20 protein-coding genes (1 of these 20 running past the window's edge) are annotated in these 57671 nt (G+C 44.5%); 11 read left to right on the forward strand and 9 right to left on the reverse strand.

Annotation, left to right across the window (positions count from 1 at the left end):
* From DS891_RS15660 to DS891_RS15685, 6 genes are all read right to left on the reverse strand, one after another.
* A partial coding sequence (locus tag DS891_RS15660; protein WP_368032206.1) for an amino acid adenylation domain-containing protein occupies positions 1-2549 on the reverse strand: 2549 nt, incomplete at its 3' end.
* 74 nt (positions 2550-2623) lie between these two features.
* Complete coding sequence (locus DS891_RS15665; protein WP_174170294.1) at positions 2624-3103, reverse strand: condensation domain-containing protein; 480 nt, start codon at positions 3101-3103, stop codon at positions 2624-2626.
* Positions 3103-13383: a non-ribosomal peptide synthetase gene (locus DS891_RS15670; protein ID WP_174170295.1), complete on the reverse strand. Its 10281-nt coding sequence runs from the start codon at positions 13381-13383 to the stop codon at positions 3103-3105. Before DS891_RS15670 ends, DS891_RS15665 begins: the two co-directional genes overlap by 1 nt.
* A complete protein-coding gene (locus DS891_RS15675; RefSeq protein ID WP_174170296.1) occupies positions 13383-26135 on the reverse strand; it encodes a non-ribosomal peptide synthetase in 12753 nt (4250 codons plus the stop codon). The genes DS891_RS15670 and DS891_RS15675 overlap by 1 nt, the downstream gene beginning before the upstream one ends.
* A 9-nt stretch (positions 26136-26144) precedes the next feature.
* Entirely contained in the window at positions 26145-27866 is a 1722-nt protein-coding gene (locus DS891_RS15680) for a cyclic peptide export ABC transporter (protein WP_174170297.1), read from the reverse strand.
* A 61-nt stretch (positions 27867-27927) separates the two neighbouring features.
* Positions 27928-30222, reverse strand: coding sequence for a penicillin acylase family protein (locus tag DS891_RS15685; RefSeq protein ID WP_174170298.1), 2295 nt, complete (start codon positions 30220-30222; stop codon positions 27928-27930).
* A 724-nt stretch (positions 30223-30946) separates the two neighbouring features.
* On the opposite strand from DS891_RS15685, the gene DS891_RS15690 reads away from it, so the two are divergent.
* From DS891_RS15690 to DS891_RS15740, 11 genes are all read left to right on the forward strand, one after another.
* The gene (locus DS891_RS15690) at positions 30947-32212 is read left to right on the forward strand and encodes an efflux RND transporter periplasmic adaptor subunit (RefSeq protein ID WP_102056211.1); all 1266 of its coding nucleotides are present in this window, start codon (positions 30947-30949) and stop codon (positions 32210-32212) included.
* 9 nt (positions 32213-32221) lie between these two features.
* Positions 32222-32935: an ABC transporter ATP-binding protein gene (locus DS891_RS15695; protein ID WP_010607661.1), complete on the forward strand. Its 714-nt coding sequence runs from the start codon at positions 32222-32224 to the stop codon at positions 32933-32935.
* Positions 32936-32945: 10 nt separating this feature from the next.
* Positions 32946-35366: an ABC transporter permease gene (locus tag DS891_RS15700; protein ID WP_102056210.1), complete on the forward strand. Its 2421-nt coding sequence runs from the start codon at positions 32946-32948 to the stop codon at positions 35364-35366.
* A 68-nt stretch (positions 35367-35434) separates the two neighbouring features.
* Positions 35435-36436 carry a lipopolysaccharide assembly protein LapB gene (locus DS891_RS15705; RefSeq protein ID WP_174170299.1) on the forward strand — a complete coding sequence of 334 codons (1002 nt, stop codon included), beginning with the start codon at positions 35435-35437 and terminating at the stop codon, positions 36434-36436.
* A 390-nt stretch (positions 36437-36826) separates the two neighbouring features.
* Positions 36827-38209 (forward strand): sigma-54 dependent transcriptional regulator, encoded by a 1383-nt coding sequence (locus tag DS891_RS15710; RefSeq protein ID WP_102056208.1) that lies wholly within the window; start codon positions 36827-36829, stop codon positions 38207-38209.
* Positions 38210-38434: 225 nt separating this feature from the next.
* Positions 38435-39520: an ATP-binding protein gene (locus DS891_RS15715; protein ID WP_174170300.1), complete on the forward strand. Its 1086-nt coding sequence runs from the start codon at positions 38435-38437 to the stop codon at positions 39518-39520.
* 305 nt (positions 39521-39825) lie between these two features.
* Entirely contained in the window at positions 39826-40545 is a 720-nt protein-coding gene (locus DS891_RS24570) for an energy transducer TonB (protein ID WP_174170301.1), read from the forward strand.
* Positions 40546-40558: 13 nt separating this feature from the next.
* Positions 40559-41281 carry a MotA/TolQ/ExbB proton channel family protein gene (locus tag DS891_RS24850; RefSeq protein WP_010607668.1) on the forward strand — a complete coding sequence of 241 codons (723 nt, stop codon included), beginning with the start codon at positions 40559-40561 and terminating at the stop codon, positions 41279-41281.
* Entirely contained in the window at positions 41281-41697 is a 417-nt protein-coding gene (locus DS891_RS15730; protein ID WP_010607669.1) for a biopolymer transporter ExbD, read from the forward strand. The genes DS891_RS24850 and DS891_RS15730 overlap by 1 nt, the downstream gene beginning before the upstream one ends.
* A 472-nt stretch (positions 41698-42169) precedes the next feature.
* A complete protein-coding gene (locus DS891_RS15735; protein WP_010607670.1) occupies positions 42170-43474 on the forward strand; it encodes a lysine N(6)-hydroxylase/L-ornithine N(5)-oxygenase family protein in 1305 nt (434 codons plus the stop codon).
* 86 nt (positions 43475-43560) lie between these two features.
* Positions 43561-45759: a TonB-dependent siderophore receptor gene (locus DS891_RS15740; protein ID WP_174170302.1), complete on the forward strand. Its 2199-nt coding sequence runs from the start codon at positions 43561-43563 to the stop codon at positions 45757-45759.
* Positions 45760-45902: 143 nt separating this feature from the next.
* Here DS891_RS15740 and DS891_RS15745 read toward each other — a convergent pair whose 3' ends face one another.
* The 3 genes in view from DS891_RS15745 to DS891_RS15755 are tightly spaced (at most 2 nt apart) and all read right to left on the reverse strand, a layout consistent with a single transcriptional unit that may run on beyond the window.
* Positions 45903-53336 carry a non-ribosomal peptide synthetase gene (locus DS891_RS15745; protein ID WP_174170303.1) on the reverse strand — a complete coding sequence of 2478 codons (7434 nt, stop codon included), beginning with the start codon at positions 53334-53336 and terminating at the stop codon, positions 45903-45905.
* The gene (locus DS891_RS15750; protein ID WP_174170304.1) at positions 53336-56719 is read right to left on the reverse strand and encodes a non-ribosomal peptide synthetase; all 3384 of its coding nucleotides are present in this window, start codon (positions 56717-56719) and stop codon (positions 53336-53338) included. The genes DS891_RS15745 and DS891_RS15750 overlap by 1 nt, the downstream gene beginning before the upstream one ends.
* 2 nt (positions 56720-56721) lie before the next feature.
* Positions 56722-57671: the 3' end of an SDR family NAD(P)-dependent oxidoreductase gene (locus DS891_RS15755; protein ID WP_174170305.1), read on the reverse strand. 3589 nt of this gene lie beyond the right edge of the window; only the last 950 of its 4539 coding nucleotides appear in the window; its start codon lies off the right edge, out of view — the gene reads right to left on this strand; the stop codon is at positions 56722-56724.

Here is a 57671-nt window from a genome sequence, read left to right on the forward strand (position 1 = left end):
CCTTCATCTACTACCTCTCCCTCTGCAACAACATAACCCACCAACGTCGCATCCGCACCCTCTCCTTGCACCAACACCGCCGCCTGTTTCACCACTGCTTGCTGTGCCAAAACACTCCTTATCTCTCCAAGCTCTATACGATATCCCCGCAGCTTGACTTGCTCATCCTTCCTTCCCAAAAATACCAACGCTCCCGACTCCAAGCGCCGTACCCTGTCTCCTGTTCTATACAACCTCGTATCCGCCAACCAAGGAACATACACAAATGACGCCGCCGTCCTGTCCGGATCTCCAACATATCCTTTCGCTACGCAAGGCCCTCCAACATAAAGCTCTCCTACGCCTCCTTTCGCTTGCAGCTCACCCCCTGCATCAACGACATACARCCCTGTGTTCGCCATCGCATACCCTATCGGTATCTCTTCTCGCGTTGAATCCCCTGCCCTTAAATGCGCGCTTGCATCATATAAGCTACAACCTACCACCGTTTCCGTCGGACCATAGTGGTTATAAAGTTGACTTTCACTAAAGGTATCTTGCAACCGCGCAGCCAGCCCCTCCGTTAGCGTCTCCCCTCCTATCACCAGAACATGCGCTCCGCTGACCTTATCCCCATCCARCAATTCAAGTAATGCCTCACAATGCATCGGCGTCAAACGATATAAACTCGCCTCTGAGCTCCCTCGTAACCGCTCGACTAATCCCTCYAACTCCTCTCCCCAAGGCGCTAAGTTCACGCACCCTCCCACCAAAAGAGGCAAATATAAACTCGGAACGCCTATATCAAATGCATGCGACGTCAACACATAGCTTCCTGTCAACTGCTCTTGATAGTACGCTTTTAGACCATAGCCACAGTAATCTATTAATCCTCTGTGACTTACCTCCACCCCCTTTGGCTTACCCGTCGACCCTGACGTATAAATCACATAGGCGCTATCCGCTAAGGTATGTGTCACTCCCACCGGATGGCTGTCATAACCCGATAAGCCCCACTCATCCTCATCCAGCATTAACACATCTACCCCTGAAACCGGTAAAATTTCTAATAAACATGTCGATACCAAGACCTGAGTCACATCCGCATCGTTAAATATATCTGCTAAACGTGCCGTCTGATTATCCGGGCTCAATGGGATATAGCTCGCACCCGTCGCCATCACCCCTAGCATCGCCACCAAGAGCGTGACATCTCGCGTCATCACCAACGCAACTCGCTCTCCCACCCCTATATCCTGCTCTTGAAGGTAATGTGCCAACTGATTCACACGACTGTACAACTCTCCATAGCTCAGTGCGTGTGAWTCATCCCGTACCGCTATTCTCTCCGGCGTCTGCTGGGCTTGTCTCGCAAACTGCTCTACTACACTTTCTCCYCGCCGATAATCACAGGCYGCACCTACGCTCTCTTCTATCAAGCTTTGACGCATTTCATCGTCATACAAGGCTAAACYTTTGCAGCTACCTTGGGCTCCCTTCGCGATACTCTCCAATAGATACTCAAAGCTACGGGCATACGCCGCTATCGTCGCTTCTGTAAACAAGCTCTGTTGATACCGCCAATGGCATAGCAACTCGCCTTCTCCCTCCGAGCAAGTCAAATCCAAATCAAACCGTACCTGCTCTTGACTTTGTTGGAGTGGTTTCAGCCTCGCCTCTCCCAAACTCAACCCTTCATCGTCACTGCTGCGATGGTTCTGTAGCACYAACTTAACCTGACACAAGGGGTTATATGCTAAGCTTCTATCTGGGTTTAATGCCTCTACCAACAGCTCAAAAGGGAGCCCTTGATGCTGATAATCTGCCAGCGTATCTGCCTTTATCTGCGCCAATAACGCCGTAAATGGCTGCGCTAAATCAACCTCTGTTCGACTCACCAAGGTATTGATAAAAAACCCTATTAATGGCGACAATTCACTCTCACTACGCCCCGCTGTCGGTACGCCTAAGACGATGTCCGACTCACCGCTTAAGCGGCTCAATAACACCGCAAAAGCACCTTGCAGTACCATAAATAACGTGACACCTGCGCTTTGCGTTAGCGCTTGTAACCCTGCCAATGTCTCTTTGCCTATCCGACTACGCACATATCCAGAGGTAAATTCTTGCTTGGCTGGTCGCGGCTTATCTAATGGCAATCCGTGTAAGCTCGGCATGCCCGACAACCTAGCCTGCCAATACCTTAACAACTGTGCTTTGTTTTGCTCCGTTAACTGTTGCTGTTGCCAGTACGCGTAATCTCCATATTGGACCGGTAATTCAGGCACATCCGCTTCCCCGCCTGTTATCGCAGCTTGGTAAAATGCATTAAACTCTTTTATTAATAGCTGCATTGACCAACCATCCGATGCGATGTGATGCAACGTGAACAACAAAATATGCCGTGTTTGAGACTGTTTGATGATTTTTGTRCGCAACATTAAATCTTGGCTTAGGTCAAAAACTTCTCGTGCCGCATCATCCACTTGCCGCTGCACTTCATCTTCACCACAATCAACCAAATTCACCACTTCTACCGTCACCGCTCGGGCTGGCATTACCCGCTGCATACACACTCCATCGTGGGCTTCGAAACAGGTTCTTAACGCCTCGTGGCGGGCAACTATTTGAGTTAGACTGGCTTCTATGGCTGCAATATCCAGTACCCCATCACAGGCCAGTCTTCTACCGTCACCGCTCGGGCTGGCATTACCCGCTGCATACACACTCCATCGTGGGCTTCGAAACAGGTTCTTAACGCCTCGTGGCGGGCAACTATTTGAGTTAGACTGGCTTCTATGGCTGCAATATCCAGTACCCCATCACAGGCCAGTGCTGCTGCAACATTATAATGTTGACTGCCTTCTAGCTTATCGATTAACCACAGCCGTTGTTGTGAAAATGATGCTGGGATCGCACCACTGCGATCTATACTGGTAATAGCAACCAATTTCTCTTGCTGGGCACGGAGTAGCGCTATTAATTCTTGTTTGTTTGCTGTTAATTCAGCTTTTAACTCAGCACTTAACTTGCCTGACTTCTTTTTAAAACGCAGCTGTCCCTGCTCGTCGAGAAATAATGTGACACCTTGTAGGCGCGCTTTCTTTAGAATTTCTAGCACCATTATAATACTCCCTCATCTTCAAATTCGTCATTCTCTGCATCGACTGCTTGTAATGCGAATAGTTGCTCAATCAACTCTGCTTGTTGGCGGATAGTCTGATATTGAAATAATTGGTTCATTTGTGTTACGCACGCAAACTGCTTCTGTAGAGCAGCGCTTAATGACATGACAAGCAGAGAGTTACCTCCAGCTGCGAAAAAGTTACAATCTATACTCGGTGGTTGCTCAAGTCGAAGTACCTGTTGCCAGATAGCTACCAATTGCAATTCAAGATCGGTATTGGCCGCAACAAACTCTTTTGAGTCCTGCATGGGTGCCTCAGGTAGCGCTTTGACATTAATTTTACCGTTTGCACTCAATGGTAGCTCAGGCAAGTCAATCAATTGCGCAGGGCAAAGGTAACTAGGGAGATTTTGTTGTAGCGTCAGCAATATCTGTGACAAAGTGATATCTGGGTCTATATTGGACTGGTTAAGCACAACATATGAGACTAAGCGCCTATGCTCTTCCTCTCCTGCCATTACGGTAACACCTGCCTTAACCTGAGGTAGCATAAGCAACTGCTGGTTTACTTCTCCCAATTCGATACGAAAACCATGTAATTTCACTTGATCATCAATGCGACCCACATAGTATAAGCTGCCGTCATACTGTTGCCGAACAAGATCACCGGTACGGTATAATCGCTCTCCAGGCTGAAATGGGTTGTGAACAAAACGCTGAGAAGTCAACTCCGGTTGGTTAAGATAGCCATTTGCGAGACAGCGCCCTCCAATGTGCAATTCACCTACAACACCAGTTGGTACTATCTGCATTGCTTTGTCTAATACATATAGCTGGGTATTTTCCATAGCGTAGCCAATAGGGAGCGAATCAGCCTGTCCTAGCTCAAAATCATTTAGCCGCGCGATACAACAACCCACAACGGCTTCGCTTGGTCCATAATGATTGTATATGGTGGCATTTGGAAAGGTATGAGTTAATTGGGCGAAAAGCGATACCGGAAACAACTCACCGCCAATCACAAAGACATGCTGACTTTGACATACCTCATCACCCATAATGAACATTAACGCTCTGGCATGCATAGGTGTTAATCGCAACAACAAAGGCTGAGTACTTGGTCGCGCAAGTCGCTTGGCAAGCTCGGTTAAAACCTCATCATGGTGACCACTTAGGTCGACCGTACCACCGCACAATAATGGTAGAAGTAATGCAGGCAAACTAATATCAAAGCCGTAAGACGTCACCAAGAACGAGCCTACTAACTCAACGTCATAATAATTCTGCAAGGCAAACTGGCAGTAATCGAGCAATGCCCGATGCGAAACCTCAACCCCTTTAGGTTTACCTGTTGAACCTGATGTATAAATAACATAAGCGGGGGTTTGAGCTTGGTAAACTGAACTGCTTGGCAGACTACTATACTCGTGAAACAACCAATCGCTAAGCGTTAGATCCGTCACCTGGCATGGTTGACTTTGCCAGCGCGCCCAATAGGCTTGTGAAATGAGTGCCATATCAAGCTTTGCATCGTTAACTATGCTATTGAGACGCTCCCCTCGGTTTGACAAATCAATCGGAACAAAACAAGCATTAATTTTCAAAGCAGCGAGAATTGCGACCAATATTTCAGGACCACGATCAAGGTATAAGCCAATTCGGCTACTTTCCCCGACTTGTTGTTGACGCAAGTAGTTGGCCAGCTGCTCTACTTTTTGGGCCAACACTTCATAACTGAACTCCTGCTCATTATAGCGCGTAGCGATAGCCTTAGGGTGAGCAGCTACTTGCTGATAAAATAATGCTAATAAAGATGTATCGCGACCTTTAAGGTTAACAACACCACACTGCTGCGAACGCTCACTTTGTTTCGTAGTTAACTGTAATTGCCCAAGTGCGACTTCAGGATTGGTCAGCGTTTGAGCCAGTACGTGCTTTACGCTATTCACAACGTTTTGTATCGCTACCGCTTCAAATAGACTCGTATCATAATCAAACTGCAATAACAGCTTTCGCTCGTGCTCTATAACACGCAATGAAAATTCAAACTTACTTTGCTGATCACTAAACTCGATGGGCTTAAGGTGTTCGGTAAAGGTGCTTTCATCTGAGACTAGCGCCTTTTGATACGTAAACAGAACCTGCACCAAGGGGTTATAACTCGTAGTGCGCTGTGTCGTAAGCTGCTCAACTAGCCACTCAAAGGGCGTCTCTTGATTGTCTAAGGCGGCAACATCAGTACTTTTTACTTGTTGTAGGTAATCACTAAAGCAGCACTCAGATTGATAATGAGTACGCAGCACCAAGGTGTTAACAAATAAACCAACCACGCTGTCAAAATCTTTGTGCGGTCGATTAGCCACTGGCGTTGCAATAGCATAATCATCACTGTTGTTATAGCGGCATAGTACGATGCTCAAAACAGCATGTAAGTACATAAATGCTGTCGTATTAGTCGCTGATGTTGCTTTTTTCATTAATTCGAATAATTCACCCTCGACATCTATAGTCATGGTTTGGCTTTTATGTGCAGCAAACTTCCCACGGGGCTTATTCAGTGGCAATGAACTTAGCATGGGCATATCACTTAGCTGCTCTAACCAATATTGATTTTGTCGCGCTAACCGCTGCTGCTGAGCTTCACTGTGCTGCCATAATGCATAGTCAGCGTAATCGACTGTGGGTGCAACTAGTTGATGCGCTTTCCCCTGCTGATAAGCCTGATACAGCGAATAAAACTCTTGAGCAAGCACCTCCATAGACCAAGCATCTGTCGCAATATGGTGGACACAAATTAGCAAGTAACAACTTAGCCCTGTCGTAACATAAGTTGCTCTGATCGGAATGGATGTAGCAAGTTCGAAGGGGAGTTGCGCTAATGCTTTTAATCGCTCGTCGACTGCGCTTTGGGCGCATAGCTGCTGTTCATTTAGCTCGGTAATAGTAAACTTAGGTCGTGAGACCACGACTTGCGTTATTTCTTCTTCCTGAGTACGGTAAATCGTGCGTAATGCTTGGTGACGCTCTATCAACTCATTCATAACTTGAGTAGCCAGCGCAAGGTTAAACTGTTTGCCAACTTGGAAAAGCAAATGCATGTTGTAGTGCGTACTTTTACCATCGTGAAGCTGATCGATAAACCATAAACGGCGCTGTTGTAATGATAATGGCAATGACTGTTGTGATTTTTTACGTCTCGGAATAACGTGCTGCTGACTTGTTTGCTTTTCATCAATCAACCGACTCAACGCCGCGATAGTATTATGTTCAAAAATATCTCGAAGCGACAAAGTGGAATTGAATTTAGCGTTTAATTCATTTACTAACCGTAAACTTAATAATGAGTGACCACCAATATTAAAAAAGCTGTCATGAACTGAAATATCAGAGTTAAGCCCGAGTATTTGTTGCCAACTCTCCATCACACTGTGTTCACTCTCCGACTCAGCTGGTACAAAATCAATATCTGCAACCACATTCAAGTTAGCTAGCGCTGACTTATCCACTTTGCCATTTGGAGTTAGAGGTAAAGCAGAGACACACTCTATACGGTCAGGGATAAGATAACTTGGGGCACGCATAGCGAGTATATGGCGCCACTGTGATACGCTCTGCTGTTTATCTTTGCATGTGGATGAACACACAACAAATGCGACCAATAATTCGGTTTGACTGCGACATTGTTTAACCACCGCCACTTGCTGACAATCCGCGAACTCGCGAATTAGTCGTTCAACTTCTCCAAGTTCAATACGATGTCCTTTTATTTTGACCTGATCGTCGTTACGGCCAACATAGATGAGCTCACCCGTGTCCTGCCAACGAACCAAATCGCCGGTTTTGTATGCCCTAATAGGTGTCGTTAAAAAGGACACTTCCTCAAATCGTTGCTGCGTTAGCTCCGGACGATTTAAATAGCCTGGTGTCACTCCTTCACCAGCAATTAATAGTTCACCCACAGCACCATGTGGCATTAGCTGTTGAAATTCATCCACAACGTAAACTTGAGTGTTCGCGACAGGGGCACCTATCGTGACAGCTTGTGGTTTCACTTTAGCCGCACAAGACCACACCGTACATTCCGTTGGCCCGTACATATTAAACACTCGCTCAGGCAGAAGCGCACAAAGTTGCTGAGCAAGGTCATCACTCAGAGCCTCTCCACCAACCAGTAGCAATTCCAGCTGCTGTAATGCATCTCGACCCGAGTCACTGTGTAGTAATTCACGTATATAGCTAGGCGTCGCTTGAAAGTGTGAAACTTGGTGTTGAACGATTAACTGAGCAGGATCCCAATCGTTCTCAAAACGTTGTGCCAACATATTCGTTTGACAATCGTGCTGTATAAAGCGTTCTTGAATTGTTGCTACACAAGATAACTGCTGCGGTGTGATGGAGGCATGTTGTTGAGACGTGTAAATAACTACAACTGCATTAAAGCCCATCTTGCCAAAGAGAGCTAATTGCGCCAGAGCCATATCACTATCTTCAAGCGTGCAAAGCGCTCCCGTTTGTTCATTGCATTCGCTAACGGGCAGATAGAGTACTCTGCTGCTAGCCGCTTGCTGAATAGTGTTAAATGCCGCAACTTTTGTTGCTAGTTCTGAAAGCTCGCTTCCTTGATATAGCACCGAAAGTCCAGCTCCGCTTCGCGCCGCCTGCTCATATTCTTGCTCCGTGGCGCGACAGTTTAAGCCGAGATTTTCAGTATCAGAATGTAAGCAAGAAACTCGATCACCAACATAGCTTGAAAACTTCGCAACAGATAACTCTTTTGCATCGAGTAATGCCATATCTGATTTGCATAAATGCACCTGTGCGAGCTTTTCACTTGCGATACTCTGTGGTCGCTCTGGCTGGATGATTACCTTAGCTCCAGAGGCTAAGCTCCAGAATAGCTCGAGCACAGAAATATCAAAGCTAATACTCGTGCTAGCTAACCAGGTTATATCTGACGAGTTGCTTGGTAGCGATGTACTCATCGCGGTAAAAAAGTTAAGTACGTTTCTGTGGCTCACTTTGACGCCCTTTGGCTTGCCCGTGGAGCCACTCGTATAGATCACATATGCCAAGCTATCTGAGGTGAGTTGATTAGTATAAGAAACTGGGTTTGTCGACGCCTGTAAGTCTAGGTACTCAACCAAGTGAAGTGCAGCTGATACATTGTTACTGAATAATGGTTGTAACGATTGCGTCAAAATTAAGTGCTTTAATTCGCTATCTTGAACAATATAATTCAGCCGCTGTGGTGGGTAGCTGGGATCTAAAGGCAAATAAGCACCACCAACTTTTAAAATAGCCAACATATTAATCAGCATAGATAAAGAGCGCGGTTGACAAATCCCAACTAAATCTCCAGGCCGGATCCCTCTTTGATACAACTGTTTAGCAACACATTCAGATTGCGCATTTAACTCTGCAAACGTTAAGTTTTCATTGTTAAAACAGACAGCTACTTTATCGGGCTGCGTAACACTTTGGTATTCGATGGCATGTTGCAGTAACCCCTCACTATCAAACGCTTGCGAGGTACAATTTAGCTGTTGCAACAAATAGTCACGTTGAGATTCTGGTAACAAGTTGTAGTGATAACAAGCTTGTTGTTCAGAATCGATGACGCCATCAACCAATTGTGCAAATTGCGCCATCATCTGCTCGATATATTGCTGATGAAACAACTCAGTACGGTATTCAACTGTAAGCTGCAGGCCCTCTGATTGTTCACGTGCATGCCAAGTCAATTCATACTTAGCTACCGATTCTGAGTGTAACTGTGGTGTCATGGAAAACGGCAAATCGCCAAGGGGTAACGCTTCGTTCGCCGTATTGTCCAGAATCAACATGATTTGAAACAACGGGGAGTAATTCAAACTGCGTTCAGGAGCTAGCATTTCGACCAGTTGTTCAAATGGCGTAGCTTGGCGGGACAATGCCTCTAGGTTAACTTGCTTTATTTGTTCTAAGAACGTCCCAAAACTCTGCTTAAGAGAGCACTCCACTTTTAACACTAGGTTATTTATAAAAAAGCCCACAACGTTATCCAACTGCGGGTGACTACGATTTGCAACCGGGGTTCCAATAACCACTTGCGAATGCTGAGTATGACGGCAAATTAACAGACTCAATAAACCATGCAATACCATAAAAAGCGTCGCATTGTGTTTGCCCGCAAGTTGCTTTAAACCATTCAACTGTTTCTGATTCAATAGCCATTGCAGATTGTTTCCAGCAAACGTTTGCTGATTACTTCTCGCTTGATAAGTGGGTAACTGATGGACAGCATCAATATCTGCCAGCTGTGTAAGCCAATAATCTAAGTGCGCTTTATGCTCATTCGACGCAAGTTGTTCATGGTGCCACGCGGCATAATCACTGTATTGAATATCGATCACAGGAAGCGCTTCAGTATCAACACCCAGCTTTTGTTTATAAATAGTAATAAAGTCGCGTAATAGAATATTCATCGACCAAGCATCTGTCGCGATGTGATGTGTAGTGAGGAGTAACGTGCCGTGCTGCTCACCTCGCTTGACATAAGTCCCGCGCAACAGACAATCTCGACTTAGATCGAATGGTATGGTTGCATTTTCTAATCGCACAGTCTCAAGTTGATACTGCTGCTCAGCGATAGACTTTCCAGTCACATCTAGTAATACTAGTTGAAAAGCTTCTTGCGTTAACTGTAGCTGTGGTTGAGCATCTATTGTGACAAAATTCATAAGTAATGCCTGATGACGCTCTAGTAACTGAGTCAAGGCATACTCAGCAATATCGACATCAAACTGGCCGCAGATATCCAACGCAAATGGCATATTATACTGAGCCTGGTTGCTTTCAATCTGCGACAGTAACCACAACCGCTGCTGCGCTACAGAAAGCGGTTTAACCATATCCGTCTCCAGTCGCTTAATTGGTTCAAGCGCTAGATCTTCACTTTTCTGTATAAACTTAGCCAAGTCACGAATAATTGGGTGATTAAAAATATCTTTTAACTGTAGTTTCTTACCCAGCTGTGTACTCACATGGTTGATCAACCTAACCGCTAACAGTGAATGCCCCCCCATTGCAAAAAAGTCACTGTTAGGCGCAATATCAGTTCGTGATAACAGCTGCGTGCAAATATCCAGCAACTGCATCTCAACTAAGCTCTCCGGAGCAAGTCGTGAAGTTTGTTGCAACGTTTTGGGATCAGGTAATGCCCGTCGGTTAACTTTGCCATTACGACTTAGCGGAAAGTCATCAAGCGCAATATAGCAATGCGGTCTCATGTACACAGGTAGCCTAGCAGCGGCAAGGCCTTCTAGCTGGTTGCGCACGGTCTCAACATCTTCATGTTGAGGCACGAAATAACACACAAGATACTCATTTTCTTGGCTTCTATTAACGTGTGCGATTAATCGTTGAACACCATCACAGCCCTCCAAAAGCGTTTCAATCTCGCCAAGTTCAACTCGATGCCCACGAATTTTAACTTGTTGATCATTACGACCAATAAACTCCAACCGCCCTTGACTATTCCAGCGAACTAAATCCCCTGTTTTGTAGTAACGTTCGGACGAGCCGCTCTTTAAAACATCTACAACAAAACACCTAGAGGTTAACTCTGGCCGTTGCCAATATCCTTTCGCCACACCGGTACCTGCAATCCACAATTCGCCGATGCCTCCGGGCACTTGAAGTTGCTGTTGTTCGTTTAATACCAGCAACTGAGTATTGGTCATTGGCAGACCTATCGGTACAGTGCCGTTTCCTAACAATGGTAAATCATTGAATGCATGTATGCAGCAACCCACGACAGTCTCTGTTGGACCGTAATGGTTATATAACAAACTGTTAGGAAACGTATCACCTAATGCTAAAGCTACTCTTTGCGATAGAGCCTCACCACCTATCACCAATACACAAGGGGCAGTGATCACTTGGCCCTTAAGCGCATCGAGTAAGGCCTGACAATGGCTAGGAGTTAATCGCAATAATACCCCTTCAAGCTCAAGTTGCTGTAATTCGTTCAACAAAGCAAAAATCACATCATCTTGTGGCAATAATGTCACACATCCCCCATGTAATAAGGGTAAGTAAAGACTAGGTACACTGATGTCAAATGCCGGCTCAGTAACGAGTAGAGAGCCCACGAGATGGTCTTGGTAATAAAAATCACTGGCAAAGGCGCAATACTGCTGTAATCCCAACTGAGTAATTTCAACTCCCTTGGGTTGACCAGTAGAGCCTGATGTATAAATTAGATAAGCACTATCACTTAACTGAGTTGGCGGTAGCGAAGATGGTGTAAACTCACTTAGCCAGTCTGGCGTTAAGCAGTCATCCATCAACATTACATCATACCCTTCGCTAGATACTGTTTCGAGAAGTGCACTTTGGGTTATCAATAGTTCGGCATCAACATCTTTTAATACATATTCCAACCTTGTCTTACCACTCGATTTATCTAATGGGATATATACGGCTCCCGCCAGCTGTACTCCGATAAGGGCGACTAATAGCTCCACACTTTTAGGCAGTAATAGCGCAACATGATCACCATGACCTATTTCTTGTTCTGATAAGCAGCCAGCTAAATTTTTCGCTTTGGCAATTAATTCGCCATAACTTAGTGTCGTTTCACCTGCTCGAGCTGCGATTCGTTCCGGTGCACTCTGAGCCTGAATTAATATCTGCTGTACAATGGGAAGTTCTGTATCAGTAACTTGCTGCTCACCTGTTCCCATTGATAGGAGCGATTGTCTTGTTTCTTCACTCAACAACGAAGGCAATGATTGATTAGATTGGTGTTCAGGCAACGCAGTTAGCAATTGCACCATAGCTGTTGATAACCGCTCCACTGTCACTTGGTCGAATAATTCACTTTTATAATTCCAGTCAAGGATTAGGCTTCCTTGCTCTTCAAATATGCTAAGGTCCAAGTCATAACGCACAGCTCCCTCTTGCAATGGTAAAGCGCGAACAATCAAGTCCGTCAATTCAAATTGAGATTGTTGATAATTTTGTAGTACAAACTTGATTTGGGCTAAAGGGTTGTAGGCTAAATTGCGGGAAGGCTGCACCGCCTCTACGACTTGGTCAAAAGGTACCTCTTGATGACCAAATGCCTGCTGTACTCGGCTTTTATTTTTAGCTAAAAATTGCCAAAAATCACCATCTTCAGGGATCTCCGAACGCAGCACTATTGTATTGAGAAAGCAGCCGATCAAGGACTGAACTTCCTCTCGTTCTCTTCCCGCCACAGGTGTCGCCATCACAATATCATCACTACCACTAAATCGGCCTAAAACAAAAGCAAATGCAGACTGCAATAAGGTAAAGAGCGTCACATTGTGGCTTTTTGCCAGCTTGACTAACTGCTCGCTCAGTTTCTTGCTCAAAGGAACTTGCATTTGTTTAGATGTAAAATTTTGCTGTTTAGGGCGTGGTCTATCGAGTGGTAGGCTATGTACCTCTGGAGCTTCGGCTAAATAGCCATGCCAAAACTCTAATTTCTGTTCAAGTACTGGCTGATCTAAATGTTGCTTTTGCCAATAGGCATAGTCAGCATACTGTATTGGTAAAGCAGTTAACTGCACTGACTGGCCAGTCGCTAACTGGTGATAACTGGTTACAAATTCTGATGACAGCACTTCCACTGACCAGCCGTCTGCTGCAATATGATGAACAGCGAAAAGTAAGCAATGCTGTTTGGCATGACGTTTAACAAGCGTTACCCGCAATACTAATTCAGCACTCAAGTCGAATGAGTAACGTGACTCTTTAGTTATCAGCTGTTGTAGTTTAGTCTCATATTCTGCGGCAGAAAGCAGGCTATAGTCTTCTTGAAACAGAGGTATCTCAAAGTCTTGATGTAAAAACTGCAGCGTTTGATTTTGCTGCTCAACGTAACCACACCGGAGCACTTCGTGACGGTTGATTATTTCAGCCAAAGCCTGACTAACCTTATCAACTCGCAACTCACCTTCTAACTCGAATGCTGCAAAAATATTATATTCGCTACTCTCGCCACCACCAAGCTGGTGTATAAACCACAATCTCGCTTGCGCCAAAGACAAAGGTAGATACTTACTGTCAGGACGAGGAGTGATAGCACTAACTTTAGGACGTTGGATACTATGTTGTAGATACTGGATAATATCGTCTTTGTGTGCAGAAATTTCATTCTTTAGCTCAGAGGTCAACGCTCCTTTTGGCGCCGTAAATTTTAGCTTTTGCTCTTCAAGATAAAGTTCGATCCCTGCAGCTAGCGCTTTTTTTATTATTTTTTGAACCATTAAAATTCTCCAGATTCCATATCTTCCGCAAGCTCAGCCTCGATACTTGCGCTAGTGTTTTTGTTAGCCAGTTCAACAGCTAATGCAATCTCAGCTACGGTTGGATACGTGAATAAAAACAGCAGTTCCAGCTGTACACCGAAACCGTTTTCTATCGCATTTTTAAACGCGACCAGTGAAATAGAACTACCTCCAAGCTCGAAGAAGCTATCATGCACTCCTGGGGAAGTTTGTAACCCCAAAGTCAGTTGCAATATATCCACAAGCTTCTCTTCTAGTTCATTGCTCGGCGCCATATAGCGACTATCACTATGCGCAATGGGGGTGGGTAAATTAGCTTTGTCAATTTTGCCATTATTTGTTAACGGCAATACGTTGAGCACAGCCCACCGACTAGGCTGCATATAATGAGGCAACCTATGCTTGAGCCACCCCTTCACATCACTGATAAGGTCACTATGATCTTGGCAACTGTGACTAACCAACCAAGCGTCAAGGTGCTGATGCTGTTTAGTGGTATTAAGCAGCACTACCGCGCTATCCAACCGCTCATGCTGAGCTAAGTTTTGCTCCACTTCAGGCAACTCAACACGGTAACCTTTATATTTGACTTGAGCGTCTCTGCGACCTAAAAACTCAATGTTTCCGTCATTACGATATCGAGCAATATCTCCAGTGCGATACATTCTTGAACCAAGATCTTGCTCCAGCAAATCTGTAAAAAATACCTTTGCCGTTAACTCATCTTTGTTCCAATAGCCTCGGCTGACTTGATTTCCACCAATATAAATCTCTCCTTTTACACCAGGAAGCTGTAGTTGTTGCTGATTATCGAGTATATAAATACGGTTATTCGCATCCGCTTTGCCAATAGCCAAAATTTCACCATAATAGCCATCAGGCTTTATCTCTAAGTGCGAAACAGTGACGGTGGTTTCAGTTGGACCATAAGAGTTAACTAACTTTGGAAGCTTCCCTTGATGTGCAAACCAGCGCTCAACACAGCCAGCCTGTAACCCTTCACCACCAATAATGACTGTTTCCAGCATATTAGGTAATGACATAGTAGGCGCCTGCATAAGTTGATGGAAAAATGCCGTTGGCAAAGTGATTAGATTGATACGTTGCTGTTCACAAAGCGCCCAAAATGTTGCCGTACTCGATAGCCAGGTATCGTCTCGTAGTACCAACGTCCCACCTGTCATTAAGCTGCCAAATATCTCCTCAATGGACATATCAAAATTTACAGCACTAAATTGCAGTATGCGTTTAGTCGAGTCGAGTCGGTAGCGGTCTATAAAGCCTTCGACAAAAGCAGCTAAATTTTGGTGCTCCACCATCACGCCTTTAGGGTTACCGGTGGATCCTGATGTATATATTAGGTACACCAGTTGCTGTGGGGCGATGCAGATTTGGGGCGCATTCGGTTCATGATCTTGGAATATTGCGTGATCTTCACTTAAATTCTGTATCACATAATCGGATTCTGCTTGTTTGTAACTCTCATGGTCATCACCCTCAGGTAATAACAAAAGCTTTGGTTTACTATCGGCCAAAACATAAAGAGACCTAGCTTTTGGCTGCGCTCTATCCAGCGGCACATATGTCGCACCGGCTTTCATAACCGCGAAAATAGCGACCATAAACATTGCCGATCTTGGCAGGCAGATTGCTACTCGATCTTCTGTTGTAATTCCCTCTTGTAAGAGATAATTTGCGAGCTGATTTGAGTGGGATTCTAACCAAGCATAAGTATACTCCTTGCCATTATCTACTATGGCAATATTATCGGGGAACCGAACAGCATTATTCGATAACCGCTGAGGCATCAACAAAGTTGGAGTAGCTTGCAATACGCTTTGAGGCCGACCGAGTAAACGCCTCTTATCATCATTAGACATAAGTGATAACTCGGCAATGGTTGCATAAGGTTGCGTTACAAAAGCCTTTAAGATCTTTAAGAAATACTCGCTCCATTTGGCAACATCACTAGAGTGGTAAAGCTCATTTAGAAACTCTATATGGCAATCTAAGCCATGTTCTGTTTGCTCTGCAGTTAGCACTAAATCAAATTCTGAATGACCATTCGTCCGTATCAGTTCATTCATTTCGAGAGCTGGTATCTGCGCAGCCTCATACTTATTGTGAAGTGCTAACAATGTTTGGAATACGGGATGCTGATATGAACTTCTTGGCGGGTTCAAACGCTCAATTATTTGCTCCAACGGAGCATCTTGATTGGCAAAAGCAGAAGTGCTTTTCTCACTCACATGAGAAAACAACTCGATAATAGTCATCTCCGACTGTAATTCAACTTTCAAGACAACGGTATTGACGAACAGTCCAATTAGATCAAAGCAAGCCGCATGCTGTCTCCCAGCAACAGGAAGTCCTATCTGTAATGACGAGCTGCCGGTAAGCTTAGCTAGCAAAATAGCCCATGCTGAACTTAACAGCATATTGAGTGTTATCTTTTGATCTTTTGCTATCAGTTCTAATTCAGAGCTAAAAGAAGGCAATAAAGAAAAACTGACTTTGCTGGTACTACCCCTAAGTTTTTCTATTGTCCCGGTGTCGCTAGGCAGTTTTAAATCTTCACCACGCTCGGCTAACTCAGTAACCCAGTAGTCTAGCTGTGACTTGAGCTTTTGTTGCTGCTGACTTGCCAGCTGCCAATCAGCATAATCACTATACTGAATAGCTAAAGGAGGAAGTACCGCAGCCTCCCCTCTTTGCAACCCTTGATAAAGTGCCGCAAACTCTCGATGCAATATCTCTACCGACCAACCATCTGCGATGATGTGATGAAGACTGATCATCAGCACCGCTTCCGTTGCACTTTGCCTGACCAAACTCGCTCTAAATAGTTGCCCTGCTGTTAGGTCAAAACCTCGCTGTCCTTCTTCTGCTTGTAGTGTCTGTATCTTATGCTGCTGTGTTGCAGGCGCTAGTGATGTTAAATCGTAATGCTGTAAGACAAACCTGCCCTCACTTTCCACGACTTGCCTAGGCTCACCTTCATGGCTTATGAAACGGCTTCGCAATATATCATGCCGTGCAATAATGCCTTGTAATGCCTGCTCTATATAGTCAGCTGCTATTACTCCTCGCAGCTGTAACGTTGAACTCATCACATAATGCGCACTGCCAGGTTGCATCTGTTCAATAAACCACAAACGCTGTTGCGCATATGACAAAGCCGCCGGCTCTGAACTGCTTCGTTTTGTGATCAATGTTTGTTGTGAGTGTTCCGCTGCGTCTATTGTTGCCGCTAGGCTAACTAAGTCTGGCTGAGCAAATATGTCGCCTAAACCTAGCTCTACTGCAAACGTTGAGCGGATCTCAGCTTGTAGCTTTACACTTAATAAGGAATGCCCACCTAGCGCAAAAAAATGTTGCTCTAGACCGATATCCCCCGCTTCTATCCCCAACAATTCAGCACATATTTGTACCAATCGTCGCTCTGTTTGACTTGTCGCGGTTATTCGTTTCGTTGCTTGCTGATGTGGACTAGGTAGCGCACTGCGGTCCACTTTACCGTTTGGCGTCAATGGTAAACGCGGTAATGTCACAACCTGTTTTGGTACCATGTATTCCGGTAAGACTGTCGCCAGTTGTTGCTGTATGTCGCCATGACTGTCGTCTTTGTCACTGACAATATAGGCAACTAAACGGCTCTGCTCCTCTTCGCCCACTACCAGCACCACCGCTTCTCTAACACTTGGTAGCGCTAATAATTGCTGCTCTATTTCCCCTAATTCAATGCGGTGACCACGCACTTTAACCTGGTGATCGGCCCGACCAATCACTTCAAACTCACCTGACACCGTCAATCTGGCCAAGTCTCCCGTCCGATATAATGGTCGTGCTGTGCCGTCTGGGGCAATTCCTGTAATAAAGCGAGTCGCAGTTAACGCCTCTTGGCCGAGATAACCTAAGCTGACTCCCTCTCCACCTATATATAATTCTCCAGTACAGCCATGCGGTTGTAGTTGATAACTATCACTCAGCACATAAAGTTGAGTGTTTGCAATTGCCCGACCAACTGTCACTTGCTCGGAAGTTACTTTACTGGCTGCTGACCAAACTGTCGTTTCCGTCGGCCCATATAAGTTCCATAAAACCTCACCTTGCGCCTGCAATGCTTTACTGAGGTGATTATCAAGTGCTTCCCCGCCACATAAAATTGTTAAACCTGATATGGGCTGCCAGCGCCCTTCCGCCAGTAACATTTTCCAGCTTGCGGGGGTTGCCTGCATCATATTGATATCACCTCGGTGTAAGCGTGAAATCAACGCTCCCGGGTCCCGCCGCATCGCATTATCCGCTAAGTGTACCGTCCCCCCAACTAACAAAGGTAGAAACAACTCTAGTACATGAATATCAAAGCTAATGGGAGTCACCGCAAGTAACTTAGTATCTGAACTCGCACTCAATAACTCTGCCATTGCCGTTAAAAAATTCACGACATTATGATGGCTTACCATCACGCCTTTAGGTTGGCCTGTGGAGCCTGACGTATAAATAACATAAGCGCATGCTCCACTTTCAAGACGCTCCGCTTCCCACTCTAACGACCCTGCACAGCTAAGTAGCTGTTCAACATCATAATAAGGCACTGTGCTTGGCAGTTGTTCACAGACCGAAGGCTCACTAATTACAAGGCATGCTCCGCTATCGTTAATCATGTGCGTTAAGCGTGCATTCGGATACTCTGGGTCTAATGGAACATAGGCTGCGCCAACTTGCCACACCCCAAGTAAAGTGGGCAATAACATGATGGTGCGTGGTAAACAAACCCCCACCCGTTGACCTCGTTTCACACCAACCTGCCGAAGCCCTTGTGCAATATGTTTCGCATGTTCAAACAATTGCTTATAGTCAAGCTGTTGCTCAAGGCAGCGTACCGCTATTGCATTTGGGTGGCATTGACCCGCCTGCTGTAGCAGGGTTATTACCGCCTGCTGTGGAATGTGACTATAAGGTCCTTGTCCTTGCCGGATAAGATCAGCTTGCTCGTGCTCTGTTAATAATGACAACAGGCCAATATTTTGCTCCACAGGGGCGTGGACTAAAGCCATGAGCAATCGCGCTAAGTGCACCAACAAGGTATTCGCACGTGACTCACTAAAGAGTTGTTGGTTATAAACAAGATTAATAACCAGTTCGGAGTCTTGCCAAAAGGCATTAAAGGTTAAATCATATTCACTAAAGAGTGCTTCTGGCTGGCACTCAGTTATAGTGATGTCAGCAAGATCCAAACTCGCCTGACGTTGGCTGTGTAAATTCAACATGATTTGGAACAACGGCGCGTGCGCTTGACTACGCTCAGTTTGCAATTGCTCAACCAACTTCTCAAAAGGCACAGCCTGATGTGCTTGTGCATCCTGATTTACGGCTCGGATTTGCTGACAAAAATCAGCTACCGACTGCTCCCCATGACAATCTAGCCGCAGAACAACATTATTAATAAAGCATCCAATTAATGGCTCTACTTGGGATGATAAACGATTGGCTACTGGGCTACCGATAACGATATCACGATTGTTACTGTGGCGGCTCAATAGCATTCCCAAGGCACCATGTAACAGCATAAATAGCGTCATTTCTTGCTGCTGTGCAAAGGTTTTGAGCTGCTCTGCCTGTTGTGCCAAAAGCACAGTGCCAACCTGTTTGCAGGCAAAGGATTGACTTGTCGGGCGTGCTCCGTCACAAGGTAAGTCATGGCGCTGGGGTAAGYCAGTTAATTGTTCCAACCAGTAATCGACACTGGGTTGTAGTACTTCTTTACCCTGTTGCTGCTGCCAATCAGCATAATCACTATACTGAATWGCTAAAGGAGGAAGTACCGCAGCCTCCCCTCTTTGCAACCCTTGATAAAGTGCCGCAAACTCTCGATGCAATATCTCTACCGACCAACCATCTGCGATGATGTGGTGAAGACTGATCATCAGCACCGCTTCCGTTGCACTTTGCCTGACCAAACTCGCTCTAAATAGTTGCCCTGCTGTTAGGTCAAAACCTCGCTGTCCTTCTTCTGCTTGTAGTGYCTGTATCTTATGCTGCTGTGTTGCAGGCGCTAGTGATGTTAAATCGTAATGCTGTAAGACAAACCTGACCTCACTTTCCACGACTTGCCTAGGCTCACCTTCATGGCTTATGAAACGGCTTCGCAATATATCATGCCGTGCAATAATGCCTTGTAATGCCTGCTCTATATAGTCAGCTGCTATTACTCCTCGCAGCTGTAACGTTGAACTCATCACATAATGCGCACTGCCAGGTTGCATCTGTTCAATAAACCACAAACGCTGTTGTGCATATGACAAAGCCGCCGGCTCTGAACTATCTCTGGGCTCAATTATTATGGCTTTATTAACACCAAGGGCTGCACTATCAATAAACTGGGCTAACGAGCTAAGCGTGCTGAATTGATATGCTTGAGCTGCAGAGAAGTCAATATTAAAGTAGGTAGCAACGGCTGTTGCCATTTTTATCAAAGAAAGTGAGTGCCCACCCAAACCGAAAAAGCTGCTATCTCGGCCAACTGTTTCACACACAATACCTAGCTTATCAGCCCATAATTCAGCTAACGCAATTTCTGTAGGTGTTATTGGCGGTTGTGTAGTCTGTATCTGTGGTTTTGGCTTTGGTAATCGCTCACGATCTATCTTGCCATTTTGAGTTAAAGGCCAATCAGCAACAATAACGATAGCTTCAGGCACCATATAACTGGGCAATTGTTGCTGCAAGTGTACCCGAAGTAACTCTACTAATTGTTTATCGGTGTCGTTGATAGGCTGAACATATGCAACAAGCTGTTTATCAATAGCGCCTTGCTGTAACACCACCAAACTACTCGCTACACCGTTGAATTGGTTAAGACAACTTCGGACTTCATCCAGCTCTACGCGGAATCCACGAATTTTAACTTGCTGATCTACACGCCCAATAAATGCCATTACGCCTGGGCTAATATAGCGAACATAATCCCCCGTGCGGTAGATCATTCGTGGAAGAGTGCTACCCTCAGAATAAAATGGATTCTCCACAAACCGTTCACGAGTCATCTCATCCTGATTTAAGTATCCTAGCGCAAGTCCATGCCCACCAACACATAGTTCTCCTTCCGCACCAAAAGGAGCGAGTCTATCCCCCTGCAAAATATAGACATGATCTCCAGGTAATGCCTTGCCGATAGGAATTGAGGTAGGAGCTACTTCATTAATCAAATGACAAGTTGTAAATGTCGTATTTTCCGTTGGGCCATAACCATTCCAGAGCTGAACTTCAGGCAACTTCTGTTGACATAACTTTACAGCAGCAACATCTAACACATCACCACCTGCGATGACATTCTCAAGAGTGTGATGTTCGGGAAGAGACTGAGCCCATTGGCTGAACAAACCAGCGGTCAACCACAAGGTATTGATCTGCCAAAGCGCTAACTGTTGATTTATTTGCTCAGGAGTGACAAATTTTTCAGGGTAAACAACGCAGGTTCCACCGTTAAGTAGCGGTCCCCAAATTTCGAATGTTGCTGCGTCAAAAGCAATGTTTGCACAGTGCAATACCTGTGTCATTGAATTAAGTGGAAAATACTCGGCGTCACAAACTAAGCGTAAAATCCCTTGCTGTGAGGTTAAAACACCTTTTGGCTTACCTGTCGACCCAGATGTGTAAATAACATAAGCTACTTGCTCAGGAGGAGTAGATATTGCGGGCTTGCTCAGCAGCTTAGCGGTATCAATCAATCTTTCCAAATAACCATCACAGAGTAGCAGCTTAGTACCTTGGAAAAATGTGAGTGTACTGCTAAGACTTGGTTCAGTTATCACAAGCGACAACTGAGCATCAGTTACAATATTCTCAAGTCGCTGTTGTGGTTGATTACTATCAAGAGGTACATAGGCGCCTCCAACTTTCAGTATTGCCAACATCGAAACTAGCATTTCTACGCTACGAGATACATGTAAGCCAACTAGCATTCCTGATGTAACGTTATACTTTTCAACTAGAGTGTGAGCGAACTGATTTGCTAGGTGGTTTAACTCTTCATAACTATATTTTTTATTCTTTGCAATGACAGCCACTTTATCCGCATATTTCAGCGCAATGGATTCAAAGCGTTGTGATACTGATTGATTTATTGGGTAAGGGATTTGGGCTTGGTTTAAAGTATGGATTAAATAGTCTTGCTCGGACTGAGTTAACATTTCAAGCTGAGCAGTACTGCCCTCATGGTTGCTTAGCACGCTTCTCAAAAGCTGCCAAAAGTGTTGATCTAAGCTCTCAATTAAGGCATGGTCAAAACAGTTCTGATCGTAATACCAATTAAGACATAGCGTTTTGTGATCAAAGCTAAACTCTAAGTGCAGATCAAACTTTGCTTTACTTTGATGTAGCTGAAGTAAGGATAAGTTTGTTCCAGATAAGAACAGCTGCTCAGGAGCAATCCCCTGCTCAAAATCTTGTTGTTGCGTCAGCATTATTTGAAATAAATTACGCCCTTGCTCTGGTGCTAAACGTCTCACCAGTTCCTCGTAAGAGGCCTCTTGGTTGGCTTGCGCTTGCCTGTTAACATCTTTTATTTGGGCGAAGAAATCGGTAAGTAGCGTATCCTCTACCTGAGTTCTCAACACCAAGATATTGACAAAGAAACCTATTAGACCTTGAGTTTCTAAGGTAAGACGATTTGCAGCCGCCGTACCCACAACAATGTCGGTACTATTGCTATGACGTGCTAATAACAAAGCCAGAACCCCATGAACTAGCATAAATGGGGTCATTTGATTATCTTTTAATTGCGCTTCCAAAGGTTGCTTTAAAGCGTCAGAAATACGACTAGAATATTGACCTTGCTGACCTCGTTGCTCTGCTCGTTTGGAAACGTTTAGATATGCAGTTGTTGGCAAGTGGGCAAGCTGGCTTTGCCAATAATTATATTGCTGAGCCAATTCGTCGCTATTTTCTCTATCTCGTTGCCACAATGCGTAATCTTTATATTGAATTGGCAGCTCTGGTAGTTTTACTTCTTTTTTCTGCAATGCTAACTGGTATGCAGTTGCAAGTGCTTGACAAAAAATCTCCACTGACCAACCGTCAGCGATAATGTGATGTAAATTTATCACTAAAGTGCCTGACTTTACTTTGTCATCACCAACACCACTTTGCAGCAATACATCCACGTTAAAAAGTGTGTCACGGCCGAGTTCAAAATTATATTCCTGTTGTTCTTGAATATACCTTTGTCGAGCTAATTGATAATCTCGCGCTGTAAGCTGGGAGTAATCAATCACTCTTATGTAGTCATCTCGGGGAGCAGAAATAACTTGAACTACAGAGGAGCCATCTTGAACTAGGTTAGTACGTAGGATCTCATGCTGCGTCGCCAAAGCAATCAAGGCTTTATTCAAGCTATGAATATCGATATGTTCAGAAAACTCAAAAGCAGCTAGCATGTTGTATTCACAACTACCACCTTGTAGCTGATCCAGTGACCACAGCCTTAACTGGGCCATTGACAGGGGGTAACGCTCAGCAGAAGGTTGAGGCAATATTGTTGTGAGGTTTTCAGTCGCTTGACTCGCAGCATTTAGCTGCTCAGTTAAAGCGGCAATCGTTGAGGCTCTGAATAAAGTCGCCAAGTTAATATCAACTTTAAACTCGCGCTTTAATCCCGAGAGCATGCTAACCGCCAGCAAGGAATGCCCACCCAAAGCAAAAAAGTCGCTTTCTGGCGCTAACTTGGCAATAGAAACGTTTAACAGCTTTGACCATATCGAAGCCACACGCAACTCCATTTCGCTCAGGCTCATCTTTGAGTTAGCACCATCACACAAGGCGATTTGTGGGAGCGCTTTCAGATCTATTTTGCCATTTGCTGAAATCGGCCACTGTTCCAGCAACATAAAACCACTTGGTATCATATAGCTGGGTAGCTCCAATGCTAATGCGCGTTTAATCTGCGCCAATAATTCTTCGGTTTTGTTATCCACAGCTTTAACATAGGCATTAAGCTGAGCTTCAGAGCCTGAGGAATCGAGTACGACGATAACCGAGTCGACACCACTTATCTGTTTGATATGATTTTCAATTTCTCCAAGTTCAACTCGGTGACCACGGATTTTAACTTGCTTATTATTACGCCCTAAATATTCAATGTTCCCATCACTTCTAAAACGACCTATATCTCCGGATTTATACATTCTTGCGTCGGGTTGATTTTGCCAAGGATCTGCGAAAAACGTTCGTGCCGTTAGATCCGGACGTTGCCAGTATCCGCGAGTAACTTTACTTCCTCCAATGTATATTTCTCCAGGTACTCCAAATGGAAGCGGACGTTGCTTTGAGTCTAGAATGTACAGTTGAGTGTTGGGATCTGCATGACCTATTGGTACCCTATCTTGGATATCTCCACTTTTCTCAATCTCAAAACAACAGGCTGAAACCGTTGTTTCAGTGGGCCCATAGGAATTGATTAGCCGAGCTGTAGTATTCGTTTCATTTAGCCATTTTCTGACTTTATCTACCGCTAACGCTTCACCACCTAAAATAATAAGCTCAATACAACTCGGTATCTGACCATCAAGCTCGACTGCAAGTCGATGCCAAAACGCGGTCGGTAAACTAAGCAAGTTAATTTCGTACTGTTGACAAAATTGCCAAAAAGCATCAGCACTTCCCAAGCAGGTTTCACTACGTAACACTAAAGTTCCACCATGTACCAAGGCGACAAAGATTTCTTCTATTGCTGTATCAAAGCTCAATGAAGCAAATTGTAATACTCGCTTACCCGCAGTCATGGAATATTTGTGCTGTAATGGCAGGATAAATGCTGCTAGCTGGCGATATTCAACCATCACCCCTTTTGGTTTGCCGGTGGAGCCTGAGGTATACATGAGATAAGCTAAATCGTCTGACTTAGTAGGGATAGAGACTTGCTGATATTCGTATTGTTCAAGCGTCAGATCATCGCTGTTGATGACGGTGCAACCAAGGCTTTGGTTATTTTGATTTTTTAAGTTAGCAAGCCCTGCATTGTCGGATAAGCACAACACTGGGTCGGCATCAGCAACCATAACTTGAAGACGCGCTAGAGGAAGGGCCATATCACATGGTACATAGACAGCTGCCACCTTCATAATCGCCAGTATATTGACAATAAGTGCTATACTGCGTTGCTGGTAAACTAACACTCGGTCTTGTCTTTTCACACCTAACATTAACAAATGTTGGGCCATTGCATCTGCACGACGCTCAAGTTCGGCGTAGCTAATCGTTTGATCTGCTGCAATCACAGCCGTCCGCGCAGCAAGGTTGTTGCTATGCAAAGCGATTTGCTGATGTAGCAAGGCTTGCTCGGTATCTAACTCGTCAATCGGTGTATTTTTTAGCAGCGCGAACCTTTGCTGATCTTCAGCTGAGAGAATCTCAATATCAGAAACTGGAGTTTCAGCACTTTGTAAGGTGATCTCTTGCATCACGACCATTAGCCTTTCTAACAACTGAATGCCTTCAATTTCATTGAAATAAGCAAGGTTATGATCAAGCATTAACGCTGGTGATAGTTCCTCACCATACTCCCAATAAGTCACCGTAACTGGAGTTATTTCATGTAGATGTGATACATACTCAAGAGACTCGGTACCATTTTCAAAATTCAGGGAGCTATCCAATTTTAAATAGTTAAAGGCAATATCAAATAGTTGATTTTCTTTGCCTGAACTACCCAATGCATTGACCAAGTGCCCGAAGGGAAAACGCTGATGTCGAAAGCACTTTTTCTGCCGATTTGCGATATCTTTGACTAACTCCAGCAACGACTTCTCACCTGCGCAATTAAGTGTTGTTGGACTGATACTGGTAAAAGCCCCCAGCATCCGCTTTTGTTTAGCACCGTTACGGTTATGAAAAGATAACCCTATGTTCAATTCCGTTAATTGGTAAGCTTTGGAAAAATAGATGCTTACTCCAGCTAATACCAATTGAGCAACACTCACTCCCCATGCTTTAGCTCGAGCAACCATGCTTTTGTGTAACTGCGTAGGAATATCAAGTTGTATTCGGTTACTCGGTGTATGTTGTTGGCGCCAGCTTTCTTTATGAGTACGGTTAAAAACTCGTGCTTGAGGCGTTATTCCCTGTTCAAGCCAAAATTCTCTATCTCTTTGATACTTTAAACTTGCTACATAATTTTCGTCGTCTGCGACAATTTCAGCCCAGAGCCCCATCTTTGATTGATGTTGTGGGTCTTGACCACGATAATACTGGCTCAATAAATCAGCCCAATTTGCAAATCCCCAACCGTCCATCATGACATGATGAGCAATCGCTACATACCAGTATTCATTCACGGAAAGCTTGACCAAATAGGCATCGTATAACGGCTGCTCTTCAAGCTGAAACGCTTCTGCAAAACGCTGCTGCAGCCAAACTGTGGCATGCTCAAGAGGAGTTGAGTAGGCCGAAAAGTCGAGTACTTCTAAATTAGTAAATCTAGAGTCACTAAAATACTGAGATATGCCGCTTTCACTCTGGCGCACTCTCATTCCAAATATTTCATGATTTATGACTAGCTTTTCATGAGCTGCTTTAATCCGACTTTCGTCAATCGCTCCCAACTTAATATAGCCACCAACATTATATAGTGGGTGCTCAAGATACTGTTGTTGGTCCAAATAAATGTCGCGCTGCGTTAAACTCAACGCTAAGTAGCAGGTTGAGCCTTGCTTTTGTCCATCCATCATCATCTTCCTAGCTCATTGGATTATCGCGTTCAACTGGCCACTTAGTTGTTTAAGTTCTGTTGTGGGAGAGGGGTCGGTAGCGATTGGTTGCAAGATTGATAGCTGACCTTGCTCCATTCGGATCACCTTATCAGCGATTTTGAAGTACCTGTCATCGTGGCTTATAACTACTACGGCTTTATTTGCTGACTTTAATTGCGGAAGAATTTCCGTATAAAATATTTCTTTAAACTCGGGGTCTTGATCGGCTGCCCATTCATCAAAAAGGTATAAGCTTTTATCTTCAAGGACACTAACCAAAAGTGCTAATCTCTTTCTCTGCCCATCCGATAACGAAGTCGTTGAAAATGCGTTATCTACAACCTTCACTTTTTCATTAAGATCCAATGCACGAAGCAATTGAGTAATTCTTTCCGGATCCACTTTCAAACCAAAAAGACGCTTAAATAAGTGATAATCAGAGTAAATGGCTGCAACTTCTTCACGGCAACTAGCTAGGCTTTCCATTGTTACTTTTGTGTCACCAAAGTAAATATCGCCTTCTGTTGCTTGATAATGCAGTGTCATCAATTTACTCAGCGTGGATTTCCCAGAACCATTCCCTCCGACAATAAAAACAACCTCACCTTTGCGAATTTCGAAACTCAACGGTCCTACTTTAAATCCGGGTTTATCATCAACACTCAAATATCGAAAACTTACGTCATCAAAACGAATACTTTGCCATTCTGGAAGTGGAGAAATTTTCTCGATAAATTGCTCTTCGGGTAATGTTTCTAGCAGGGTGTTAACTTTCCTAACTGAGACTTTAGCAATCGCAATCTGGGGAATAGCGTTCAAAATCACCGATACTGGACCTGCGATATACAACAACACCATCACTACACCAATCAACTCAGATGAAGATATTTGGTGATAATTGACAAAGACAAAGCTGATCATTCCAATCACCATAAAACTCAAAATATCACCGTAATTCACAGCAACTCGCAGTACGCTTTGCGCTATTTTATCGGAGGCTAGGATATGGCTTTCTTGCTGATGCAATGCATAATCAAAGTAATCGTCACTTTTGGCTCTGTTTAGTTTGAGCTCCTTCGCACCATTAATAATACCGCGGATACCTTCTTGTAAATTATCAACGTGCTTGCGGGACTTTGTTATATATACTCGGCTCACATACATGGGTAATTGATAAGTCACCACACCAAATACAATGCAGTAAGCGACAAACAGAAAAACATCTCTATTGAGATAGTAGAGAAAGATCATCATGCCCAGTAGCGTTACACCATTTGTTAATAAATCAGGTAGCACTCTCGCTCCCATCACGATCCTCTGAACATCCGTCGTTAGCGCTGCAATCAATTTAGCTGAACCTACTTTTTCCAACGCCACTATTGGTGCTTTACGGATGCGATCGTACATGTCCTTACGCATCTGCGTCGTGACCTCAAGCGCAACACGAGTCAGTAATACTTGTGAAAGTGAACGTGTTACAAAAATAAGGGCACATAAAATAGCAAACGCAATTGCAAATTTGGCACTGCTTACCTGCCAACCAAAGAGTTCTAATTGATCTGACTCTGTTGCCAACCCTCCCAACGACGGCTGAAGCGCTTTTAGGACCAATGGAATAAGAAGTGAATAAGCGATGCCCGCCAGCGCTCCGAGAAAGATGGCACAAAATACCTTGTTAGGCGCCTTTTTTGTAAATACATCAAACAGCTTCATAGTTATCCTTAGTTAGACTAATGCCAAGAAAATAGCGTCGTTTTTCATTTCCATGACGTGCCTAATCACCCGCAATCAATTCAACGTAAGCAAGCTGCGATGGTTCTGCATCAAACCTTTCGAACTCTACTCGACTAAACTTCATAACCATGTCATCGTAATGTTCACTGATCGGATTGCCAGACTGTCCAGTTGAGTTCATGTAGAAGTGCTGCTCAGGATCGCCCATCACTATGATTTGCCTCATACCAGCACCAAAGTTTTGCACAAACCCTTGTGATTTGTCGTAATATGAGGCTGCAACATTGACCGAATGTATTGAGCCGCCAGCAGGAGCCCTGCGCTCAAATAAGCCATCCAATACTCTTATATGACTAAAGGGAGTATGAGCATATTCAGTATGTTGCAACTCTCCCCAATTCCATCCAGCAATGTCTTCACCTAGTTGATTTGATAACACCTGCAAGGCTTTTTTAAACGCTTTATTTATAAGTTGTTGACAATTATCACTAGAGGAGTTTGTTGCACTATCCACACACCATTGCGGATGCTGCAGCAACTCAACAACAGTCGTCAGCGGTAAAGTAGATGCAATGTCCTGCAAAATATCTAGCTGCCCTTGCTGATTCCAAAAGCCAGCCAGCTCGTCCTTTAATAGCAACTTTCTTATCTCACGCTGCCACACAATAAAAATGCTTGGCGCCTGACTATCCGCTGACATATTGCCGGTCCAACTTTTCAGCAGCTCTAGCGCTTGACGTTGATGCTCATTCTGCGGTTGAATTTGCTGCGCCAGCGGCAGCAATTTTTTCACTTCAAGATCTAATGTGTCCCCTTGTATGCTCATCATGTCCTTTGCTGTGAGCAGCCTTTCTGGATTTTTTATTAAATCGCTAATCCGCTGACTGCGATAGCTAGGGGCAAATGCATGACTGATAAAATATGGATAAGAATCAAATAACAAACCATCATTGGCTGACACGATAATGCCACTTTCCGGGTTATATAGCTTAGGCATTTGTTGATACGGAATATAGCCAGCCCAATCGGTATTAACCCGACCAGCAGGCAAGGGGATTACCCCTTCACCAACAGCCCTTATAGGTATGCGTCCTGCTCCAGCGTAACCAATATTCCCTTCGGTATCGGCATAAAGCATATTCAGTGCTGGCGCGACTAAAAAGCTGAGGGCATTTTCAAATGATGACCAATTGTTGGCATAGTTAAGCTTAAAAAAAGCCTCATAAGACGTATCATCAGGGTCTAATCCTGTCCACCTTAGGGAAACAGGGTGCATCATTGACTGCTTGATATCACTGATCAAGGGACCACGCTCAGTGGTTCGAACATTGATTTTTACTGGCTTTATACGTTTATTCAGTAATTCTGGAGTGTCAGCTCTAACCTCTATGATCTCAATTCGCTCACCAAGTGGTTGCCATGAACTCCCAGACTCATATAAGCCTTTTTGGTTAATGTTTAAAGTTTCGAAATATAGGTCTTGCACATCAGCCATCATATTAGTCCCCCCCCAGCTGATATGATCGTTTTGACCAAAGATAATCAACGGGGTACCAACCAAGCCCATTCCTTTAGCTGATAGATGCTCACCTTGTTGCGAAAGTGCATACCAATATGAGGGGATTTGCAGTCCTAAGTGCGGATCATTTGCCAGAATAGGCATATTATCTTTGCTATGCTTGCCACTTATAACCCACGCATTACTACCAACATATTGACCACCAAAGTTAAATTGTTTTTGTAACTGCGAGTTACGTCGCATCACATTTTCAAGTGCGACTAAAGTAGGTTGTTGATTAAATTCGGAGTATTGAGCAATACTAAACTTACTGGTGATGCCACCAAATAACTGAGTAAGCTGCTTTTCTGGCAAAGACTGAGCGGCAATATAGTTTCGAATCTCATCATTCATATTGCCAGCCAAATTTAGCGCAAACATTTTAACCCAAGCAATAGTATCTATTTCTCGCCATCGCTGTGGTTTTATATCTAGTAAAGTAAACTCAGCTGGATAAACAGTCTGTTGCGCAATCCAATAGTTAATCCCAGCAACATACGCTGTAACTGACTTTTTAGCTTCGGGAGAAAGGTTTTGCCAAGCTTGCTCTGCAGCGCCATAAATTCCAAGGCTTCGTATCCAAATGTCACTTCCTAGAGCATCTCGACCGAGTACTTCGCTCAAGCGTCCTTGAGCCATGCGTTTTTGAAGTTCAAGCTGCCACATTCTATCTTGAGCATGGACAACCCCTGTTGCAAAGAAAATATCTTGATCATCACTACCGTCGAGATAAACAACGCCATTTTGGTCACGATAAACTTTTACATTAGCGCTCAACCATGGAGCCTTTAGCTGCCCTTTGAGTGGCGGGAGGCTTGCCTGAAGATGGTTAACTCCGTATATCAGAATAACGAGTAAAGGTAGTAAGACCACTAAAATTACTCTTGAAATCAATGGGTAACTCTTAAACACGAGCGAACTAATCCTTTTTTATTATAATTTATTTCTAGCACCTGTACTGCTAAACCCAACAACCCCTAAGATCCCCTGAACTCCCAGTGACGACTGCCTCCAGTCACTCGGGCTGTTAAAACGAAATCGTGTTCATGAATGAGCGAGACTTAATCTGTTGAAATTGGCTAAGTCGCTGACTAGGGTAAAATATAACCACAATCAAACTTAACCTTTAGAAAACACAAAATCAACTAAGAAAACAAAAAAATAACACTTGCAACCATTCGTGAAACAAAACAAACTAATGGCTAATTTTTCATCTGTTTTAACATCAGCTTTATAAGTAAAGGAAAAACAGCTAGAGGGTATGTGGTCTTGCCAGTAGTGGTCTACTTCATAAAACATGTAACCCAAGATGTTAATCGCGAGATATATCAATTCCGGAACAAAAAATTGCAAATGTATCGAAAGTGGGACTTTTGCCTGCTGTAAGTAAAGTCTTTTAAAAATACATAACCAATTGATTCCAATTGACAAATAAAAAAAAGTAGAAGTTGGTATTAAATCTGCTAACCAAGCTTACATCAGAAGATATACGGTAGAGTTCATGGATATAACTATTAATAAAAAGAGTAAGAAAAACGTCAGCAAAAAAATGTGGTTAATTATCACAGCCAGTGCAATGGTCATTATTGTGTTTTATTTATTCTTTAATAGCGGATACTCCAACGCTTCTTATATAGCCAATAATCGTAGTTTACTTTTTGCTAACGTTCAGCAAGGCCAATTCACTATTAACGTGAGAGGCTATGGTGCATTAGTCCCTAAAGAGATCCATTGGATTTCTACTGATATTAACGGCAGAGTTAAACAACTGTGGGTTAAACCTGGAGATAGCGTAAAGCGTGGTGACATTTTAGTTTCTTTGCAAAACCCCCAGTTAATACAAAAAAAGGAAGAAACCACATGGGAGCTCGAGGCATTGATTGCCGAGAAAAAGGCTGAACGCGTGGCATTAGAATCGCAATTATTCCAACTCAAAACAACGCTACTGGAGACCGATGCCGAGTTTGAATCCACCAAACTGGTACTGGATGCCCAAGAAGCCCTTATAAAAGCTGGTAACTCAACTATTTCAGCACTTGACCACTCGAAAACTAAATTGACCATGAAAAACATTGAGCTGCGTCAAAACTTACAAGCTCAGCAATATAAAAAAATGGAAGAGAATCTCGAAGCTCATATTGCTGGTGCTAAAGCGCGCTTAAATAAAATGCGAAAGACGTTACAACAAGTTCAAGGTCAAGTCGACGCATTAGATATAGTGGCGACCTCCGATGGTGTTGTACAAGAGATGGAGCTGGAACTCGGGCAACAATTGACTAGTGGCGATGGCGTAGCCAAGATAGCCCGCTTAAATGACTTTCAGGCCGAGTTAAAAGTACAAGAGCTTCAAGTACAAAATATTCAACAAGGACAAAAAGTAAAAATAGACACAAGGACTTCGACAGTTAATGGAGTTGTTGAACGGATCGATCCCAATGTTGTTGAAGGAACAGTTAAAGTGGAAGTCAATTTGCAAGGAGAACTTCCACCAGAGGCTCGACCGGACTTAAGTGTCGAAGGGACTATTGCGATCGCAGATAAAAAGGACACTCTATTTGTTAAACGCCCAGTATTTGCCTCAGAAAATACACAAGCATATGTCTATCGTGTAGATAACAATTCAAAAACAGCCCAGCGCGTTAAAGTTGAGTTTGGCCAAGTATCAACAAACACCGTTGAAATACTGTCTGGGCTCAAAGCAGGTGACAGAATTATCATTTCAGACCAATCTGCTTGGGAGCAGCATGCGGAAATCATCCTCAATTAGGGAAGCCTTATGACAAATAAAACAATTATTCAACTGGACAATATCGAGAAAAAATTCTCAACGGAAGATGTTGAAACTTATGCATTAAGCCAGATCAGTCTCACTATTAACTCTGGCGATTATATTGCAATTACAGGCCCTTCTGGTTGTGGTAAATCGACACTGCTATCGCTCATTGGCTTACTTGATGTGCCGTCAGCAGGTAAATACGTACTAAGTGGGCATGATGTCAGCCAAATCAGTCGAGATGAGCGAGCCGCCATCCGTAATGAGCATATTGGATTTGTGTTTCAGTCTTTTAATTTAATTAGCGATATGACTGTAGAGGAAAATATTGCTCTACCACTAAGTTATCGAAACAACATCGACCAAAAACAAATTAGTCATCTTATTGACTTCGCACTAGAAAAGGTTGATATGCAACATCGCCGTAAGCATTTCCCAAGTCAGCTATCAGGGGGCCAGCAGCAACGTGTTGCCATTGCCCGAGCGATTGCAGGAAAGCCAGCTTTAATTTTAGCTGATGAACCAACTGGTAACCTTGATTCTAAAAACACTGATGCGGTTTTAGAATTACTAAAAAAGTTACACAATGAAGGTACAACGATTGTTATGGTGACACATGACCCGCGCTCAGCTGGACAAGCCAACCGCCAAGTTGAGATGTTTGATGGTAAAATCGTTGCGGATCAAGTCGTAAGCGCAAAAAACTCTGCCGCTTAAGGTGTGCACTATGAATTATTTATTAGATATAAAATACGCTTTTCGACTTTTGGCAAAGTCTCCGCTTTTTACTATTTTGACAACCATCGTATTGGCTGGCGGTCTTGCGGTCAGTATATTCAGCTACTCTTTTTTGCATACCTTCGTCTTTTCTGATTTACCATTACCCGAAGGCGAGTCGATAGTGAAGCTACAAGCGACAGAACAGGGCTATGACCGTATGTTTGATGCCGTTGACTTTGCTGCCATTCGGCCACAAATATCAACGCTAAGTGAATATGGCATGTATTATTCAACTTCAGTGCTTTTGGATATTAATGGTCAAGCTCAGTCTCACAATGCTACTTTTAGTGAATGGAACTTGTTCCAATTCTCCCGCGTCCAACCGCTAATGGGTCGAGCTTTTAGACCTGATGACAGCTCCCCTCGGTCAGAAAAAGTTGCAGTGATAGGCTATGACCTTTGGCAAAGTAAGTTCTTCGGCACGCCGGATATTCTTGACTCCACAATTAAAATCAATGGTAAAAATACCCGAGTCGTTGGCGTTATGCCTCAGGGATATGGTTTCCCTGTTGCTTCAAAATTATGGCTGCCGATTCCTGAGCCCTTGTTTACGACTCAAAATAGGGATCAAGTTTATGTAGATGTATACGCTCGGATAAAACCCGATATAGCACAAAACGTTGCCAATGACGCACTATCTCGCATCGCCAAAAACACTTATGAGATGCGTCGTCAAAATAGTGATACTGCAATCGATGACATTTACATCACGACTTTTCAAGCCGCGCAAACCAATGGCGCTGATGGTATTATCGTTTTCACCATTCTAAACATAGTCACCGGATTTATTTTTCTGCTAGCAGCAATTAATGTGGGGAATCTACTGTTAGCCCGCATGAATGCAAGAACCAAAGAGATATCTATCCGAGTCGCCCTTGGTGCGCCGCAGAAACGGCTTATCGTCCAAATGATGTGGGAAAGTATTATTATCTGCGTAGCTGGTGGCGTTATTGCTTTACTTTTATCAGGCTGGGCACTGCAACAAGTTAATCAGTTTTGGATTAACATGAATCTAGCTGACGGATTGGCCTATTGGTGGCACTGGGGACTTGACCTGAATACTATCTTTGCGACTATCATCTTCATTTTTGTCGCTATTATCATGACAGGTGTATTACCTGCGCTACATGTAACAGGTGGCGACTTCAACGCCATTTTGCGAGGTGGTACCAGAGGCGCGGCTAGCAGCAAAGGAAACAAAGTTACTAGAATGCTACTCACTACCGAAATTACTGTTGTTACGGTATTAATGTACCTAGGTATTGTCTCTAGTTTTTTTGCCAATCAGCTGATCAATTTAGATATTGGCTTAAACACCAAAAACATCTTGTCTGCCCAAGTTTCTCTGCCAGCAGAACGTTACGACTCCCACCCTCGCCGCAATGCACTCTACCAAAATATCGCATCTAGGCTACAGCAACAGTCAAGTGTGTCTGATGCAGTTGTCACTACTAGCTTTGGTAAAAATACCTTCATGCAACAAGGTATAAAATACCAGCTGGAGCAAGATAAACCACAAGCTGTGATTAGAAGTGTATCAGGCAACATTCAATTCACAGGTGTCCAGCTACTCACAGGCCGCTATATAGATTCAAGGGACCAAGGGAACACCATGCCTGCAGCAATGATCAGTAAAACTTTAGCACAGACTTATTGGCCTGAAGGATCGGCCATAGGTAAACAACTTAAAATAAGTGACGAAGTAGAAACAGCTAGTACTTGGGCAACAATTGTCGGCGTAGTTTCAGATCGTGTTGAAGGCACTCCAGTTAGCGATCCTAAAAATCTAATGACAATTTATCGTCCAATAAGTCAACTAGATAGCGGTAATATCAATATAGAATACAAGTTTATTGGTTCAGAGCAACAAGCTCGCTCAGTGATTTATGAAACGCTATACGCAATAGACTCAGAAGTACGTATCAGTGCACTTAAAAGTATGGAAGAATTACTCGTAATGCTAAGGGATCTCACTCACTCTGCAACCCAACTATTTTTGAAATGCGGCTTATTTGCCTTGGCATTGGGAGTGACAGGTATTTATGGCCTCACGGCCAATTCAGTTACCCAACGCCAACATGAAATTGGGATCCGCAGGGCATTAGGTGCAAACGATCAAAACATCATCCGCTGGCTCGTTAAACTCGGAGCAAGACCGATGTTAAAGGGTCTAAGTATTGGTTTAGTTTTGTCAGCCATACTCAGCTTTGCCACTTGGCAGATCATCGCGTTAGATATCTATCTCTACGCGATTAGCGCCTTGGTTGTAATTGTAATAACAAGCACGGCTGTGTTAAGCGCCATTTACCTTCCTGCGCGCCGCTCAATTCAATTAGAGCCGAGTGAAACACTGCGCTGTGAAGACTGATGTAGCAAACCTCCTAGCTGACGATCTTTGTCAGCTAGGTCCTAAAATCAGACCCTAAGGAGAAGGAAATGTTTACAACTACTGTCATACGCGTCGGCTTTACAGCACTTGTTATGCTCTGCGCGACGTCGCAAGCGCAACAACCCGCCCCACAAACCACTTCGCTTGAATCGGCATTTTACAATCGACAATATGAGCAAGTCGCTGAAGCATTAGCGGCCCAAAAAAACAAAGATCTTAACTCGGAAATAATGGCTGTATCCGTTGCAGTAGCACAAGATAGCGACGATAAAGAAGCGATGCTAAATGCCTTGATCAAGCGGCATCCAGAAAATGCCGAAGTGCATTTTGTAGCTGGCGAATTATGGTATCAAATTAAGGAGCAATCGAACCTCTTTAATAAACTTGGTCTGGTGGAAAAATCTAATAAGCATTCAATTAGAGCTGCTGAGTTAGCACCAAACAATCCTAAATATTTAGTTGCTGCTGCAAAAGCTTTAGCTATTGAAAGCGGCTTTTGGGACTCAGAAAAGAAAGCATCGAAAGCCATCGTCGAACGACTGAAAGACATGGATAAACATTATTATTATTTGGCTCTCATGGATTACCTTCAAAACACTCAAAATGAAAGCCTCGCGTTACAAACTGTAGATTTTGTGAATCAACACTACCCTCATGATATTGCCTTAGTAAACCGAGCCGCTAATTTGCTTTGGACTTTTTCGGCCAAAGAACAAGCACAGAATCTGTTCGCTAAAGGGTGCCAAATTAATAATGTAGCCACTGGGTTGTTACCTACTTGGCGAGACACTTGTGTGTCTGCCGCTTATTTAGCATTACAGGAACACGGGGATAAGCAATTAGCAGTTGATGCCATGGAGCGCTTAATAAGCAAAGAACAAGTAGAAGATGAGCAGCACATAGAATACTTAATGCTGTTGGGTGAGCTAAGTCGAGCCGTAAAGGACAACAATAAAGCTAAAAGTGCTTATCAACAAGCGCTAACACTTAGCAATGACAGTTCAACAAAGCGAGATATTCGCCGTGCACTCGATAAAGTAAGCCAATAAGCGACATTAGTAATATAGAGAAGGTAAAAATTGACTTGAAAAAACACAAGTAATTCAGCAAGATGGAGTTATTGCTATTATTTATCCTAGCAAAGGTCATGAGTAAAGATTAAATTTTTATAATGTAAATCATATAGATAAAGATTTTTTCCTTGATACACATGATACCTCGAAGCAGCAAGCGTAATGTTTGTGAAGCAGTTGTTGTTGTAATATCAAATTACCGTTTTAATATAGCAGGCGTTAAATACTAATAACGCCGCTTCAGCTAAGCAAATATATGATATAGATAGTCTTACGGGTTGCATTGTCACCACCAGAGGAGTAGTAAAATGACAAAAATGGCAAGATATGCTCTACGAATTGCTGCCTGTTAATTAGGAAATCACGATGAGTGAATCGATTCTTGTAGCAGATGATAATCCAGACATCATCACCTCTGTACAACTACTGCTTGCTGAGTTTGACTATCAGGTATTCAGTGCTACTACCCCAACAGAGCTACTTAATGCACTGGAAACAAAGCACTTCGATCTAATACTCATGGACCTTAATTATCACTTAGACAGCACCTCAGGTATGGAAGGTCTAGAGTTATTAGCTAATATTCGAGCCAAATGGGACATCCCCGTAATAGTCATGACCGGATGGGCTACTGTAGAGTTAGCAATAACGGCTCTACAACAAGGTGCTAATGATTTTATCCAAAAACCTTGGCAGAACGAACACCTCGCAAACAGCATTAAAACCCAATTAGCCTTAAGCGATAGCCAAAGGTTAAGCAAAAAACTAAGTGCTGAAAACAATCAGTTACGTACGCAACTCAGTAATAATCACTGCACTCTAATCGCAGACTCACCTGCGATGCAGAAATTAATTGCAGAAATAGATCGATTACGAGAAAGCCAATCGAGCATTTTACTTACCGGTGAAAACGGCACAGGAAAAACGCTACTCGCTCGCTATATACATAATGACTCACAACGAAGTCAGCAGCCTTTTATCTCCGTAAATATGGGAGCTATCGCTGATGGTGTGTTTGAAAGTGAATTTTTTGGCCATAAAAAAGGAGCGTTTACAGGAGCAATTACTAGTCGAGAAGGTCTTGTCAAACAGGCTCAATGTGGCACATTATTTTTAGATGAAATAGGGAACACTCCCCTTTCTCAACAAGCTAAAATACTTAGCGTGATTGAAGAGAAAATGTATACACCGGTTGGGAGCACACAGGTATATCACGCTGACGTCAGAGTCATTAGCGCCACTAATATGGATTTAGTCAGAGCGATAATGGAAGGAACATTTCGCCAAGATCTATTTTATCGTCTAAACACTATCGAACTTCGTGTACCGTCACTTAGGGAGCGTTTGGAAGATATTCCTCTTTTAGTAGATCATATGTTAGATAAGCTCATCGCTGAGTATAGCTTCGCACCAATAAGGCTTACGAATTGCGCCATGGAGAAACTTAAAGCACATTCATGGCCAGGCAATATTCGAGAACTTAACCATTGTATTGAACGGGCTGTATTTATGTGTCAAAACGGTGTCATAGATGCACATCATTTGCACTTAGTTACTGAGCCTGCAGCTACAACAGCAAACGCTGCGGTTACCGCAGCGGTACCATTAAATCTGACTTTGGATGAACTCGAACGACAAGCCATCATCGAAAGACTTGAACATTATGCAGGAAATGTGAAAAAGACAGCAGCATCATTAGGCCTTAGCCGAAGCGGCTACTATCGTAGAATTGAAAAGTACAACCTTTAAAACATAGCAGCTTTGACCTTGTCTACCACACTTAAAACCACAACTGGAATGCTCATAGTATTGAGTTTAGCCTTTTGTTATTTATTAAGCTTACTATCGGTATCTAAATATATCATAGCGTTGACAGGGCTATTTCTACTTCCAGCCTGCCTGTTTTTAACTAACCACATAAAAGCGAGCTATTACAACCAAACTAGAAACATTGCTGTATTACTAGAAGCACTGGTGGACGAAGACTACAACATACGGTCAGCCATCCGTGCTGAAGATGATGAGATGCTAGAAATAAAACAGCTCCTCAATACACTTTCACAAAGACTAGCACAACAAAATGTTGCCATAAAAGAAAGCCAACTTTTACTGGAAAAAGTGATCACTCACATTGATGTAGGAATAATTGCCACGGATGTTAACTACGACATAACCTTTGCAAACCCCGCAGCTAATGAGCTACTAGGCCTTCAATCGTCACAACAAGGCGCAAACTTAAGCTGCACTACAATCCCTGTAGAACAAGTTACAAGACAGCCACAAAGCTTTACCATTAAAGATGGTGCTGTTAGTAAAACCTATCGAATTGCGGTAGTAAAATACATTCATCATCAGCAGCTCAACTATCTGTTTTTTATCAGCGACGTACAATGGTTATTAATAGATAAAGAGCGAGAGAGTTGGCAACGCTTACATCGAGTACTCAGTCATGAAGTTAACAATAGTTTAGCTCCGATCTCTTCTATTAGTGCCACGTTACTGAAACAGCTTCAGAAACTAGAAAGTGCTACACCGGCTCTTGAGCAGGGTCTTACGGTGATCCATAATCGCTCAACTTCGCTCTACAAATTTATTAGCAACTTTCAGAAAATTAGTAAGCTACCTCAACCTAATAAGCAACCGCTCGACATCTGTGAACTTATCGAAAAATGTATTTTACTATTTCCCGATAGCAAAATATCACTACTAAATCCAACGAAATGCCAGCTATATGCTGATCCACACCAATTAGAACAAGTCTTTGTGAATCTTTTAAAAAACGCTCAAGAAGCCATGAGTACAACAACAGGAGAGATTACCATTGAGTTTGAACAAAGCGACAAATATTGCAGTATAAAGATAATTGATGAGGGTGTCGGCATTAGTAATACTGACAACCTCTTTATTCCGTTTTTTTCTACCAAAGTGTCTGGCAGCGGTATAGGTCTAGTGTTTAGCCGGCAAATACTTTTCAACCATTTAGGTGATTTACAAATTCAAAATAGAAACGATAAAAAAGGAGCTGTTGCAATAGTTTCTCTTCCAAGGTTGCAATCGTAACAATTGCTACAGCGTTATATTACTATTTTTAGGTATACACCTTATTGCAGTAGATGAATCATTCATAAACAAAATATCCATCAATTAGCGGGATCGTTCTTGTATTTTTGTAACAAACAAAATAAAGTAATAACGATTTGCATTTAAATTAGTAACGGATGTACGTAGTTGTGCCTACCTCACACACAAAAGCTTTGCGACAGCAAACCCCAGACGTCGCGTCCTTAAGTTCATGTTTCCTTGTTATTGCTATTCATATCGGAGGCATTGCTTTTGCGTGGACAACTACCTCAATACCGGAGCCAATGGAAATATCTTCTCAGCACTCTAGCATTAAGGGCAAGTTTATCAACTTACCATCCCAAACAGAGGTAACGACAGTTCAACAGCCTGAACCTATTGTAGAACCTGAGCCTATTGTAGAACCTGAGCCTATTGTAGAGCCTGAGCCTGTTGTRGAGCCTGAACCTGTTGTAGAGCCTGAACCTGTTGTAGAGCCTGAACCTGTTGTAGAGCCTGAACCTGTTGTAGAGCCTGAACCTGTTGTAGAGCCTGAACCTGTTGTAGAGCCTGAACCTGTTGTAGAGCCTGAACCTGTTGKAGAGCCTGAGCCTGTTGTAGAGCCTGAGCCTGTTGTAGAGCCTGCTCCAGTCAGCTCCGCAGTCCAACCAGAACAAAAAAATGTTAGTAACACAGCTGAGGTGGCCACCACCTCTCAGGATCCGAGTTTACCGCCAGGACTTGTATTGCCGCACATGAGTGACGCGAATGCATTAAACAATCCGGCACCTATTTACCCAAGATTATCCCGTAAATTTAAAGAACAAGGGACAGTCTTATTAAAAATTTATATTGAAGCGGACGGCAGCGTCTCTGAGATAGAAATACATGAGTCGAGTGGCCACGGTCGCCTAGATCAGTCTGCAAAAGCAACTGTAAAACACTGGCAATACCAACCGGCAACTCAAGACGGACAAGCGATCGGTTATTGGTACCTGCAGCCTGTCAATTTTGCATTAAATTAAATAAGGAACAGTCATGGAGAACCCATACGGAATCGCCGCCATGTGGGCACAAAGCGATATCGTCATTAAAGCAGTAGCGTTTAGTCTGCTGTTTATGTCAATCGCAACTTGGTGCGTCATATTAATTAAAGGCATTAAGCTTTATAAATTAAAACAGCCACTTGTTGGCTCTAAGCAGTTTTGGCACGCACAAGATGTGCAGTCAGGTATTTTATTGCTCGAAACTCCAACGGGCCAAGCGACGCCCTTTAGTTCACTGGTCAACGAAGGCATGCATGCCAAGGCGCATCATGAGCAACACAAAGAAGATTTGCATGGTAATTTACCTATCGCGGAATGGTTAACTGCCAGCTTACGAACTTCTATTGACGAAAGTAAATCGGAACTACAGAGTAACTTAGCGATACTCGCTTCCATTGGTGCCACTGCTCCTTTTATCGGCTTGTTTGGCACTGTATGGGGAATTTACCATGCCCTGATAAGCATTGGCGTTAGTGGCCAAGCAAGTATCGACAAAGTAGCAGGTCCTGTGGGTGAAGCATTAATTATGACTGCTTTTGGCCTTGCCGTCGCTATCCCCGCAGTACTGGGTTACAACGCACTCACTCGGGGAAACAAACGCGTTGTAAACCGCCTGAACCACTTTGCTCACGAATTACACGCATTCTTACTGATGGGCTCTGCACCAAATGCAAACGCTAAGCGCCCAGTATTTAAATCGGTCGGAGGTAAATAATGGCGTTTGGCCAAGGGTTTGAAGATGACGAAGAGGTCATGGCTGAAATAAACATGACACCACTTGTGGATGTGATGCTGGTATTGCTGATCATTTTTATTATCACCATGCCTGTGATCACTCAGTCCATTGAAGTAGAGCTGCCCAAAGCAGCCTTGCAAGAAACCAGCGTAGAGGTATTGCCCGACAGCGTTTCTTTGATAGTACAAGCGAATGGTGATATTCAGTGGCAACAACAAGCCATCACGCTCGCGCAACTTAAACAACGTTTAGTTGAAGTTGCAGCACAATCACCGCAGCCTCCGGTCCAATTACAAGGCGCTGCCAAAGTCCCCTATGAAAAAATAGTCGAGGTTATGGCACTGGCGCAGCAATCGGGCGTTAACTCGCTGAACTTTGTGACACAAACCAAGTAATAAAAGCAAGATAGCGCTAAGCGGGGTGTCGCCTTGTTATAGCGCTATAAAGATTGATAAATAGATAGAACTTAGCTTTTTTAACACAGTGCAACGGGCAGAGATTAGGCACTAAACGACGAAGGATCTCGTTAGACAGTTTAAATACGAATTAATTTCATAAATATTTAAATAAATTAAATTCTCACTCGTCTAATCCAAAACATAATTTTAGTTGAGCTTCTGATAGTCATACCAATTCGCTTAATTAAGTGATCTATTTTGAGGCGAGAAAATCTTGTCGATAACAAGGCGAAAATTTTGCTATTTAGTTGTTCTAAATGAGAAATTTTTAACGCGGTTAGCGTCAGATTTGCTCCTTCAAATTGAGCAACTATTAAGACTAATTGGTATTAATAGCGCCCTGTCGGTCTTGACGCTCAGCAGGCCCTAGGACAATAGCAGTAGCTAACCGTAACTGTGAGGATTAAGTATGAACAACACATCTCGCTTTTCATTAGTAGGTATTGGCTTCGGACCTTCTAATATTGCACTAGCAATCGCACTTCGCGAGCAAGGTCTAACAGATTGGGCTAACCATGCCTTGTTTATGGAACGTCAGCCAGAGTTTTCATGGCATAAAAATATGATGCTCGAAAACACGCACATGCAAATTTCCTTTTTGAAAGACCTTGTCACTATTCGTAATCCTAAAAGTGAATTTACGTTTATTAACTATTTACACCAAAAAAATCGCTTAGCAGACTTTATCAACCTTCAAACATTTTTCCCAAGCCGACATGAGTTTAACGACTACTTAGCATGGGCGGCTTCGCATTTTAAAGATCAAACCAGCTATGGCGAAACAGTATTTGATGTCCAACCGATTTTAGAAAACGAGCAAGTTGTTGCGCTACAAGTGCATTCCAGAGGTGTTGATGGCAGTGAAAAAGTCGTTGAAACAGATAACCTAGTCGTCAGTATTGGTGGTGGTGGATATATACCAAAACAATTTAGAAAACTGGCGGGCGACACCCGCGTATTCCACAGTAATGATTACAAAGTTGCTATTGAAGCAAATAACACAGCTAAGAAAATTGCCGTCATTGGCGCAGGCCAAAGTGCCGCCGAAATATTTATGGATTTACACGGCCGCGCAGATGATAACCAAGTCGATTTTGTTATTCGTGCAAACTCTATTAAGCCATCGGACGACAGTCCATTTGTAAATGAAATCTTCAATGCAGAATATACTGATAAGGTTTTCTCCAAATCCGATATCGAACGCGAAGCCTTCTTAAAAGAATACCGCCAGACCAATTACGCTTGTCCTGACTTACCCCTTATCGAACAAATTTACGGCGTATTTTACGAACAAAAAGTACGCAGCCACTATCGCCATCGCTTCCTTTCTAGCACAGAAGTCGCAGCGGTTGACGCGGACGAAAACGGTATTCATCTAACCCTCACAAACCGCAAAACTGGCGACACTAAAGTGTGTAGCTACGATGCGGTAGTGCTAGCAACAGGCTATGTACGAGATCAGCACAAAACGCTATTGGCGCCTTTATCAAAATACTTAGGTGACTTTACTGTGGGACGCGACTACCGCATTCAAAGCACGGAAGACTTTAAACCGAATATTTTCTTGCAAGGCGCATGCGAAAGCTCCCATGGACTGAGCGATACCTTGTTATCAATTTTGGCAGTCCGTAGCCAAGAAATTGGCGAGGTACTTAAACAACTAAAACAAACATCAACGCCTCAAGTTACTGATAACACGGCGCTAGTGGACTAGCCTCGAACTAAAACGGGTGATTGAGAAAAGCTCTGCTCAATCACCTCATAAATAAATCTGCTTCTCAAAAATAATAAGGAGTCTTTGTGAAACAACAACGCTCAACCCCATTGTTAACCCTATCACCCATTGCTGCCGCCATTTTAGGTTTAACACTGGTATCAACTGCGCATGCTGAAGGTAACTCGCCAAGCAAACTAAAAGCGGTTACCGTCAATGCTGATGCCGACCAAGAAACGGCAACAGGTCCGGTTGAAGGTTACAATGCACGCCGCAGTGCAACTGGCTCAAAAATCGATGTTGCAATAATTGAAGTGCCACAAACCATCAATGTTGTCACCGCAGATAAAATTGAAGCCATTGGCGCAACGCGTGTAACAGAAGCATTATCATATACCGCAGGTGTAAATACCGCACCTTGGGGTGACTTACCACAATACGATTGGTTATACATTCGTGGTTTCGATGCTTATGCACCTGGTTTCTACCAAGATGGTCTTCAGATCCGTAACAGTGGTAACTGGGGTTTATGGCAGACCGAAAGCTACGGTATGGAGCGTATAGAAATTCTTAAAGGCCCCTCTTCGGTATTATATGGTCAAAATGGTCCGGGTGGCGTAGTAAACCTAGTTAGTAAAATGCCAACGCCATTTTCGCAAAATGAGCTGCAGATCAAGCTTGGCAATAACAGCCTCAAACAACTAGCCGTTGATATGTCAGGTCCAATTGACGACGACAGCGAGTATTTATATCGCGTGACAGGCTTAACCAAAAAATCTGATTTGAGTACCGATCCACTAGAAAACGATCGCGACTACCTAGCACTGTCAATGACTTGGCAACCAAGTAGCCAAGGGAAAATTACCTTTTACTCACAATACTACGACATTGAGTCTGGCGCTGCTTGGCACGCCTACCCAACAATAGGTACTATTTTGCCGAACCCTAACGGCCAAATCCCGTTTTCAACATTGATTGGTGAGCCTGATTTCAACCGCTACAACCAAGAGCAGTGGGTGGTAGGTTATAAAGGCGAATATCATTTCAATGACAACTGGCAAATCAAGCAACACGCGCGCTATGCGGAATTTGACGTTGACTATGGCGTCATTTGGGGTAAATGGGCGCAAAAAAATGCTGATAACCCAAGTGACCCAGAAAACTTCCGTTACTTAGCCCGTACTCCACTATCAAGTAAAGAGAAAGTCAGCGGCGCTACTATCGACACACATTTGATCGGTCAGTTTTCACACGGCAACGTAGAACACACATTACTCATTGGTGCCGATTATCAAGATACAGAGATTGAAGTGAGAGCGCGCTACGGCGGTGTGTTAGCTGATCTTGATATCTTTAACCCGACTTACGGCTCAAGTGTGATCCAGCCTGAACCTAACATCAAGGGTATTTCCAAGCTAGAGCAGTTTGGTATTTATATCCAAGACCAAATCAAAATTAATGAGAAGATCATCATTTCTTTGGCTGGTCGTTGGGATGAAGCAAAGCTAAAAAATGAGACGCTAGAAGGCCAAGTAGACCCGACATCAGTGCGTACAGACAGAGAATTTAGTGCTCGCGCCGGGGTTGTTTATTTAGCTGACAACGGCTTAGCACCTTACTTTAGCTACTCTGAATCTTTTGCACCGACAACCAATGTTGACCCTGCTACCGCTCGTCCTTTCTCACCTGAAACAGGTAAACAATACGAAACCGGTGTGCGCTATCAACCAAAGGACTCAACTTCGAGCTATAGTGCAGCGGTATTTGAGATTGAACGTAGTGACTTCACTCAGTGGGTATGGACAACCGAACCTGCTGGCTACAAACAAACGGGTGCCGTCGTTGTGCGCGGTTTAGAGTTCGATGCCTTTGTGCAACCAACTGAAAAAATGAACTTAACCGCTTCTTACGCTTACATTCCAAAAGCGGATGTCACTGAGAGTGGTCTTGATCCAAGACTTGCTGACGAAGTCGGCAAACAGGATAAAGCAGTTTCAAAGCATCAGTTTAATATCTGGAGCGACTATCAACTTACTGACGACTTCACTGTAGGTTTAGGCGCACGTTACACGGGTAGTAACAAAGGTACTGGTGAAAAAGCACCTAAAACCGTTGAGGGTTACACCCTGTTTGATGCCATGGCAAGCTATGATCTGGCACAATGGCGCTTTGCACTCAATGTGCGTAATCTAACCGACAAAAAGGTTATCGCTTCATGTGGTGAAACATCCTGCTCCTATGGCAGTCGCCGAAATATCGCATTAACTGCAACTTACCAATGGTAAGTGATAGCAACTAGAAATTAACTCTCACAAAAACGGCGCTACTCAGCGCCGTTTTTATTTCCAAAGACAAACCTTCCAAAGACAACCCTAAAGATAAAAATAAAGCGACTTAGAGCCGCTTTATACTTTAACTTTAAACTTCGCTAGACACGTTCTAATATAGTGCAATCTTTAACCACCGCGAAATGTCCAACATCCAAGTCGTGAGACGAAACACTTTGGCTATTCAACCACTCGTACCACCATGCTTTATGCGCTTGCTCTCGACCTTTCATCCAAAATAGTTCAGCCTTACCGGTGAAAACAGGCAGCGTCTCAATATTGACAGCAGCCAAAAATAGCGGTTGGAAGGCCAGATATAAATCGTATAAGTCTTGAGCCGTTAACTGTCCGTAACCCGTCATAAACTCCGTCCTTGGGTGCTCAAACACTTGCTGCATCAACCTTTGAATGTCATCACTTGATATCTGCTGTTGAGCAGAACATTCAGCCAGCGTACTTTGTATTTCAACGTCTTGCATCAAAGCAAACCCACTTTCTTCGCTCAGTAATAAGCTGAAGAAGGTTTGTAGCTGCATCATTGGGCCTATTTGCTCTGCCAGTGTTGAGCGCTGTGCACTTGCATTAGGTGGCGAGTAAGGATCAAGTAAAAGCAGCTGCTCTACTTGCTCACCTTGTTGTTCTAACTCAGCGGCAATAGCGTGCGCCAACACGCCACCTAAAGACCAGCCACATAAACGGTAAGGTCCGCGAGCTTGCACTTTGCGAATTTCGCTCAGATGCGATGCCACCAGTGCAGATAAATCAGCAGCTTGTCCAGTTAAAGAACCAGGCTGATAAGTCAGTCCGTACACCGTACGCTTGCCATCTAGATGCCTTGCCAAAGTGGTGTAGTCCAACACTTTACCAAAACCATCATGTAAGCAAAATAGCGCACTTGCAGCAGCTGATTTTTGATTCAGTGCGATAATAGGCTCGCTACAAAGTGTATTTCCAGAGCCGGTAGCGCCTTGCAATTCAGTCAACTGCAAGGCTAACTGACTCAGATCTGCGGTTTCAAACATGTGTTTTACCGCCATTTCAAAACCACGTTGGCGCATCAATGACACCACTTTTAGACATGCGATAGAATCGCCGCCAAGCGTAAAGAAATTAGCAAAACGACTGATATTATTGATTCCTAAAACCTCAGACCAGACTTGCGCCACACTTTGCTCCATGTCGTTTATTGGCGCAACAAACTCTCCGCTATCTTGCCAAACCGGTTCCGGTAAAGCGTCGCGGTCAATTTTCCCATTCGGGCTAAGTGGCAAGCGCTCAAGACTCAAAATGCTGTTTGGCACCATATAGTCAGGTAAGACTTTAGCTAAGATGCTTTTTAGCTCATCACTTGACTGTACTTGTTGAGACTGCACATAGCCGACTAAACGGTCGCCTGACGGCGAAGGCTTTGCCAATACAACGGCTTTTTGAATACCGCTAATACTTGCAAGCTGAGCTTCAATTTCTTCAAGTTCAATACGTAGGCCTCGGATCTTAACTTGGTGGTCAAGTCGACCCATGTATTCTATCAGCCCTTCTTTATTCCAACGCACCAAATCACCGGTACGGTAAAGGCGACCACCTGATGCGGATATCGGATCGGCAACAAATCGCTCTGCGGTTAAGTCAGGGCGGTTAAGATAACCCCGGCTCAACCCTACTCCACCTAAATAGAGCTCACCTACTACCCCTTGAGGAACTGGCGTCAAGTATTCATCGAGTACGTAGCAACTGGTGTTTGAGATAGCACGACCGATTGGAATTGTGGTTCGTGGTGCTTGCGTAAACTCCCAGTTGGTCACATGAATTGTGGTTTCTGTTGGTCCATATAAATTATGCACCTTGGCATTTGGCAGCGCGGCGAACATACGTTGACGAAGTTCCGGTGGCGCAGCCTCTCCTCCTACCATAATGTTACGTAAATAGTTCTCTTCATTGGGGTTAGTTTGCTCAATAAAGGCTTGTAGCATCGTCGGTACAAAACTTGCTGTTGTAACTTGTTGCGCCTTGATAAGTGCAATTAATTTGTCTGGATCTTTATGATCTCCGGGTTCAGATACTACAATGCGGCCGCCTTGACTCAGTGGGAAAAATAGCTCCCAACAAGACACATCAAAGCCAAATGGTGCCTTATGTAACACCGCATCTTCCCGTGTGAGTTGATACTCGCGCTGCATCCACTGCATACAGCTAACCAGTGAGCGGTGACTAATAGCCACGCCTTTAGGTCGTCCCGTCGAGCCCGAGGTATAAATCACATAAGCCAGTTGCTCTAGGTGAGCATCGACAATGAGGTTATCTTGGCTGTATGGCGCTAAGTCTATCTGTTGCCATACACACTGCGTGATCTGCTCAGGGAATGGCGGCAGTGCATCTACCCCTTCAGCATGAGTCAATAGCAACTGTACGCCACTCGATGCCACAATATATTGCAAACGCTCCGCTGGATAATCTAAATCTAGTGGTACGTACGAGGCACCCACTTTCATGATTGCCAACAGACTTATCACGGTTTCAACACTACGCCACATGCCCACAGCGACTCGGCTCTCTATACCCACACCTCGTGATTGTAGATAATGCGCGAGCTGATTCGCTTGTTGGTTAAGCTCAGCGTAACGCACGTGATTGTTTTTAAATGTGACGGCAATAGCGTCAGGCTGTTTTTGCACCTGTGCTTCAAATAAGCGGTAGACCGCTTGCTGGGTGTTCTCTTTGGTGGTGTTTTCGCTCCACAAGCGCTGAGTTTGCCACGCATTGTCAGTCAACGCTTGCCAATCACCTAGCTGTTTTAGTGCAGGCTCTGCGACAAGCTGAGTCAACGCATTCAGTAAATAGCCACACAACTGCGCAGGTTCAACACTCGGTAGTGTTTGCGCTACGATGTTAAAGCCATCGCCAGCATCGTCAATAGAAACTCCAATAGGGTAATTAGTGCGTTCCTCACCGCCAAATACTTGCCAGCCATCATCGGTAACATAGAGCTTTTTCGAATCACCATGTTTGTGCGCATTTGGGCTATAGCGATAGTTCAACAGCGTCGAAAACAGCGGCGTTCCTTTCGCTACGCTACTGCAAGATTGAGCTTTGGATAAACTCGCACTTTCATGGCTAATAAGCGCAGTTAACAGCTGCTGCGCTTGTTGCAATCCTGATTTAAGATCTGCTTGGCGCAATCGAAAACGGATCGGCAGTGTATTGATAAACATGCCAACAGCCCTGTCGGCACCTTCTCCACCTTGTGAGCGGCCAAACATCACCGTGCCAAATACCGGATCATTTAGTCCGGTCAGCTTTTGTAGCACCATCGCCCAAGCTAGGTGGAATACCGCCGCAGCACTGGTGTTTTGCTTTACGGCAAGGTGGCGCACTTGGGCGGCCAGTGCCTCAGGCACGGCAGTTTCGTGCGTTAGAATGTCCTCACCTGTGCCCTTAATATCTAACAACCCAAATGGCGCAGTTGGCGTTTCTATATCCCCTAATAATTCGCTAAAGAACGTATTTTGCTCCGCTTCGGCCTCTGGGTTTTGCTGCGCTAGCGCCACAAAATGTCTAAACGGCACAGGCTCTGGCAGTAGCGCTGCATTACCCGCTAAAATCATCTGCACTTCTTCAACGAGTACTTCTAAGCTGGTGTGATCCATCACTAAATGATGACTCGGCAGTTGCAACCAGCAGGTCTCGTCTTGCATTTCGGCAATAGCGATGGCGGCAATTAAAGGTGCACACTGTGTGTTTAGTCTAAAGTGGGTTGGATCTACGGCTTCATTTAAGCGTCTTGCTGCTGCCGTTAAGCCTGCTTCATCGGCAGCTAATGGCGCGTCACAGGCATAATCTAACCACTTGATTTCCACTTTGGCCTGACGCTGCACGACTTGCACAGGCTCAGGCAGGCCCTGCCAAAAAATGGCTGTCCGCAGAATATCATGACGGGCAATAACCAGGTTAAGCGCATCAACAAATGCACTTAGCTGCGCGCGGCTTTCAAAACGTAATAGATTAGGCGTAATGTAAGCGTCGCCTTTTTCTTGCAAAGTATGATGGAATAAAATTCCCGACTGCAGCGGTGCCAGCGGATAAATGTCTTGGACATTTTGTACGCCCCCATCTACTTGCTCGACGACTTTAGCTATCTGGTCATTATCCAGACTGACCAATGGCAGCATTTCACTGGTGATAACAGCGGTATCCGTCGCAATCCCTGACCATGCGGTTTCTGGTGCCGTATCTTGGCGGTAAGGCGTAAGGGCAGCAGCGAAGTGTTTGAGCACTGGCTGACTAAATAGGGTTTTCACTTGTGCTTGCCAGCCAGCTTGGCGGGCACGCTCCACCAGCTTAATCGCCAGCAGTGAGTGGCCACCTAATGAGAAGAAGTTGTCATCCCTGCCCACTCGCTCAAGGCCGAGTAAATCTGCCCATAGGTGTGCAGCCATGGTTTCAGCCTCACCTATCGGTGCGCTATATTCTTGCGCTTTGGCCCATTGCGGCTCAGGCAAAGCTTTGCTATCGACTTTACCATTGGCTGTCAGTGGCATTTTATCTAACACCACAAACGCATTGGGCACCATATAATCCGGGACATTTTCACCAAGCGCTTGAGCTAATTGCTGCTCATCTTGAATACTACCAGTTACGTAAGCGACCAATTTATCGCCAGTAGCCAAGTGTTTAACTAAGACTTTGGCTTCACGCACTTGAGGTAAGCGTCTTAACTGCTCGGCAATTTCACCCAGCTCTATTCTAAACCCTCTGATCTGTACTTGGTCATCGCTACGACCTAGGTATTCAATCTCACCGTTTAGATTCCAGCGCGCCAAATCACCAGTACGATACATCCTTTGGCCATTAGCTAACACGCTGTCTGCAACAAAGCGTTCGGCGGTTAAATCTGGTCGAGCAAAATACCCTCTGGCCAGCTGGATGCCTCCTATGTATAACTCTCCAGTAACGCCCTCTGGCACGGGGTTTAAACTGGCATCTAAAATATAGGTATGGGTTTGTGAAATACCTTGGCCAATAGGTGCCAAGCTTCTCTTGTCGTTAATAAAAGGCCAGTGGGTTACATGAATTGTGGTTTCTGTTGGCCCATATAGGTTGTTCATCACAACATCAGGCAGTGCCTTGTATGTGTCACGGAATAATTCAGCAGGCACGGCTTCACCACCACACATGATATGCCGCAGCGAGGTGCATTCAGCCACATCAGGTAGCTCGATAAAGGCCTGTAATAAAGCCGGAGGAAACGAGGTAATTGCGACTCTTTGCTGTTGGATAAGTCGCTTCAGTTCGAGTGGATCGCGTTGGTCACCAGGTTTTGCAACCACCACAGACATCCCTTCACTCAGAGGGAAGAAAATTTCCCAGCAAGACACATCAAACCCAAAGGCGGCTTTGTGCAATACCGCTTCCTCAGGTTGTGGAGAGTATTGTCTTGCCATCCATGCCATGCAGTTACTCAGTGCACGATGGCTGATCGCAGCTCCTTTCGGGCGACCCGTTGAGCCCGAAGTATAAATCATATAAGCCAATTGCTCGGGATGAATAGCCACGTCGAGCGGTTGGGCTGACAACGTTTGCCAAGGCAATTGTGCTAGGTTGACGACTGGCAGAGAAGCCAAATGGTGTGTGATCTGCGTATCTTTCAGCACCTCGGTTAATTTCGACTGTGCGTCAGGGTGAGTGATAATGGCTGTGAGTTGACTATTTTCTGCGATGTAAGCCAGTCGCTCTGGCGGATAATCTTGATCCATAGGCACAAAGGCAGCGCCAGTTTTTAACACGCCTAATAACGTCACTACCGTATCCATACTGCGCTGTAGCGCTACACCGACTCTATCTTCGCGACCAATATTTAGGCTTTGAAGGTGCTGCGCAAGCTGATTTGAACGTTCATCCAGTTGTTTATAGCTCAACGTTAAATCTGCAAATACCGCTGCCACTGCATCTGGCTGGGTGTCAGCCAAACGGCTAAACTTTTGCTGCACTGGGGTGGTGTCTTCTAGTTGTGGATTTAACCCCCAACGCTGCCATTGCTGCGTTTCACTATCGTCTAGCAAGTTAATGTCACCAAGGGCCATAGTCGGCTCAGTGAGCAAGGCAGCAAGCACTCGCTCAAAGTGCTGACTCATGCGAACAATGCGTTGAGTGGAGATGGCCTTTTGATCGTAAGTAAAGGTCAACAAGCAAGCGCCTGCTCGGTTTTCATGAGCATCTAACACCAACTCAAACTGCACTTCTCCTGTGGTTGCAGGCAATTCACCCACTTTGAGCTCTGGCAACTGTTGTAACTGGCTTAAATCACCAAACTGATAGTTAAACAATATTTGAAATAACGGATGCACCTCGCTACTTCGCTCAGGTTGCAAGGCTTCAACTAATTGCTCAAACGGTAAATCTTGATATTCTTGTGCTCCAAGTGTGGAAGCCTTTACCTGTGCTAAAACCTGTTGCAATGAAGTGCGGCTGTCAAAGCGGTTATCCTGCACTTGGGTGTTGACGAATAAGCCGACCAAATTGGCGACTTCAGCCCGTTGTCGATTCGCGATTGGCGTACCGATACGGATCTGCTCCATCCCGGTATAGCGCTGTAGCAATACCTGAAATGCCGTCAGCAATACCATGTAATGAGAAACCTGATGGCTGGTGGCAAAAGTACCTAGCTGCTGCGTTAAGCTCTGTGGTAATTGCCAAGCGTGTGAGGCACCGCGAGTGCTGCCATGCTCTGAGTTTTGAGCTAAACCATTATCCACCTTAAGCTGTAACACCGGTTGTTCGTCACCGAGCTTTTGCTGCCAATACGCTAACTGACGCTCAAGTTCACCGGCCGTCATCCAGTCTTTCTGCCATTTAGCATAATCACCATAGGCAATATTCAGTGCCGGTAGCGCTGACTGGGCCAACTGGCTCGATAAATCTCCCGGTGCAATTTCAGCGCTAAGCAATTGGCTATACAGCGCAGCAAATTCACCCACTAGAATCTGTAATGAACCACCATCAGCAATAATATGATGCACTACCACTACCAGTTGATATTGGTTTGGCGCAAGCGTGAGTAACCCCACGCGGATTAAGTTGCCTTGGGTGAGATTAAACGGTGTGTTTAACCATTGCTGACGCACCGCATCAATGTTATCACCCGCTCCTACCTCTACCTGAAAATCATTGGCAATCTCGATTGGTAGCACCTGCTGCTTTACCTCAGCATCAACTTGTACAAATTGCGTGCGAAGCGAACTGTGACGAGCAATTAATAGCTGAAAAGCACGTGTCAACGCACTCAGGTTTACCTCACCTTCAAGCTGTAATCCCCCAGTGATGTGATACGCTGCACTGTCTGGGTCTAAATGCCATAAAAACCACTGACGTTGCTGTGCATAAGACAGCTCAGCAGCCTCAGCTGAGTGATGAAAAGGTAAAACGGGAAACTGACGCATGTTCAGCCCATCGGCTTGCACCTTTTGATAGACCAGCTGGCGTTTATCTTGAGGTAACTGATGAAAGCGCTCAGCAATGCGTTGGATGACCTCACTGCTCATTATAGGTTCTCCATAAATGCTTCTAAGTCGAGCAAGGCATCTTCTTGCTCTGGATTTGTTTGTGCTGAAATAATGGCAGCTAAGTCTTTTAGTATTGGATTCGCAAAGGCGTCACGCACCGCAATGTCTACACCAAATTGTGCTTGGATTTGACTCAGGGTTTCCACCGCAAGTAAAGAATGTCCGCCAAGTGCAAAAAAGTTGTCGTCACGTCCGACTTTTTCAAGCTGCAGCACCTGCTGCCATATCTCGGCCAGTCCACTTTCGATTTCACCTTGTGGTGCCGCAAACGTTGAAAATTGCTGTAACGATGGCTCAGGTAAAGCTTTACGGTCTAGCTTGCCATTCACGGTGAGCGGCAATTTTTCAAGCTGCACAAACACACTAGGGAGCATATATTGCGGCAACTGAGTAGTGAGTTGCGAGTTAAGCGTATCAGGCTCAAACTCAGCGTCATTTGCTAACACCAAATATGCCACTAATTGCTCGCCACCAACGCTACTTTTCACTAACACCGCAGCATCAACTACATTGGCTAATTGCCTTAGCTGGCTCTCTATTTCGCCCAATTCAATCCGCAAACCACGGATCTTCACTTGCTGATCTAAGCGGCCTAAAAACTCAAGTTGACCTTCATCATTCCAAACTACCTTGTCGCCAGTGCGATACATTCTAGCGCCTTGGCTGTTGCTATCGGCAAATGGATTCGCGACAAAACGATCGGCACTGAGATCCGGTCTAGATAAGTAACCGCGCGCCAAGCACTCACCGGCGAGATATAACTCTCCTGCCACCCCTATCGGCACTTGATTGAGCGCACCATCCAATACATAAGCTTGTACGCCAGAGATAGGTTTACCAATTGGAATAACGTCATCTTGCTGGCGACACTGCCAGCTTGTCACCTCTATCGCCGTTTCTGTCGGTCCATAAAGATTGTGCAGTGCCGTTTGTTCAAAGTAGCTAAAAAATTGCTGTTGGGTTTGCAAGGTAAGCATTTCACCGCTCGTAAATACTTGGCGTAAACTTGGGCATAAGGTTTTTCCGCCCAGCGCTTCGCGTGAGCTGCTTATCCCCGTCATAAATGCTTGCAACATGGAGGGAACAAAGTGACAAACCGTCACCGCTTCTGTTTCAATAAGTTGCCGAATTTGTGACGGTTCTTTGTGTTGTTCTGGCGCTGCTAATACTAGGCTTGCACCTTGCGTTAATGGCCAGAAGAACTCCCAAATAGATACATCAAAACCAAATGGCGTTTTTTGCAACACCCTATCACTGCCTTGAAGCTGATAGCGAGTTTGCCCCCAAGCCAAGCGATTTGCGACGCCACGATGTACACATGCAACCCCTTTGGGCTTGCCCGTCGAGCCTGAGGTATAAATCACATAGGCTAAGTTATCTAAATGGATTGTCACATTGGGTGCTGTGGTTGGATAAGCGCTTAACTCTAAGTGCTCAAGCCATGTTACTTGAGCGCTGATATTCTCTGCCAGCTGCGCTTTTACTGGAGCATGACTCAAGATACATGCACAGGCGCTTTGCTCAATAATATAGTGTAAGCGAGCCTCGGGCAGTTGAGGCTCGATTGGTACGTAAGCCGCGCCAGCTTGAAGCGTAGCCAGCATCGCCACCACCATCTCAATGCTGCGCTCAAATAGCAATGCCACTTTCGACTCATGGCTGATATTTTGCGCCACCAAATACTGTGCTAATTGATTTACCCGTTGCTGTAATTCAGCATAGGTGACAGACTCGCCCGCAAACCTTAACGCAATCGCGTCTGGGGTTTTCTGTGCCTGAAGCGCAAATGCTTGAGGTACGCTAAGCAAGCTTGCTGAAGTTTTACCACCGGATTCAAGCGCCGCTAAAGCCGCTTTCCGCTCGGCACTGTTCAGTAAAAGATCGCGAATTTGAGTCTCTGGAGCTTGGCAAAAGGTGCGCAGGAGTGACTGATATTGCTCGTCAAATGTAGAGATCCAAGCCACTGAAAGTTTACTACTATCAACACGCCATTGTAATTGCACGCCACCATCACTTAGCTCGGTTGTATCTAGCGCAAGGTCGCACATTATGCCCTGAGTCAAACTAAAGTAATTGGTCAACGAGGCACCATGCAATTGTGCTAAACCACTGCTGCTATCTTTGAGGTGATTGAACATCACTTGATAAGGCGTTGCGCCCTGCAAGTTAGGTTGAAAACGCTTCATCAGTGAGTCTATGGGGATGTCTTGTTGCGCTTGGATTGCTAATGCCTGTTTGGCACAGTTGCGCAATAGCTGCTGTAGCGTTAATTCACCAGCGACAGGCAAGCGCATCAGCTGTATATTAACAAAAAAGCCAACCACACTATGGGTAGCAAACTGGTTCCGATTTGCCACCGGAACCGCCGTCAGCAGCTCATCTTCGTTTGTGTATCTATGCAGCAAAGCTTGATACGCAGTCAATAACACGACGAATAGCGAGACCCCTTGTTCACGCGCAAATTGTGTGACTTGTGCTGCCAATTGCGCGGGTAACTGAGTAACGAGTTGCTCTGCCTTAGGTACACTATTCGCTGAGTTTGTCACACCAAGTTCAACCACAGGCAAGGAACCTGTGAGTTGCTGCTGCCAAAATTGCCACTGCTGCTGTACTTGCTCGGCATCACTGTTAAGCCAATCATTTTGCCACTGAGCAAAGTCAGTATAATCTAGCCGGTTCGCGTCATGGGTGATGGGTTGAGCGAGACTCGCTTTTTGATAAATTTCAACGAAGTCTTTAATAATCAAGCTCTTCGACCACGCATCACTAATTATGTGGTGCATCACGACTAAGAGTACGTGCTGCTCTGGAGCAAACTGCAACCACTGCATTCGCATCAAAGGACCGGTCCGTAAATCAAAGGGCGCTGCTGCAAAACGCGCCAACCTTGTTTTATAAACCTGTTCTTGCGCCTGTTCGTGACTCAGCTCTGTATCATGTGCTTGCAGTGCTGCGACTTCAGCGGCTAATTCGTGTTGCTCAACCCATTCCAGCGGTAAGCGCAGTGTCGGCAAAACCACTTGCGCAGGTTTAGCCCCTTCCCCCTCAACAAATTGAGTACGCAGCCCAGCATGGCGCTCAGATAAGTGATCTAAGCTTGCACGCAGCGCGTCTTTGTCTAGATGGCCACTTAAACACATCCCCCCACCAAGGTGGTATGCGGTATTTTCAGGGTTGATCAACCACTCAAACCACAGCCTTTGCTGCGCCGCCGATAACGGCGCTTGAAGTTTGCCAAGTTTTTTAATTACTGGCGCACTCGACTGAACTGGCTGTTTATCCTCGAGCTGTTTAAGCATGGCTTTTTTCTGCGCCAGTGTCATATTACCTTTGCGCGCTGCCAATAGTGCATTGATCGACATGCTTATTTCGCTCCCTCAGCCAGCTCTTCGGCCAGCTCTTGCTGGAGCTCTTGTATTAGAATGGCTTCTATTACTCGAGCAAGACCCAATATGGTTGGCTCTTTAAAAAAGGATGCTGGCGACAAGGTCACTTCGAACTTATTGCTTAGTTGCGACATGATTTGTACCCCCATTAAGGAGTCACCGCCCAGCTCAAACAAATTATCGTGAATACCTATTTGCTCTATCCCCAACATGGCGCTCCAGACTTGCGCAATACCAACTTGTAAATCATCTTCTGGCGCAACATATGGCGTTGATAACTCAGGACGCTCATAGCCACCACTGCGAGGTGTCGCATCTGCCATAGTCAATTCTGCATCTAACAGGTTACCTTTGGTGGCTTCTAATCGTGCAGGAAGGTCGAGCGTTGAGACCGCAACTTGCGGCAATATTGGTGCGCTGAGTATGCGCGCCATAACTTCAACCCCTTGCTGAGGCGCGATACCGACTCCGTCAGGCATATCCATATCACCAGCCATGCCGACCTCTCGCCAACTGTCCCAGTTAACAGCCAGTATTGGATAACCGCCTGTTTGCGCCAATCGCTGAGCGTATTGTTGTGCAATACCATCTAGATAGGCATTCGCTGACGCGTAGGCGGCCTTAGATAAACCACCTGCAATGCTGGCAAGCGATGAGCACAACACCATAAAGTCCAGTGGCTGCCCGTTAAATAAAGCCAACAAATGTTGCGTTCCCACAACTTTGGCAGCAAACATCTGCTCGACAAACGCGGCATCCGTCGAACTAATTAAGGACGTTGCACCACTCCCAGCGGCATGGATCACCCCATTGATCTGCCCAAACTGCTGATGTGCTTGTGCGACAACCTCTGCCATTTGTTCAAAGTCCGCCACATCCGCTTGTTTAACCAGTACCTGCGCACCAAAAGATTGCAATTGTGCTAATT

Source organism: Pseudoalteromonas sp. JC28, assembly GCF_013319255.1.
GTDB lineage: Bacteria > Pseudomonadota > Gammaproteobacteria > Enterobacterales > Alteromonadaceae > Pseudoalteromonas.

Bases quoted from the DNA above. Each gene is read 5' to 3' on its own strand.
- DS891_RS15735 (WP_010607670.1), top strand. From the start codon at position 42,170: ATGAACAACACATCTCGCTTTTCATTAGTAGGTATTGGCTTCGGACCT.
- DS891_RS15695 (WP_010607661.1), top strand. From the start codon at position 32,222: ATGACAAATAAAACAATTATTCAACTGGACAATATCGAGAAAAAATTC.
- DS891_RS15690 (WP_102056211.1), top strand. From the start codon at position 30,947: ATGGATATAACTATTAATAAAAAGAGTAAGAAAAACGTCAGCAAAAAA.
- DS891_RS15680 (WP_174170297.1), bottom strand. From the start codon at position 27,866: ATGAAGCTGTTTGATGTATTTACAAAAAAGGCGCCTAACAAGGTATTT.
- DS891_RS15705 (WP_174170299.1), top strand. From the start codon at position 35,435: ATGTTTACAACTACTGTCATACGCGTCGGCTTTACAGCACTTGTTATG.
- DS891_RS15745 (WP_174170303.1), bottom strand. From the start codon at position 53,336: ATGAGCAGTGAGGTCATCCAACGCATTGCTGAGCGCTTTCATCAGTTA.
- DS891_RS15750 (WP_174170304.1), bottom strand. From the start codon at position 56,719: ATGTCGATCAATGCACTATTGGCAGCGCGCAAAGGTAATATGACACTG.
- DS891_RS15665 (WP_174170294.1), bottom strand. From the start codon at position 3,103: ATGGTGCTAGAAATTCTAAAGAAAGCGCGCCTACAAGGTGTCACATTA.
- DS891_RS15730 (WP_010607669.1), top strand. From the start codon at position 41,281: ATGGCGTTTGGCCAAGGGTTTGAAGATGACGAAGAGGTCATGGCTGAA.
- DS891_RS15710 (WP_102056208.1), top strand. From the start codon at position 36,827: ATGAGTGAATCGATTCTTGTAGCAGATGATAATCCAGACATCATCACC.
- DS891_RS15700 (WP_102056210.1), top strand. From the start codon at position 32,946: ATGAATTATTTATTAGATATAAAATACGCTTTTCGACTTTTGGCAAAG.
- DS891_RS24850 (WP_010607668.1), top strand. From the start codon at position 40,559: ATGGAGAACCCATACGGAATCGCCGCCATGTGGGCACAAAGCGATATC.
- DS891_RS15670 (WP_174170295.1), bottom strand. From the start codon at position 13,383: ATGGTTCAAAAAATAATAAAAAAAGCGCTAGCTGCAGGGATCGAACTT.